50 protein-coding genes (1 of these 50 running past the window's edge) are annotated in these 57,671 nt (G+C 39.0%); 27 read left to right on the plus strand and 23 right to left on the minus strand.

Annotation, left to right across the window (positions count from 1 at the left end):
- The first annotated feature begins 101 nt into the window (after positions 1 to 101).
- Positions 102 to 1,244: an aminotransferase class I/II-fold pyridoxal phosphate-dependent enzyme gene (locus CH377_RS11135; protein ID WP_100723881.1), complete on the plus strand. Its 1,143-nt coding sequence runs from the start codon at positions 102 to 104 to the stop codon at positions 1,242 to 1,244.
- On the opposite strand, the gene CH377_RS11140 is transcribed toward CH377_RS11135, so the two are convergent.
- On the minus strand, positions 1,142 to 2,290 hold the full coding sequence (locus CH377_RS11140; RefSeq protein ID WP_100723882.1) for a hypothetical protein: 1,149 nt from the start codon (positions 2,288 to 2,290) through the stop codon (positions 1,142 to 1,144). The genes CH377_RS11135 and CH377_RS11140 overlap by 103 nt on opposite strands.
- Before the next feature lie 31 nt (positions 2,291 to 2,321).
- Here CH377_RS11140 and CH377_RS11145 point away from each other — a divergent pair, with 31 nt between their 5' ends.
- From CH377_RS11145 to CH377_RS11185, 9 genes are all read left to right on the plus strand, one after another.
- The gene (locus tag CH377_RS11145) at positions 2,322 to 3,095 is read left to right on the plus strand and encodes an LOG family protein (RefSeq protein WP_100723883.1); all 774 of its coding nucleotides are present in this window, start codon (positions 2,322 to 2,324) and stop codon (positions 3,093 to 3,095) included.
- Positions 3,096 to 3,183: 88 nt separating this feature from the next.
- Entirely contained in the window at positions 3,184 to 3,459 is a 276-nt protein-coding gene (gene rpmB / locus CH377_RS11150; RefSeq protein ID WP_100723884.1) for a 50S ribosomal protein L28, read from the plus strand.
- Positions 3,416 to 4,111, plus strand: a complete 696-nt coding sequence (locus CH377_RS11155; RefSeq protein WP_100723885.1) for an endonuclease III domain-containing protein — start codon at positions 3,416 to 3,418, stop codon at positions 4,109 to 4,111. The genes rpmB and CH377_RS11155 overlap by 44 nt, the downstream gene beginning before the upstream one ends.
- A 10-nt stretch (positions 4,112 to 4,121) precedes the next feature.
- On the plus strand, positions 4,122 to 4,553 hold the full coding sequence (locus tag CH377_RS11160; protein WP_100710104.1) for an acyl-CoA thioesterase: 432 nt from the start codon (positions 4,122 to 4,124) through the stop codon (positions 4,551 to 4,553).
- On the plus strand, positions 4,554 to 4,976 hold the full coding sequence (locus CH377_RS11165; RefSeq protein ID WP_100723886.1) for a peptide chain release factor family protein: 423 nt from the start codon (positions 4,554 to 4,556) through the stop codon (positions 4,974 to 4,976).
- Positions 4,977 to 4,979: 3 nt separating this feature from the next.
- A complete protein-coding gene (gene uvrC, locus CH377_RS11170) occupies positions 4,980 to 6,866 on the plus strand; it encodes an excinuclease ABC subunit UvrC (protein WP_100723887.1) in 1,887 nt (628 codons plus the stop codon).
- A 50-nt stretch (positions 6,867 to 6,916) separates the two neighbouring features.
- Positions 6,917 to 9,052, plus strand: a complete 2,136-nt coding sequence (locus tag CH377_RS11175; RefSeq protein ID WP_100723888.1) for an LIC11755 family lipoprotein — start codon at positions 6,917 to 6,919, stop codon at positions 9,050 to 9,052.
- 11 nt (positions 9,053 to 9,063) lie between these two features.
- Positions 9,064 to 10,452 (plus strand): LA_2168 family protein, encoded by a 1,389-nt coding sequence (locus CH377_RS11180; RefSeq protein ID WP_100723889.1) that lies wholly within the window; start codon positions 9,064 to 9,066, stop codon positions 10,450 to 10,452.
- The gene (locus tag CH377_RS11185; RefSeq protein WP_100723890.1) at positions 10,449 to 12,212 is read left to right on the plus strand and encodes a phospholipase D-like domain-containing protein; all 1,764 of its coding nucleotides are present in this window, start codon (positions 10,449 to 10,451) and stop codon (positions 12,210 to 12,212) included. Before CH377_RS11180 ends, CH377_RS11185 begins: the two co-directional genes overlap by 4 nt.
- Here CH377_RS11185 and CH377_RS11190 read toward each other — a convergent pair.
- On the minus strand, positions 12,192 to 13,520 hold the full coding sequence (locus CH377_RS11190; protein WP_100723891.1) for an O-antigen ligase family protein: 1,329 nt from the start codon (positions 13,518 to 13,520) through the stop codon (positions 12,192 to 12,194). The two genes, CH377_RS11185 and CH377_RS11190, sit on opposite strands and share 21 nt — an antisense overlap.
- A 125-nt stretch (positions 13,521 to 13,645) precedes the next feature.
- On the opposite strand from CH377_RS11190, the gene CH377_RS11195 reads away from it, so the two are divergent.
- On the plus strand, positions 13,646 to 14,941 hold the full coding sequence (locus CH377_RS11195) for a glycosyltransferase (RefSeq protein WP_100723892.1): 1,296 nt from the start codon (positions 13,646 to 13,648) through the stop codon (positions 14,939 to 14,941).
- On the opposite strand, the gene CH377_RS11200 is transcribed toward CH377_RS11195, so the two are convergent.
- Positions 14,942 to 16,000 (minus strand): glycosyltransferase family 9 protein, encoded by a 1,059-nt coding sequence (locus CH377_RS11200; RefSeq protein WP_100723893.1) that lies wholly within the window; start codon positions 15,998 to 16,000, stop codon positions 14,942 to 14,944.
- On the minus strand, positions 15,997 to 16,599 hold the full coding sequence (locus tag CH377_RS11205; RefSeq protein ID WP_100723894.1) for a DUF4254 domain-containing protein: 603 nt from the start codon (positions 16,597 to 16,599) through the stop codon (positions 15,997 to 15,999). The genes CH377_RS11200 and CH377_RS11205 overlap by 4 nt, the downstream gene beginning before the upstream one ends.
- A 129-nt stretch (positions 16,600 to 16,728) precedes the next feature.
- On the opposite strand from CH377_RS11205, the gene CH377_RS11210 reads away from it, so the two are divergent.
- Positions 16,729 to 18,483: a patatin-like phospholipase family protein gene (locus CH377_RS11210; RefSeq protein ID WP_100723895.1), complete on the plus strand. Its 1,755-nt coding sequence runs from the start codon at positions 16,729 to 16,731 to the stop codon at positions 18,481 to 18,483.
- On the opposite strand, the gene CH377_RS11215 is transcribed toward CH377_RS11210, so the two are convergent.
- From CH377_RS11215 to CH377_RS11235, 5 genes are all read right to left on the minus strand, one after another.
- Positions 18,484 to 19,113 (minus strand): phosphorylase, encoded by a 630-nt coding sequence (locus CH377_RS11215; RefSeq protein ID WP_100723896.1) that lies wholly within the window; start codon positions 19,111 to 19,113, stop codon positions 18,484 to 18,486.
- A gap of 4 nt (positions 19,114 to 19,117) precedes the next feature.
- Positions 19,118 to 21,046, minus strand: a complete 1,929-nt coding sequence (locus tag CH377_RS11220; RefSeq protein WP_100723897.1) for an AMP-binding protein — start codon at positions 21,044 to 21,046, stop codon at positions 19,118 to 19,120.
- Positions 21,047 to 21,051: 5 nt separating this feature from the next.
- Positions 21,052 to 22,065 (minus strand): N-acetyl-gamma-glutamyl-phosphate reductase, encoded by a 1,014-nt coding sequence (gene argC, locus CH377_RS11225; RefSeq protein WP_100723898.1) that lies wholly within the window; start codon positions 22,063 to 22,065, stop codon positions 21,052 to 21,054.
- A gap of 125 nt (positions 22,066 to 22,190) precedes the next feature.
- On the minus strand, positions 22,191 to 23,273 hold the full coding sequence (gene recA / locus CH377_RS11230; RefSeq protein ID WP_100724048.1) for a recombinase RecA: 1,083 nt from the start codon (positions 23,271 to 23,273) through the stop codon (positions 22,191 to 22,193).
- 275 nt (positions 23,274 to 23,548) lie between these two features.
- A complete protein-coding gene (locus CH377_RS11235; RefSeq protein ID WP_100723899.1) occupies positions 23,549 to 24,394 on the minus strand; it encodes a hypothetical protein in 846 nt (281 codons plus the stop codon).
- A gap of 68 nt (positions 24,395 to 24,462) precedes the next feature.
- On the opposite strand from CH377_RS11235, the gene CH377_RS11240 reads away from it, so the two are divergent.
- The 6 genes from CH377_RS11240 to CH377_RS11265 are packed head-to-tail and all read left to right on the plus strand — an operon-like array spanning position 24,463 to position 30,128.
- Positions 24,463 to 24,936, plus strand: a complete 474-nt coding sequence (locus tag CH377_RS11240) for a hypothetical protein (RefSeq protein WP_100723900.1) — start codon at positions 24,463 to 24,465, stop codon at positions 24,934 to 24,936.
- Positions 24,936 to 25,355, plus strand: a complete 420-nt coding sequence (locus tag CH377_RS11245; RefSeq protein ID WP_100723901.1) for an HIT family protein — start codon at positions 24,936 to 24,938, stop codon at positions 25,353 to 25,355. Before CH377_RS11240 ends, CH377_RS11245 begins: the two co-directional genes overlap by 1 nt.
- Positions 25,356 to 25,406: 51 nt before the next feature.
- A complete protein-coding gene (locus tag CH377_RS11250; RefSeq protein WP_100723902.1) occupies positions 25,407 to 26,789 on the plus strand; it encodes a TldD/PmbA family protein in 1,383 nt (460 codons plus the stop codon).
- A complete protein-coding gene (locus tag CH377_RS11255) occupies positions 26,789 to 28,126 on the plus strand; it encodes a TldD/PmbA family protein (RefSeq protein ID WP_100723903.1) in 1,338 nt (445 codons plus the stop codon). The genes CH377_RS11250 and CH377_RS11255 overlap by 1 nt, the downstream gene beginning before the upstream one ends.
- Positions 28,127 to 28,128: 2 nt before the next feature.
- Positions 28,129 to 28,932, plus strand: a complete 804-nt coding sequence (locus CH377_RS11260) for an AAA family ATPase (RefSeq protein ID WP_100723904.1) — start codon at positions 28,129 to 28,131, stop codon at positions 28,930 to 28,932.
- A 5-nt stretch (positions 28,933 to 28,937) separates the two neighbouring features.
- Positions 28,938 to 30,128 carry a VWA containing CoxE family protein gene (locus CH377_RS11265; RefSeq protein ID WP_100723905.1) on the plus strand — a complete coding sequence of 397 codons (1,191 nt, stop codon included), beginning with the start codon at positions 28,938 to 28,940 and terminating at the stop codon, positions 30,126 to 30,128.
- Here the strand turns inward: CH377_RS11265 and CH377_RS11270 are convergent, their stop codons facing one another.
- The 10 genes from CH377_RS11270 to CH377_RS11315 all read right to left on the minus strand — a co-directional run bounded on the left by CH377_RS11270 (position 30,129) and on the right by CH377_RS11315 (position 41,698).
- On the minus strand, positions 30,129 to 30,674 hold the full coding sequence (locus CH377_RS11270; protein ID WP_100723906.1) for a YceI family protein: 546 nt from the start codon (positions 30,672 to 30,674) through the stop codon (positions 30,129 to 30,131).
- Positions 30,675 to 30,685: 11 nt separating this feature from the next.
- The gene (locus tag CH377_RS11275; protein WP_243402115.1) at positions 30,686 to 31,348 is read right to left on the minus strand and encodes a hypothetical protein; all 663 of its coding nucleotides are present in this window, start codon (positions 31,346 to 31,348) and stop codon (positions 30,686 to 30,688) included.
- A gap of 205 nt (positions 31,349 to 31,553) precedes the next feature.
- On the minus strand, positions 31,554 to 31,739 hold the full coding sequence (locus CH377_RS11280; RefSeq protein ID WP_100723908.1) for a hypothetical protein: 186 nt from the start codon (positions 31,737 to 31,739) through the stop codon (positions 31,554 to 31,556).
- Positions 31,740 to 31,744: 5 nt separating this feature from the next.
- On the minus strand, positions 31,745 to 32,539 hold the full coding sequence (locus tag CH377_RS11285; RefSeq protein ID WP_100723909.1) for a SprT-like domain-containing protein: 795 nt from the start codon (positions 32,537 to 32,539) through the stop codon (positions 31,745 to 31,747).
- Positions 32,502 to 34,490 (minus strand): ATP-dependent helicase, encoded by a 1,989-nt coding sequence (locus CH377_RS11290; RefSeq protein WP_100723910.1) that lies wholly within the window; start codon positions 34,488 to 34,490, stop codon positions 32,502 to 32,504. The genes CH377_RS11285 and CH377_RS11290 overlap by 38 nt, the downstream gene beginning before the upstream one ends.
- 8 nt (positions 34,491 to 34,498) lie before the next feature.
- Complete coding sequence (locus tag CH377_RS11295; protein ID WP_100723911.1) at positions 34,499 to 34,969, minus strand: FKBP-type peptidyl-prolyl cis-trans isomerase; 471 nt, start codon at positions 34,967 to 34,969, stop codon at positions 34,499 to 34,501.
- Positions 34,970 to 35,085: 116 nt separating this feature from the next.
- Entirely contained in the window at positions 35,086 to 35,421 is a 336-nt protein-coding gene (locus CH377_RS11300; RefSeq protein WP_100724049.1) for an LIC14007 family protein, read from the minus strand.
- 140 nt (positions 35,422 to 35,561) lie between these two features.
- Positions 35,562 to 37,970 (minus strand): SpoIIE family protein phosphatase, encoded by a 2,409-nt coding sequence (locus CH377_RS11305; protein WP_100723912.1) that lies wholly within the window; start codon positions 37,968 to 37,970, stop codon positions 35,562 to 35,564.
- A 51-nt stretch (positions 37,971 to 38,021) separates the two neighbouring features.
- Positions 38,022 to 40,046 (minus strand): oxidoreductase, encoded by a 2,025-nt coding sequence (locus CH377_RS11310; protein ID WP_100723913.1) that lies wholly within the window; start codon positions 40,044 to 40,046, stop codon positions 38,022 to 38,024.
- A gap of 131 nt (positions 40,047 to 40,177) precedes the next feature.
- Entirely contained in the window at positions 40,178 to 41,698 is a 1,521-nt protein-coding gene (locus CH377_RS11315; RefSeq protein WP_100723914.1) for a 2-isopropylmalate synthase, read from the minus strand.
- A 97-nt stretch (positions 41,699 to 41,795) separates the two neighbouring features.
- On the opposite strand from CH377_RS11315, the gene CH377_RS11320 reads away from it, so the two are divergent.
- On the plus strand, positions 41,796 to 42,134 hold the full coding sequence (locus CH377_RS11320; protein ID WP_100723915.1) for a hypothetical protein: 339 nt from the start codon (positions 41,796 to 41,798) through the stop codon (positions 42,132 to 42,134).
- A gap of 147 nt (positions 42,135 to 42,281) precedes the next feature.
- Here the strand turns inward: CH377_RS11320 and CH377_RS11325 are convergent, their stop codons facing one another.
- Entirely contained in the window at positions 42,282 to 42,995 is a 714-nt protein-coding gene (locus CH377_RS11325) for a queuosine precursor transporter (RefSeq protein ID WP_100723916.1), read from the minus strand.
- Between the two features lie 152 nt (positions 42,996 to 43,147).
- Between CH377_RS11325 and CH377_RS11330 the strand changes: the two genes are divergently transcribed.
- Both CH377_RS11330 and CH377_RS11335 read left to right on the plus strand, forming a co-directional pair.
- Positions 43,148 to 44,737 carry a glycosyl hydrolase family 18 protein gene (locus CH377_RS11330; RefSeq protein WP_100723917.1) on the plus strand — a complete coding sequence of 530 codons (1,590 nt, stop codon included), beginning with the start codon at positions 43,148 to 43,150 and terminating at the stop codon, positions 44,735 to 44,737.
- Positions 44,724 to 45,656 (plus strand): L-threonylcarbamoyladenylate synthase, encoded by a 933-nt coding sequence (locus tag CH377_RS11335; protein ID WP_100723918.1) that lies wholly within the window; start codon positions 44,724 to 44,726, stop codon positions 45,654 to 45,656. The genes CH377_RS11330 and CH377_RS11335 overlap by 14 nt, the downstream gene beginning before the upstream one ends.
- Before the next feature lie 2 nt (positions 45,657 to 45,658).
- Here CH377_RS11335 and CH377_RS11340 read toward each other — a convergent pair whose 3' ends face one another.
- Positions 45,659 to 47,371 carry a S49 family peptidase gene (locus tag CH377_RS11340; RefSeq protein ID WP_100723919.1) on the minus strand — a complete coding sequence of 571 codons (1,713 nt, stop codon included), beginning with the start codon at positions 47,369 to 47,371 and terminating at the stop codon, positions 45,659 to 45,661.
- A gap of 128 nt (positions 47,372 to 47,499) precedes the next feature.
- Here CH377_RS11340 and uvrA point away from each other — a divergent pair, with 128 nt between their 5' ends.
- Together uvrA and CH377_RS11350 are read left to right on the plus strand one after the other, a co-directional pair.
- A complete protein-coding gene (gene uvrA / locus CH377_RS11345; RefSeq protein ID WP_100723920.1) occupies positions 47,500 to 50,334 on the plus strand; it encodes an excinuclease ABC subunit UvrA in 2,835 nt (944 codons plus the stop codon).
- An 11-nt stretch (positions 50,335 to 50,345) separates the two neighbouring features.
- Positions 50,346 to 51,404: an acyl-CoA dehydrogenase family protein gene (locus CH377_RS11350; protein WP_100723921.1), complete on the plus strand. Its 1,059-nt coding sequence runs from the start codon at positions 50,346 to 50,348 to the stop codon at positions 51,402 to 51,404.
- Here the strand turns inward: CH377_RS11350 and CH377_RS11355 are convergent.
- Both CH377_RS11355 and CH377_RS11360 read right to left on the minus strand, forming a co-directional pair.
- Positions 51,401 to 52,414 carry a cation diffusion facilitator family transporter gene (locus CH377_RS11355; protein WP_100723922.1) on the minus strand — a complete coding sequence of 338 codons (1,014 nt, stop codon included), beginning with the start codon at positions 52,412 to 52,414 and terminating at the stop codon, positions 51,401 to 51,403. The two genes, CH377_RS11350 and CH377_RS11355, sit on opposite strands and share 4 nt — an antisense overlap.
- Before the next feature lie 14 nt (positions 52,415 to 52,428).
- A complete protein-coding gene (locus tag CH377_RS11360) occupies positions 52,429 to 53,460 on the minus strand; it encodes an OmpA family protein (RefSeq protein WP_100723923.1) in 1,032 nt (343 codons plus the stop codon).
- Between the two features lie 137 nt (positions 53,461 to 53,597).
- Between CH377_RS11360 and mgtE the strand changes: the two genes are divergently transcribed.
- From mgtE to CH377_RS11380, 4 genes are all read left to right on the plus strand, one after another.
- Positions 53,598 to 54,992 (plus strand): magnesium transporter, encoded by a 1,395-nt coding sequence (gene mgtE / locus CH377_RS11365; protein WP_100723924.1) that lies wholly within the window; start codon positions 53,598 to 53,600, stop codon positions 54,990 to 54,992.
- Positions 54,993 to 55,041: 49 nt separating this feature from the next.
- Positions 55,042 to 55,686 (plus strand): LA_2219 family laminin/E-cadherin/plasminogen-binding protein, encoded by a 645-nt coding sequence (locus CH377_RS11370; RefSeq protein WP_100723925.1) that lies wholly within the window; start codon positions 55,042 to 55,044, stop codon positions 55,684 to 55,686.
- A 68-nt stretch (positions 55,687 to 55,754) separates the two neighbouring features.
- Positions 55,755 to 56,729 (plus strand): NAD(P)-dependent alcohol dehydrogenase, encoded by a 975-nt coding sequence (locus tag CH377_RS11375; protein ID WP_100723926.1) that lies wholly within the window; start codon positions 55,755 to 55,757, stop codon positions 56,727 to 56,729.
- A gap of 37 nt (positions 56,730 to 56,766) precedes the next feature.
- Positions 56,767 to 57,671 carry the 5' portion of a cytochrome c gene (locus CH377_RS11380; RefSeq protein ID WP_100723927.1) on the plus strand. 52 nt of this gene lie beyond the right edge of the window, so the window shows 905 of its 957 coding nt (coding positions 1-905); its start codon is at positions 56,767 to 56,769; its stop codon lies off the right edge, out of view.

Here is a 57,671-nt window from a genome sequence, read left to right on the forward strand (position 1 = left end):
GAGACACAAAGACACGGAGGGATTAGTCTTTTTAACTCTGTGTGAAAAAAAAATCGCGACTTTAAACAATCCTTATATCAAGGTCGAAAATTAGGTATTTTGTGGGTTTACGAGAATTTTTTATCGAAGATCGTCTGGAAAAATTTAGGACGGAAGCTCCCTGCAATCTGGGAGAAAGTGGGATCCGGAATCTGCATCTGGATCAGCTTACGGAATATCTAAATTTAGATTGGAGAGAACTAGGAAAACTTTCCTTAGCAGACTCTCCCAATTCAGGAAGAAAAGATCTAAGAGAAGAAATTTCAAAACTTTATTCTAATGTTTCTCCAGATCAGGTTCTGGTGACAACCGGAACTGGAGAAGCTCTATTCATCGCATTCCATCTTCTTTTGCAAAAAGGGGATTTGACTTCTTTATTTTGGCCTGCGTTTCAAGCATTGTATGAAGTCCCAAAATCTCTTGGTGCAAATCTACAAAAAGTGGACCTTCTTCCCAGATTAGAAAGTAAAGAGTTGGGATTTGGAAAAGAGAATCTAAACAATCTTTTTCAAAATTCTCCTAAACTAATTATATTCAATCATCCTCATAATCCGACGGGGATTATCGCTGAAGAAGAAGATAAAAATGACTTACAGAGACTCACTTCGAATTTTCCGAATTGGATATTATTCGATGAACATTATAGATTTCTTTCTGAAGAAGAGGACTTAGGTTGGAGCGGTTTTGGACTTTGTGAAAATTCAATTTCTACAGGTTCTATCACGAAATGTTTTGGTGTAATGGGACTTAGGATCGGTTGGTTAATTGGTCCTAAAGATTGGATCCAGAAAGCAAGGTCGATGAAGGACTATCTTACCCATACTGTTTCTCCAATTTCGGAATTTCTGGCTTTGAAACTTTTACAAAATCGTAAACCTTTGCAAAGTAAGATCAAAGAAACTTTGTGTGCGAATATACGTAACTTCGCACATGCAACGCAAGAAGGCAAACTCCCAGGAATTGTAAGTTTTAAAGAGCCAAGAGGTGGGGTAGTCGGTTTTGCAAAATTGCAAACAGGTTTAGAATCCAGAAAATTCGCAGATCTTCTATATGAAAAAGTTGGAGTATTTGTTTTACCTTCTGCGGATTTTGAAACGGAAGGTTATATCCGGTTAGGATTTGGAGAAACAGAAGAAAGGTTTCGTTTAGGTCTGGAACGTTGGAGCAATTTAGGATCAGAAGTGATCGCTCTTTTGAATAAATAAGCGATTTGTCTGTCTCTCGTAAAAGACCCAGACTCCAATGTGAAATAGGATTTTCCTAAAAATACATGAGGACTTTCTAATATACTTTCGAACTGGGAATTTTCCTTAGCAGGTTTCCAGTCCCATTCCAAACCTCTGATCCCTATTTTTAAATTTTCTCCTTGGATTTTCCAATAAGTTTCTCCGGTTCGGAAAGATAATCCTTGTCTGAGTCTGGGATCTTCTACTTTTAATAAGTCTGGTGAGATCCAAACTCCAAGAGGAAACAGCAAGGGTTTTTCCGGATCTATTTCTTGTTCTTTCATATGTCCATAAACCCAGACTTCAGTTCTGTATACTCTGTTAGGACTTGGGAAAGTATCTTCATATAAATTTCCTATTTGGTGAGAAAGAACTCTCATAGATTGGATACGCACTTTCCATTTTCCAGGTTCACCTACCGGAAGAACAGATTCAGGCAAACAATCTTGGAACAGATCGGAAGGAACTGAGGTCTCCCAAATTACGAATGGAGAAAGTGTAAGAGTGCTTGTTTGAGGAAACCAAACTTCCCAAAAATACGGTTTGTTCCGTAGGTGGAAATTTTCCTTTTTGCGGACCTTTTTGCTCACTTCCTCTTGGAATAAATTTTCTCCGGGATGAAATGCTCTGAAAGAAGGTTCTGATTCTTGGATCTTGGATTTCCAAGGAAGGAAAAATAATAAAGACCAAATAGAAACCCTATGTTTTCGGACTCTATGGAATTTTCTTTTTGCGTTCGGAAAAATTTCCTCCGTTTCTGTTTCAGTAAAGGAGAAGGGCGGTAGGTTCTCTGACCAGTCTTCGGTAGTGGCAGATTCCTTTCCGTTTAAATTGCGAAAAAACCTAGAATCGGACTCTGCTGAAACGTAAGGATCCAGTCCTTTTTGGAGTCTGATCTTTCCCGCTTCCAATTTGATGGAAAGGTGGAAAAAGGAGGACCGAAACCAGGAGAAAATTTTTTCTTTTAAACTTCTTAGTCCGATCATTCTTGGAGATAGGTTAGTAGATAGAGTTGGGAAAGGCAAGCCTAACTTCCCCTAAAAAAAGGAAAGAAATATGGGAAGAACGTCCTTAGAGCATGAAGAATTTTTAAAATCCATAGATGCGTTCCATCTAAGGGTTCTTGCGGAGATTGATTATCCTCAATCCCTTTTTAGAGAAGGAAAGATCCAGGACACAATTTGTTTATTCGGATCCGCTCGGATCTTAAGTCCGGAAGAATGTAGAGAGAAAGAAACAAAAGATCTCTCCGAATCAGAAAAGAAATTATTCCAGAAACAAAAAGAGATGTCCGTTTATTACGAGGCAGCCAGAAAAACCGCAAGCCTCATCACTTCTTGGGGAAAAGAAATTTCAAAAGACACCAGAAGAATGGCGGTTTGCACAGGTGGTGGACCTGGTATTATGGAAGCAGCGAACCGAGGAGCCAAAGAAGCGGGTGGCCCAAGCCTTGGTTTGAATATCAGACTTCCTTTTGAACAATTCGTGAATCCTTATGTGGACCCAGAAGTGAGCGTAGAATTTCATTATTTTTTCATGCGAAAACTTTGGTTCCTTAGATTATCCATGGGGGTAGTGGCTTTCCCTGGAGGTTTTGGAACAGTGGATGAATTATTCGAGACCTTGACTCTTATCCAAACAGGTCGCAATAATCGAAAGATCCCGGTCATTTTATATGGGACCAAATTCTGGAATGATATATTCCATTTAGAAAATATGAAAGAATACGGACTCATAGACCCTGACGATCTGAACCTGATCACTTATTGTGATACTCCTGAGGATGTTCTCGAAACATTAAAGAAGAAGGTCCCTTTGGATGGAGATTGATCTTAAAAAGGGGAGAAATTTTAGGATTTTTCCCAAATCTTTTTGGATTCCTTGACATAAGCAACTTATAGAAAAATATGGTCGCAGTATGGCCAGAAAATGTGTTGTGACTGGGAAAGGAACGATATCCGGAAACAATGTTTCCCACTCTCACCTTAAAACCCGTAGAAACTGGAAAATCAACCTAATCAAAAAACGTATCTTCTTAGAAGATGAGAATCGTTGGGTAACCGTTCGTATCTCTACTCGTGCTTTAAGAACCCTGAAAAAGAAAGGGATCAAAGCAGCGATCAAAGATAACGGCGAATCACTAAAAGCACTTGCTCCCAAAAAATACGTCGGAATCCAAAAAAAGGCAATCTAGTCCTTCTTTTTCCCCGACCCCTGAATATGTTTCTCGAATTTACTTCCTTCTCAGGAAGGAATTCGGGGACGTAAATTCTCCTCTCCAATATTCCAAAGACTACGAATTTGCGATCTCGGTAATTCTTTCCGCTCAGTGTACTGACGAAAGAGTCAACCAGGTTACTCCTATTCTTTTCAAAGAGTTTCCAACTCTGGAATCTCTTGCTTCTGCTCCTTTAAAGAAGATAGAAAAGCTAATATATTCTACGGGCTTTTATAAGAATAAAGCGAAGTCAGTTTCCGGATTTGCGAACCTTCTTCTTAACGAATATGATAGCAAATTGCCAAAAAGTATCAAGGAACTGATCAAACTTCCTGGTATAGGAAGAAAAACCGCAAACGTCGTATTAAATGAGATCCATCATATTTCGGAAGGATTCGTGGTGGATACTCATGTAAAAAGAGTTTCTAAAAAGTTAGGCATTACCAAACAAACAGATCCTGTAAAAGTGGAGAAGGATCTAATGCAAAATATTCAGCCGGAATATTGGATGGATCTGTCCTTGTATTTTATATTTTTAGGAAGAAAATATTGTAAGGCACATAAGACATTCTGCGAGACATGTATTCTCAGAAAAGAATGTCCTTCTTCCACTTCACCAAAAGAATAAAGAGGCCAAAATGAACTCAGAAGTATTTTTAGATGAAAAAATCCAAGGAATGGAATTAAGCACTCAACATATAGTCATGTCTAGAGACTTAAACCAACACGGTTTTCTTTTTGGTGGGCAGATGCTTGCTTGGATAGACGAAGGTTGTGCAATGTTCGTAATCGAAAAAATTGGATATTCTAATCTTGTTACAGTGACAATGGATAATGTTATCTTCAAGAGCCCAGGACTACTTGGTGAGATCATTCAAATTTTTTCCAAAATAGAAAAAGTGGGAAAAAGTTCGATCACCATCCGAAGTGCTGCCATTGCAAAAAATCAGAAGAAAAAAGAAATAAGGGAGATCATAGATTGTAGGGTGACCTATGTATGTTTGGATGATTCCGGAAAACCATTCCCTTATTTCAGTCAATTCGATCCGGAAGAATTTTTAAAAAGATAAATGGCCGTTCTATTCCCGGTTTCTCCGGAAAAAGCGAACCTTCTTCTTTCCAGAATGCGAAAGCTTGGGATCAAAGAATCCGATTTGGAAGAAACTTTTGTAAGAAGTGGAGGCAAGGGGGGACAGAATGTAAATAAAGTTTCGACTGCCGTCCGATTACTCTATAAAAAGACTGGCCTCGAAATTAAATGTTCCATCCATCGCACCCAAGGTTTAAACAGATATAAGGCGAGAATTCTTCTATGTGATAAAATCGAGGCCGAAATTTTTGAAGCTTCTAAAATAGAAGATCCTAAACTTGCAAAGATCAGAAAAGCCAAGGCGGATAAGGCTAGAAAGGCCAAAAGAAAGGTCGCTTCCAAAACTTTGGCAGGTCTAAGAAGAAAAACCTCTCCTGAAAATGATTGGGGCGAAGAATATTGAACCATGCCTGAAGTAGTCAATCATACTCTGATTGTAGAAAAGCTCAAAAACCTGACCGGTTCTCCTGGATGTTATCTATGGAAGAATTCAGAAGGAGAGGTGATCTATGTCGGTAAGGCTAAAAATTTAGATAAACGGATCCGTAATTATTTAAAAGAAAAACAAACAGATCTAAAAACTAGACATCTACAGAGAGAAATTTTTGATCTGGATTGGTTTGCAACTTCCACGGAAAAAGAAGCTTTAATATTAGAAGCTACTCTGATCAAAAAACATAATCCTAGATACAATGTCCGTTTAAAGGATGATAAAAAATATCCGTATATCTGCGTTTCACTTTCAGAACCTTATCCAATGGTGTTTATTACCCGTAAAATAAAGGATAATGGAGATAGATACTTCGGTCCTTTTACGGATGTAAGGACTACTCGTGAAATTTTAGATGTGATCCTTCGCATTTTTCCTATTAGAAAAGTTCGCCAAAAACTTCCACTTCCTAAACCTAAACGCCCTTGTTTGAATTTCCAAATGGGAAGATGTCTTGGTCCCTGCCAAGGAACAGTCCCCGAAGATGAATATGCTGTAATTGTAAATCAGATCATCCAATTTTTAGAAGGTAAAAAAGAGATCCTTGCAAACGAACTCACCAAACGTATGGACGAGTATTCCGGGAAATTGGAATTCGAGATCGCAGCCAGATACAGAGATATGTTGGGCAGATTACAGATCTTCCGGCAAAAACAAACTGTTGTAAGTATGGATGGCGGCGACGAAGATGTGATCGCATTTGCTCGTAAAGAAGATGAGGGACAAGTTGTCCTCATGGAAGTTCGAGGCGGGCTTTTAGATAATAAAAAATCTTTTCCTTTGCAAGGTGTGCAAAATTCAACGGAAGAGGAAATATTATCCTCCTTCTTCCGAGATTATTATATGGGAGCCGGAATGATCCCAGCTAGTATAGTAGTTCCTTTCGGTTTAAAAGAAGAAGGGGAGACCGTGCTCGACTTCTTACAGGAGAAAACAGGTTTCCGACCTAAATTAAGATTTCCTAAAGCAGGAGAGAAAAAGTCCCTCTTAAAGATAGCAGAAAAAAACGCGGAACTTGGGCTTACTGAAAGACTTCTCGCAACTCATTATAAAGACCAAACTGTAGCCTTAAAAGAAATACAAGATATGTTCCAACTTAAGGAGCCTCCTCATATCATAGAATGTTATGATATTTCCCATTTCCAAGGTTCTTTTCCAGTGGCAAGTGGCGTGATGTTCGTAGAAGGAAAACCATTCAAACAAGGTTACAGGAAATATAATATCAGAGGCTACGAAGGGATTAACGATCCTGGAATGATGCATGAGGTAATTTCCAGAAGGTTACAAAGGATCATCAATGAAGATGGTGTGATGCCCGATCTGATCGTAATTGATGGAGGTCCTACACAGCTTGGAAAAGCTTGCGAGGCAGCAGTAGAAGCCGGCGCTGCAAATCTTCCTATGGTAGGACTTGCTAAAAAAAGGGAAGAGATCTATTTTCCTGGAGAAAGTTCTCCTTATAGTTTCGATATGAACTCTCCCGGGATGAGATTACTTCGCCATCTTCGCGATGAGGCTCATAGATTCGGAGTGGAACATCATCGTTCCAGAAGGAACCGAGAAGCTCTAACTGGTCTTATTCGTGAAGTTCCGGACATTGGTTTAAAAAGAAGTAAACTATTACTTCAATCATTCTCCGGTCAGAAAAAAATAGAAGATGCCAATATTGTGGAGCTAATGAAGGTTCCTGGTATAGGAGAAGCATTAGCGGAGAAAATTTTTAATTATTTTCATTCTACCGCAAACCAAAACACAGAAAAAAGCGGAATTGTAATTCCGGAAAATTCCAACTCTAATTCCTAAAAATCGCAATTAATAAGTTTTTCCCCGGACAAGTAGCTCTGGAGGGAAAAATGCGAACAATACTACTTGCCTTAGGCTTAATCATATTTTTTATTTCGGCTTCCTGTAAGCAAGACTCTAGATCGGAATTATTTTGGGAAGATATAGAAAGATCTGTTCAATTCCAATATGATCCTATTCGTGCAGAATACCCTAGGCTCATTTCAGATCTGATCCAAGAGAATGGTCGAACTTGTTTTATCTCCGGAGAAGATCCTAATTTTAGTATTCAGATCTGCATTGCAAATACAGGAATTTCGGAATTTGAGCAGGTTCTTTCCGCCTGGAGAGAAGGATCACTGGTTTCTGAATTCGGTTCTACACTTTCGGATGACTCTGAGTATAAAATAGGGACCTATCCATTTTCTGGGATTAGGAAAAAAGTAGAAGGTTCTAAATTTGCTCTTGTCGGAGACCGAAAACTAAAATCGTTAAATGCTGGAACTATGGCTTGGGATAGGAGCAATTTTAATCTTAAAAACCATTTTAAAAATTTTAGTATATTCACATTTTCGAATGGGATTGCAATTTTAGTTCTTCCTCCCTTGGAAGAATCGGAAGTTTATCTCGGGTTTTCCTTTAAATCATCAAGTTTAGAAAAGGAGATCCAAAATTTAATTAGAGTTAAAAATCAAATTGGATTAGAAAGCTGCATTTCTTCCGTTCCAATTATCACTGAAATTTTCGGAGAAACAAATTCGAGTTTAGGACGATGGATTGAGGTCTATAATCCAAATATTTTCCCAATCTGTGAAGAAGGATTGGAATTTAGTTTATTTGGGAACAATGTTTCACTTCCTCAAACAACTGGCTTTATTTCTGGTCAGGAAACTCGAATTTATGCAGAAGATGCTACATCGTTAGAACATATTACTCTTTCAGGAATCAAATGGGGAGATCTAAAAAAAACCGGTAAAATTTTACTCAAGCGGATAGACCGGTCCCTCGAGTTTAATCTTCCTGGAAGCGGTTATTTATTCGGCGAAACTTATTACTCTTGGAGAGGAAATTCATTCTCCGAATGCGAAACTAATTCAAAGTTCTGCATGGATCCCGGAGAGAATCAAATCTCTGGTGCTGTGAATCGGGATGCCTGTGATCCAAATGATTTTGAATTAGAAGAATTAAATCCGAACGGTTTATTGCATAATGGTATTCTTCAAGAAAATTGGAAATATTTAGATCTGATCTATAAAGGAAGGTTAATTTGTGATCCTTCTTCTCTGAAAATTAGCTGGGGAAAAAATCTTTTTCCGATCCGGATCTATAAAAAAATTTCCGAAGGGGAAATACTCAGCATTGGAAATCTTCCTTTTCTCTTAAGAAATTCTTCCTATTCTTTTTCTATTTTTAAATCAGTCGGTGCGAACGATCTTGTTTCCATATCAAATTCGGAAGGTAAGGAGAAGGTTCTCTGGGATGGGATCTTCAGAACTCCTAAAGGAATTCCGACTCGTATAATACTCCAAAAAACGAACGGGGAAACCGTAAGTATTTGTTTTGAGGATGGACAGGCTTTTCTTCATCCTAATTCGGCAGATCCATACTTAAACAATGGTTCTAAGTCTTTCTTATTACAATCAGCTATAGTTAGAGAAAATCCCAGGACTTCTGCAGCTCGGAAATTTTGTCAAAGATCACAGGTTGTAAGTAAGGCTGGGTTTTCGGAAATTTCTTGGATGGGTTCTTACCAAGGTGTAGATCCAATCTCAAAAGATAGATTTCTTGAATTCGTATCTGTTACTGAAAATTCTCCCGAATCTACATTTTTAGAAATCATCCAAGGTAATGGAGCTATAGTTTCTATTCTGCTACCTTTAGATAAAGAAGGTTTAAGTTTACTTTCTTCCGGAAAATCTATCTGTTTTCCTCAAACAGAATTTTGGAAAGATACAAGTTTTAGCTTACCTTCTTCCGGATCAAATATACTTAAAATTTATGATCCGTTTACTGGAGAGCTTTGGGATGAATTCCAATACAGTTCTTCGGGCCCAGGAGTAAACGATACTCGAAACAAGATTCGAAAATCCGCTTATTCTAAATTGGAATCAGGCACGCGGGTTTGGTCAGTCAGTTTATACTCAGGAAATCCATTTAGAGATCCGAGTTGTGTTCTGACAGATGCCCATCCTGGAATCTCAGAATAAGAAGTTTACTCATGAAAAAAGTTTTCTTCTTATTTCTATTTTTATATGCCCAACTCATATCTTCAGAAGAAGTTCCAAATCCTACTTTGGAGATCTATTTTCAATGGATCTTATTTAGAACCCAAGGACGGATCTTAGAAGAGAAAGAAAGTTATAAAATTTCAGCGTTAACTTCTCCTGCTGTATTAGGTTTTAAATTTGAAAAGTATAAAGATAAATTCCACACAAATTTAGAATGGACTCTGATTAGTACTCCTAATTCAGGCCTCATATTCCTACCTGGAAGGGACTCATACTTTGGAATTTTTTATAAAGGATTCTTATGGGGAGCGGGGAGAAAGTCTGATTTCGAAGAATTTCCTGCCTGGTCTTCTTGGAAAGACGGAGTAGAAGGACTATTTGCGGAAACCGAATTGGATCGTATCAAGATTAGATTTGATTTTTTGGATCTATACAGAGGATTCCCCTTATTAGAAAACCAATGGTTGAAATTGCAGGGGAGAGAGTTATTCCTTCCTAAACAAGCAAGAGAAGAGCTGATCTCTGAAAAGGATACGGCGGTCTTTTCCCAATCCAGATATAGAGCTGGCATAAGTCTGACCGGAAACAAGGAAGACCGTCTTATATATAAATTTAGAGTGAGATATCTTTCTTTGGGAAACTGGGGAAGGTTTGGCTCTGATACAAAGGAATCCAAATCTGAAAGTATAGAGGGAGATAGAGATTACCTAGTAGAATGGAAACTCGGACTTGGATTTCTCTGGAAGTATTTTTATATTTCCGGTGATTTCTTCCTTTCAAGAGGAATCGATAAAACAGGATACCATCCTTCTCGACCGGAAAGATCAATCCAGATCAGCGGTGAAGCCTTGAGGTTTGATTTAGGATTTTATAATACATACGGCAAAATTTCCATCTTTGCCTTTCTGCCTGATCGAGAGAAAAGATCTTCTCAAGGTGAAATTTTAGAATTGGGCTTTATCGGAATGGGAGCTTCTCCCATTTCAAATCCTATCTTACAACAGGTATGGGGATTTTATCCCTCCACTTGGATCACAGACAAAGGATTAGAAAGAGAAGAGACCAATTTTCCTGGTAAAAGACCTGCAAACTTATTCGGTTGGAAAGCGGAAGGAAAGTTCTTTGGAATTTCACCCGGGATCCATTTTACTTATATAGGATTTTTGAAAGAAGAAAATTCTTCCTCCGGTCTTTGGACAATTTCTTCCCGGAATATACAAAACAGATTCCTAAGAGAAGCAGGTGTAAGTATTTCTTGGTCTCCCTTAGAAGATGATTCTTCAAAGATTGAATTGGATCTTGGAGGTTTTGAATCTGACGAAACAACAGGGCTAAAACAATGGTACATGCTCTTTCGTATAGGAGGAGTTTGGAAATGAATAAGTTTATACTCTTATTTACACTTCTTTGCTTTTATTCCTGTGAAAGAACTGAAGAAGATGTTTCTATTTTCTGGGAAGATGAATTATATCCAAAGATATTTTTTTCTTATCCAGGTAGATTTGTTCCGGTCGGTAAAAAGAGAATGGTGCGAGATGAAATTCTGAGGATTATCCGAGAAACTAAAGATTCCATCTATATGCATATTTATTCATTCTCTGATCCCGAAATAGAATCAGAGCTCATACAAGCAGATAGAAGAGGAGTTCGTTTGGAACTTATGGGAGAATGGGGAAAAACATATCCAATTTCTATTCTGCCTTTTTTAAAATATTGGAAAGGAACAGGCTTGCAACATACCAAGGTTTTGGTTTCCGACCAGTCATTGGTGTTTATCGGAACAGGAAATTTTACCAATTATGGTTTGGAGCAGGATCATAATGGATATTTGGAATTCAAATTGAATAAAAAAGAATGGGAAAACTTTCAGTCTTTCTTGAAGGAAGAGTATCCTTTTCCTGTTCTAAAAATTGGCGAATTAGAATTTTGGAATTCTCCTTTGGAAGGAAATTTGATCCAAAACCGACTTTTGGATTCTGTTCTTTCTTCGAAAGATTCTATTCGATATCTTATCTTCGATCATTATGATCCGGTTTTAAGTTCTGGCTTTACTCGTGCCAATCACAAATTTATCAGCGGAATCTATGATCGACCCGTGGATCCTGAAGGAAAACTTCTCTCAGGTATTCCAGGAATTGAGATCATGGAGGACGGAAACGAGGATATCTTAGATGATCCTACGATCGGTAAAGGAGGACTTCTCCATCATAAAACTATGATCTTAGATGATATAGAAGTTCTAACTGGATCTTATAATTATTCTCTGAGTGCAAGAGATTCTAATCGAGAGGTTCTTATTCGAATGAAGAATTCTAGAATTGCTAAAGAATTCAAACAAGAATGGAAGAATATAAATAATAAATCGAAACGTATAGAAGTATCTAGTTCAAATTCGCTGCTTAAAATCAGTAACACTTATAGTTTTAATCCTGATACAGATCAGATTTGTAGATCTCAAATTCAACCTGAGGATTCATTTTTAGAGATCGGGTTTATTTGGTTTCGTTGGAATAATTTCTATAGGTGGAAAGAAGAAGTATGTAAGTCTATCACAGACTATGAATCTATTAGCTCTCGTCATTTTGGGGGGAAAAGTGAATTTCCGAAAACTGAAGCAGAAAGTCTTGGAATTCAGTCTTTCTCCAGATCCGGAGATTTCGGATTTTCTACTCCTAAATCGGATCTGATGAATGAGTTCCAATCTGCGATTTTAAAATCTTCTCAGTTTTTGAGACCGGACTATTTTTTAGGGTCGGTAGGGGCCTGGATCTTTCCAAATGAATCTGAGTTAGACGGACTTATCTCCGAAAATTTACCCCAACGTGTTTGGATCTTGGAAAGAGGAAAACTTCCCAGGAAACTAGGAGTTTCATTTGAAGATGGGGTATATTATCTTTCTGAAAGTGTAAGTTCGAATTCTGGTGTGGCCCTAGTTGAATATGAGGATTTTGGTCTGTATTTCTGTTATAAATCAGTTAATTATAATATAAACTGGCCAGAGCAGATCCTGTTCGCAGTTTATAATTATAGAGTAGGTTCGATCTTTTCGGATCAATATCCTAAATCAGATTTATCTTTTTTTGCAGAGCAGGGACTCCCAAATCAAAGGAGAAAAAACTTATGCGTTGTCGCCCTTTGATATTAGGACTTCTCCTTTTACAAAAAGGCCTAATAAAATCCAGAAAAGGATAACTACTTCATCATCCTGGAAATAACACTGGAATAGTCCTGAAACAAAAAATCCGATCAGCCCATAATAGAATACTAGTCTCTGAAAGTCCTGCTTAGATTGAAATAGATAAGCGATTAGAATTCCCCCTAATCCCAAATAGAGCAATACTGCAGGGATACCAAACACGGAAGCCAAATGGAAATAATCGTTATGAGCATGTCCCCTTTGTGTGACTTCGTAAAAATAGGAGAGTTCGGAGTATGTTTCTGAATGTTCAATTCTTACTTTTTCGATCTCTTTATTATAATTTCCTGGGCCTACTCCAATGATCGGATGTTCTTGGATAAGTGGAAAACTAGAATCCCAGATGAATGTTCTTCCTGAGTCTGTATGTTTTTCTTTTCCGAAAAGTGGTCCGATGACCTTCTTTCCTGCGGGACTAAATGTAAGCACGAGTCCAATCAAGAATAAGAGTCCTAAAATGAAGGAAGCTCCTTTGATCAGAAAGGATTTTGAAAATTCTTTTCTGATAAAGAATAAATGGACTCCCGCAAAAAAGATACTCACACCGGCTCCGATCATACTGGATCTTGCTTGGTTTAATAAGAATACTAAGCTGTATAAAAAAAGTAGAACGCCTGCGATCAGTATCTTCTTTTTATCCCCTTGGATTAGAGTTCTAAGAAATCCGAATACAGCAAAAGCGGAGAAAAATTGTAGTAATCCTCCAAAAGTCAAATGGGTATTCATTAAACCTATAGAGATATAAAGAGGTATGGAGGAAATAGAACCTAAAGGATGTGTAAATTTATAACTACTGGAAGTTTTGTAAAGATCGCTGATAAGTCTGGAAAGCCGGACGGGAGTAAAACCTCCTGCAACTCCTGTAAACACCAAGAGTAAAAAAAGCCAGAAGAGTGCTTTATATATTTTAGGCAAATCTTCCTTTGTAGTAAATCCTACAGAGATTAATCCAAAAAATAGGAAGAAGTCTTTTAGTTCTCCATTCCAAGCAGCCTTCGCATATCCAGCGGAATTATCGAAAACTAGATGGATTAAGAATACGATTCCATACCATAGGAAAAGAGAAATGGAAATTTTAGAAACAGGATGATTCGGTAGGACTTCCTTCCAATTTCCCGATTTTAATTGGTCCGTTATTCCGAAAAAAAAGGAAAGCACCAGAAATCCCTGGCTGAGACTGACCGAAATCCCGATGGAAGGAATGGTTGCGAGTAAACAGAATAGATGTGCCTTTTTCAAAAACTCTTTCATTTGGATTCTGGAAATAATCTCACCGATCTATTCTTTGTAAATTCGATTATTTTTCACATAGATTTCTGTAATGGAGTGGTAAAATCCATATTGTGGAGGAGATTGGTTCCGCATTAGGAACCTAGATGAAGATTCTTTATTTTTCGGACACCTTTTTACCCAAAATAGACGGGGTCGCTATTTCAATGAGAAATTTTGCGGAAGCCCTCGCCGAAAGAGGACATGAATTTTTGATTTGTTGTCCACGTTATGGAGAAGGTGATTTTGATAAAATGGGGGATCATATCCGTTTGGAAAGATTCAGAAGCGGATACCTGCCTAGTTACCCTGATATCAAAGTTGTTTTACCTTCTCCTTCTAAGATCAAAAGAGCGATCAAAGAATTCCAGCCCGATCTAGTGCATATCCACACTCCGGGACTCATGGGCGTCTACGGGATCAATGCCACCGAAAAATACGGGATCCCAAGTATAGGAACGTATCATACATTGATGTCCGAGCAGGACATGTATCTTTCTTTTTATCGCCTTCTTAAACTGGACAAACTTTTTATGAGAATTGGAAAGTTGAATAAAAAGATCAAAATAAAGGACTTGGTGAAGTTCGAAAAATTCGACAAGTTCAATATCCGTAAAAAGATCATTCTGAAAATTACGAATAATTTATACGATCGTTGTGATCTGATCATTTCTCCTTCTCACCTGATCAAAAAACAATTGGAAGAGTTCGGATTAAAAAAACCTGTAGCAGTTATCTCTAACGGATTGGATCTTTCTCAGTTTAAAGGAAGTCCTAAAACTCTTTCAGAGGGCCCTAAACTTCTACATGTTGGTAGGATCTCCTACGAGAAAAATTGCGATGTTATCATAAACTCTTTCAAACTGATCATAGAGAAGATCCCATCTGCCACTCTAACAATCATTGGAGACGGGCCTGCTTTGGCCTCTCTTAAGGTTCAGGCCCAAAAATTAGGTATAGACCAAGCAATTACGTTTACTGGTTTTATTGATAGGGCTGAACTTCCAAATCACTATCCGAATTACGATCTATTCTTGACCGCTTCTACGATGGAAACGCAAGGGCTTGTGATCTTGGAATCGGTAGCCTGTGGTCTTCCTGCAGTAGGTGTGGATTCATTTGCGATCCCGGAACTGATTCATGACGGTGTAAACGGATTTATCGCGAAACCATTTGATGTAAGGGATATTGCAGAAAAAACAGTTCGGATCTTAGAAGATCCTGCTATGTATGCTTCCTTCTCCAAGGAATCCTTAAAAATCTCACAAAGCCATGAAATGAAAGCGTGTGTGGATAGAATGGAAGAAGTATATAAATCGGTCGCTGAACAAAAGAATAAGAAAAAGAAAAGATCCATATTAAATACGATCTTCTCTTTGAATCCTTTCGGGATTATGGGCTGATCAAAAAAGTGTATTAATATTCTTGATGACGTTGATCCGTTTGACAACGTCTTCTGGAGTAATTCTTTCCATACAGGCAAAATCTTTTCGATAACAAGTAGTATTTCCGTAGATACTGCAAGGCCTACAAGGTAAATCGTCTATTTGTAAAACTCCAGTATCTTCCTGACCGAAAGGTGCAAATCCGGATAGTGGGTGAGTGGTTCCGAATAGTGCAATCACAGGACGTTTCAGAAGTGCTGCAATATGGATATTGGAAGAATCCATTCCGATGATCACGTCCATTCTTTCCATGATACCTAACTCACCTCGTATTCCAAGTTTACCACCGGAAACGATTGTCATGGACTGGTCCCCATTTCTCCATTCTTCCATTTGAACCGCTTCTTGAGAGGAACCAAATAAGAATATTCTAATATTGGGGAATTCTTCCTTTAATAGTTTGAGTAATTCTAGGCTTTTTTCCATCGGCCATTCTTTTAGCTTATGGCCGGCAAAAGGTGCATAACCCACCCAGAGACCTTCCTTTTTATCTATTTTTCTGGCAAGAAGGAAGTCTTTTGCGTAAATTTTGGATTCAGGGTCCACATTGATCCAAGGACCTTTGCGAACGGTCGCTGGAAATCCCGCTTTTTCAAAAACTTTAAGATATCTGTCTACAGTGTGGGGAAGTTTACGCAAAACTTTTCGAGTCTTGCGTATTTGACGCATCTTTTCCCTTCTTCCTTTGATGATCCTAAAAACGGAAACTCCTCTGATCCAAAAGAAAAAACTAATAAAACGGGACCTAACACTGGAATGTAGATCGACGATCTTTTCATAAGGACCTAATTTATTTAATTCTTTGAATAAACGATATAATCCTGAGAGACCTTTATACTTTTTGAGATTGATCCCGATCACATGAACATTCGGGATATTATAGAAGAAGGGAGCATAGTTCCCTCTGGTTACAACAGTGAGTTGTATATTCGTATACTTGGCGGCGACGGCAATCAAAGCCGGGGCCATCAAGGCAACATCTCCCATCGCTGAGAATCTTAGCACCAAAAGATTCATGCTTGTTTTGTATATAAGGATGGGTTCAGATTTTTGTCGTTATACATTTTCATCTGCCTATAAACCTTATAGAATTTATCTCCTTTAGATAAATCGTCCAGAAGTTCATCCAGACATTTGGAAAGATCGGTTCTTTGCTCCAGCAAAACATTTAGTTTGTTTTGGCAGGTTTGGATATGTTCAGGGCTCACATCCTTTCTTTCCGTTTGTTCTTTCATATGATAAATTTTGAGTTCCAGGATACTCATCCTGTCTATTAGCCAAGCGGGCGTTTCAGAGTTCATTCTGGCATTCGGCTTTTTTTCCACGGACTTGTACATAGCAGAAATCTGATCGTCAATCTGCTCTACAAGGTCAGTTCTTTCCTGATTCAAAGCGTCTATTTTTCTTTTGAACTGGACAAGCTCCTTGTCAGGGAGATCAGGCCTTCTGATCTCGTCTTCCACATGCCATTGAATAGTATCTATCTGGTTTTTTTGGTAAAATAGGAACTCAAGGGAGGATTGAGGGAATGGATTTGGAGAAAGAGCTTCCTCTTTATGCCAGTCCGTGACGGAATTTTTGAATATCTCAACCACTTTGGCCGATTCTAACTTCATCGGAGCTAGAATTTACGCGATAGACCAAAAATCAAGAGGATTTCCTATTGTCGGTCCGTCGGCTAATACCAGAGTTACGATCTAGTTCCGCTTTACAAAATAAATTTCCCAGGTTAGGATTTTGCCCGCATGAAAAAAATAGTACCTCCGGAAGCGTTGCAATTTTTAGCGTCTATCCCCTTGTTCAAGGGTCTCCCGAGAAAATTACTAGTCTTACTTTACGGCCACATTGAAGAGAGGCATGTCCACAATCATACTGTCATTTATTATAAGGGGGAGATCTCCAAGGAACTTTACATAATCCGGCACGGAGAAGTAATGATGACCTTGGGGGAGGCAGGCAAAACAGTTCGTTACTTGGGAGAAGGTGACGTGTTTGCTGAAAATAGCGTTCTTACGAGAACGGCACATACAGGTTCTGCAACCGCTATCCTGGATACACAGTTATATGTTTTGGACGGAGAATATTTCTTAAAATTAGCCGCAAAAGAAAGAGTACTTTCCCAAAATTTGATGAGGCTCATGGGAATGAGAATGAGAGAGGTAATGGAAGATTCTTCTAGCCAAATACATTCTCCGAGAAGGCTTGTATGTCATATACCTATAGAAGAGGTAGAAGATTTTAAAATACATTTGGAGTCCATCGTAGATAACGGTAGGAAGTCCCACGAAGGACATGTTTCTCTTTTGAGAATGGACACATTCAAAGGAAAATCCGTTTCTGAGATGATCCGAACAATCGCGGGACTTAGAAAGAAGTCTTCTATACTACATCTCTATTTTAAAAATCCGGAGATCCAACCTGAGTTGGATAAGCTTGTGCAACAATGTGATCAGATCGTTTTTTGGGAAGAAAAGCCGGAAAGAAATCTGAAGCAGAAAAATGAGATCTTGGGTTATTGGGAACCAAGGATACGGAATTTTTCGGGAAGGACTTCGCGGATCATCGTTTCCGAAAATGGATTAAGAAAACATGAAGAGTCCGCAAACCAAAAGATATTTTATAAGGGAGAAACTTTTGCAAGGTACTTAGTGTCGAGGACCAGAGGACTTGCGCTTGGTGGAGGAGGAGCCAGAGCACTCGCTCACGTAGGACTTCTAAAAGTTTTAGAAAGAGAAGGGATCCGTTTTGATTTTGTAAGCGGTTCCTCTTTCGGAGCTGTGATAGGAGCACTTTACGCAAGAGGGGAAAGCACAGATTCCATCTTCAAAATGATCGGTAAGTTTTTCGGTGGAATAGAAAAACCATTCGATCCAACCATTCCACTTATTTCCTTCTTCAAAGGAAAAAGAATGCTCCGGATGTTAAAGGATGCATTCGGTACCCAATTGATAGAAGATCTAAAAATCCCATTTGCAACTTCTGCAGTGGACCTTCATAGCGGACAAGAATATGTAATGGATCAGGGGCCCGTCTGGGAAGCTCTAGCTGCAGCAATGAGTTTGCCTGGTATGTTCCCTCCAGTATTCAAAGGTGATCATCTTTTGATTGATGGTGGAGTGATCAATAATGTTCCAGAAAACCTGATCAGAAGGAAAGGTGCAGATGTGATCTTATCTGTAAACGTTTCTCCGTTGCGAGACGAGGGGATTGTTAGACTTTTAGAAGATAGAAAAGTGACCGGAAAGTCTTTTTTCAAAAATCTTTGGGAAGATATTACTTATCCACCAATTCTAAAAATCATGGCAAGAGCGATCACATTAGAGGGAAGAGAGATCACAAAATTGAGAAAAGAGAAAATGGATCTTTTTATCAATTTACATATCGAAGAATTTGCGTTTACCGATTTCGGAAAATATAAGGAAATCATTAAGAAAGGAGAATTAGAAACGGAAGCCGCGATCGGGGATATCCGTAAATTATTCTTCCCAGCGGAAAAATAATTAGAGATAACTTAGAATCTTTTCCTGGAGCCTGTCTGAATGTTTTCTCCAGGAAAGTTTCCATTCTTCACTTCCTTTCGGTCCCACTTTATTCGTAAGTGCGAATATTGTTCCGAAAGGAATATTAAATAGATTGCATACTTTCGCAAGACCGAATGCTTCCATATTCTCGAAGCCCAAACTTTCTCCCTTAATCCTTTCTAAAGCACGAGGGCTTAGATCTTCTAATGTAACTGAGCCTGTACCGTTGGTTGCGGACTCTACAAAATCGTTCCCATCAAATGGGAATTGTAAATCGGGGAATTCGTATTTGAAAGTCATACTTTCAGGAAGTCTGACCTTTTTGTCCAAGAATGCGATCTGGTAGTTTGCGAATACTTTCGAAATTCCAAATTTACCTTCCCAATCCTTTCTGGGGATCCAGTTATAAACTCCTGCCGAACCTATCCCAAAAACCGCCTTAGGTTTCCAGTTAGAAGGATCTGAAAGATATTTTTGGAGATTGATTGCAGCTTCCAATTCTCCAATTCCCGCTTCGAAGGTGTGGATTCTTGGATCCGATTTGAGTTTGTCGATTTCCCCTGCGAATGCCGCGCAGAAAAGGATGTCCTGGATTTTAAGGTCGCTCATCTGATTAAAGAAAGATCGTTTTTATCAGATGCTCATGGAGTTCTGCAACCTTATTTCTTTTCACTTTCATGGTTTCGGTGAGTTCTTTTCCTTTTTCGAACTCTTTATCTAATAGGCGAAACTCGCTTATTTTTTCGAAATTTTTGAAACCGTTCTTTTCTGAGATCGTATTCTTGAGCAGATCCTTATAAAATTTCAGAACTTTTTGATCTTGGACTAGGGCTGAGTTATCGTTAGAAAGACGAATTCCTTGGGAAGAAAAATGATCTCTGATTTTGGCAAAATCCGGAACGATTAAAACCGCCAGAAACTTTTGATCCTGGCCTATAACTACTGCAGTTAACACCCAACCGGTTTCTAAAATTTTTCCTTCTATAGGTTCAGGCTCCACATTCTCTCCGGAAGAAAGAACGATCGTATCTTTTGCTCTACCTGCAAATTTTAATTCGCCTGTTTTGGTCCAAACAAATAAGTCCCCCGAGTTAAACCATCCGTCTGAAAAATTGGATTGGGAGAGTTCCGCATTTTTATAATAACCTGCGGTTACATGTGGGCCCTTATGCCAAGCGATCCCTTTGTCTCCAGGTTTGGAAACTACAACATTCTGCTCATTTACCAATTTGATATGTGCCCCGGGAAACACTGGACCGATTGATCCGGTCTTTGGAATTGGAAAACTCCCTAACGCTCCCATTCCCGTTGTTTCAGTCATTCCATACGTTTCTATAATAGGAATTCCCATAGAACGAAAGAAAAACTGGATCTTAGGAGGCATTGCTCCAGCGCCACAAAATGCAAACTTAAGTTGTCCACCGAAAAGAGCTCTCACAGGTGCGAGCACCTTTTGAGCTAAAATATTCAAAAAATAAAATATAGGAAGAAGTAAGGTAGAAACCACTGTGTCGGTTAATCTTTCCTCCTTATTCGATTCTTCAGTTTCCGAATAATTTCCAGTGACAGTATCTAAAAGGGAATTATAAGTTTCTGCGATACGGACTGCTATTTTGAAAACTGCAAGTTTAGCAGGAGAAGATTTGGAAACCTTATCCCAAATCCTGCGATACAACGCTTCCCAAACTCTTGGGACAGAAACAAGAACTGTAGGTTTGATGATCTCGAAGTCGCGAGTCAGCTGAGAAACATTGGAGCAGGCGAGTGAGGCGCCCCAAGAAAGAAGAGCTGTTTCTAAAATCCTTTCTGCAATATGCCAAGGAGGAAGGAACACCACAACTCTGTCTGAATAATTTGCGGGCACAAATTGTTGCAACTGATCGATCGTCCAAGTAAAAGACCTATGTTTTAATACTACACCTTTTGGAACTCCAGTGGTCCCTGAAGTATAAATGATTGTTGCAGTATCATTTTCTGTTAAAGATTCGCCGATTGAATGAAGAAGTGATTTTCCCTTCTTTTCAACCCAAGATCTTCCTTGGGCGATTGCAGTTTCCAGATCTATAAATTCGATTTTAGGATAAGCCGCTTTTAATTTTGCTAAGGAAACAAAGTTTTCTTCAGACTCTATAAGTATTACGGTTTCTAGATGTTTTAATCTATTTAATACATTTCCCAGTTTGACCAGAACCTGTTCTTTTTCTATGAATGTGATCTTGGATTCTGTGTGATCTAAGATATAGAATATCTCTTCTTCGCTTGCATCACATCCTCTTGGAACATCTGCTCCGCCTGAACACATTACGGAGAAGGAGCATAAGGCCCATTCTGTCCTATTATCACAGAATAAGCCTACCTTATCACCTTTTGCGAGATTTTTCTGTCTAAAAAAGCCGGAAAGATTTTCCAGATTCAGAAACCATTCCGAATACGAAATCCCAGAGAATGATTTTGATTTTTCATCCCAGATCCATTGGAAAGGCCTATCTTTATAATGGATACAAGAGTCTCTGACAAGATGATAGATACTTCTTTTTTCCATATAGATTAAGAAAGTAGGCCCAGAGTTTCCGGCTCATTTAACATTAAGTTTATATTCTGTAATGCCTGACTTGCAGCTCCCTTCATTAGATTGTCCAGAGCGGAAACGATCGTGATATTCTTTCCTCTTTGTCTTATGCTAATATCTAAGAAGTTTGTATGTTGTATTTTCGCAAGATCAATCTCTTCCGGAGTTTTTCTGATCCGAATAAACGGTTCTGATTTAGAATTTTCGGTCAAAGTTTCAAAGATTGGTAAATTTTCAGAATTTGCTTCCAGATAGATCGTAGATAAGATCCCTCTATACACAGGAAGTAAATGAGGTACAAATAAAATTTCCGGTTCAGATAACCCTGATCCGACAAAACAATACTCTTGGATTTCCGGTTCATGTTGGTGGCTTAAAATTTTATAAGCTCTGAAGTTTTCATACACACCATTAAAGGAAAATCCCCCGTCTTCTACTCTTCCTCCCGCGCCGCTGATCCCCGATTTACAATCGGCTATTATTCTTGGTTTGATATCCTTTCTGAGATTTCCTAAAAGATACAAAGCTAATATAACCGAAGTGGAGAAACAGCCGGGATTGGAAACAAAGTCGGCACCTTTCAGTTTTTCTCTGAAAATTTCCGGAATACCGAATACTGCTTTTGCTGTTAAATGGAAGCTAGTATGTTTTAATTTATAATTGGTTTCGAATTTTTCTTGGTTATGAAGACGATACACCCCGGAAAGATCGATCACCTTATGACCTTTCTCCAAGAATTTAGGAGCTAACTCCAAAGCAGCATCGTTTGGAACTGCAAGGACTACTAGTGAACCTTTTGGAACCTCGTCTTCATGTTTTTTAAAAACAAGATCCTTAGGCGAAACCAAATCAGGAAAAACTTCTGAAAGAGATTTGCCTGCAAGTTTATCGCTAGTAACATGCACAGCTTTGTATTTTGGATGGCGGGCAAGTAGTCCTAATAACTCTTTCCCTGTAAATCCGCCTGCTCCGATTATGCTGATCTCTGACATGTATTTTCCTTTTGACTAGCGTTTGAAACAATCCTAAAAACCGGGATTAGGCTTGGAATAAAAAAACGCCGGATGAGTTTTCATCCGGCGGTCAATGGTTTCTAAAAAGAAAGCCAGTAGTAATATTAGCCTGCTGCTTTTTGGACTTCTTCCGACGGCTGAGCAGGTGGTAGTTTGCCGTCAGGTGCTAAAGGGGGTAATCCGTTTAGATCTCTTACCATATTTTCTATTTGGAATGCGATCTCTGGATTTGATTTCAGGTATTCTTTAGCTGCTTCTTTTCCTTGGCCTATCTTTTCCGTATTATAGGAATACCAGGCCCCGGATTTGCTAATAATGTCGTGTTTTACAGCCAAGTCAACGAGAGAACTTTCTCGACTAATTCCTGAGTTAAAGATTATGTCGAATTCAGCCTGACGGAAAGGTGGTGCCATTTTGTTTTTTACAACTTTTACACGTACCCTGTTCCCAGTGGCTTCTTCCTTCTCTTTTAAGGTTTCTATTTTACGTATGTCCAAACGAACTGTACTATAAAACTTTAATGCGTTTCCACCTGTGGTTGTTTCTGGAGAACCAAACATAACACCGATTTTCATACGGATCTGGTTGATGAATACCACAACCGTTTTGGATTTAGAAATGGTTCCAGTCAGTTTACGAAGTGCTTGGGACATAAGTCTTGCTTGCAGCCCCATATGAGAGTCTCCCATATCTCCTTCGATCTCTGCCTTAGGAACCAAGGCCGCAACCGAATCCACAACCACGATATCGATCGCGTTACTTCGGACTAAAGATTCACAAATTTCTAATGCTTCTTCGCCATTGTCCGGCTGAGAAACTAATAGTTCCTCAAGGTTAACTCCCAGCTTTTTTGCGTAAGCAGGGTCTAAGGCATGTTCTGCATCGATAAATGCAGCTACTCCGCCTTTCTTTTGGCATTCGGCAATTGCAGAAAGGGTTAGGGTGGTTTTACCGGAAGACTCCGGACCATAGATCTCTACGATCCTTCCTAATGGATAACCACCGATACCGAGGGCAATATCCAAATCTAAGGACCCAGTTGGGATCACAGGAGCAATTACACTTGCGGATGCTGCTCCTAAACGCATAATAGAACCCTTACCGAATTGTTTTTCGATCTGGGTCATTGCCTGATCAATCGCCTGACGTTTAGAATCGTCCAACGCTTCTTCTTTTTGCTTCTTCATGGACTCTTTAGCTCCTTCTCTTGCCAAGACCCGGTTCCCCCTCAGATAAAACTGCGTGTACTTTTTTAATGGGAATCCAATCTTTTCTAATACGAAGGATACTCTTAGTCCCGGACAAATTCCAGGTCGGATCTAAAAAACCTTCGGATTCCCTGGGAAAAGTTTCCGACGAAACTTCTCTTATGTCACCCAAAAAATTAGAAGAGGTGTGAAAAAAGTGCAAATATTTGTATAGTAAATATGGTTGTAGTAAAATAGGCCCGAAAAAACAAGGCCTAATCGGACAAAAATCCTTTCTCTGCCTTATTCTTAGCCGCTAAAAACGAGGCTTCTGCCTTTTGACTTCTACGAGTTTGTTCTATAAGGAATCTCCAGAACCTTCCAGCATATAATATAAATATAATGAAAGAAGAGATTACCAGTAGTATTTTAGAGAGAAGTAATATATAGAATGGGGCCAGATTATGATTAGGAAAATAGAATAGTTCCGTTTTGTTTTCGGAGAAGTTTTTCACATTTTCGGCATGTTTTTTATTTTCTTCGAAGAATGTACGGACTTCTCTGATGTCCAGATCCTTGATTGGAAAGTCTGGGGTAATTTTGTATAATAGCAGCGCTCCTGATTCGGAGAAGAGTAGAAAACTTCCTTGTAGTTTTAATTCTCCCCATTTAGGCAAAGGGCGGTATATTAGATTACGAAATATGTATCTAATGGAAACCGGACCGGCTTCGAATTCGTAATAGGAATCAGGGAAATTTCCCTTATTATAAAATAGGGTTTCCCATTCTTTTCCTGAAAATTTGATCTGCACCCCTTCGAACCTTTCCAGGCTTTCTAGATCTTTTCTAAGTTTATCTATACCTTGTTTTTGGCTTTGTCTTCTGTCAGGTTTTAGATCACTTTTTAGAAACAATTCTAAACTTTGTTCAGAGTCTTTTTTTAACTCCGCAATATATTCGGCAGTTATATTACGAACTATCCTTTCTTCCGTTAAAATCGGATGTCCGGACCATTCTAAAAACCAATTTAATAACTCCTCCGGAGACTTTTCGGAAGCAGTAAGGCTTAAGGGATAGGAGAGAAAGAAAAGCAAAAAGAAGAATCGGAAAACCTTTGACATAGGCGGCTTTTATCCTGTAATACTCAAACCATAATCGAAAACCCCAAACTGAAAAGCTTTAAAAATATATGAGCCTGTTAGAACTACATAAAATACAAACCACCAAATCTTCCTGGCAAGACTTTGTGGAATATAGCATCCGAACTCCTTTTTATACCGAAACAAAGGCTAGAACCCAGTCCTTGGTAGAGGCGATACAACTCACATTATTCCATGATTATCTCTCCACTTTTTCACCTGAGGAAAAGTCCGAGTTCCTAGCCTCTCCAGATGCATTCCAAACATCTGCCGAAAAGTTCGTAAATATTCTCGAAGGCGTACGCTATTCCCAAGAAGGTTATAACCAGAAGGAAAGATCCTTATTTTTAGGAATGTTAAAGTCTCTTTTAAAAGAACATAAGGTGGATGAGAACGGAGAAAGAAAGGATCTGGAAAGATATCATTTCTATAGATGTATTATCCGTTTTTGTTCAGATAAGGATTATATCTTTAGGGTTTACGAAAAATACAAATCCTATCTTTCCCAGGGCAGCGGGGTGTAATGGCCCATAAAACTTTAGTCGTTTCTCCAGAATGCCCCATATGCTCCGTGTTGCGCGGGGCAAAGATCCCAGGTTTAATTCACCAAAATTCTTCTTTTATCATTCGTCACGCGCCTGAAGATAAAAAAATCCCAGGTTATCTGTATATAGAACCAATTTCCCATAGAGAAAAATATTCAGACTGGGACCCTAAAGAATTCAAGGACTTAGGAGAGACTCTTCAATTTGCAACTGATTGGATACAGAAGAAGTATTCCCCTCCTAAAATATATACACTCTTAGTTGCAGAAAAAGTGGCTCATATGCATTTTCATTTGGTTCCTAGATACGAAGATATCAAAGGACCTGAGTATATTCGATTAGCATTAGAAGGATTGGCTTCGGCTCCGGTCGGGATACCATTCCCTAAATTCGAATGATCCTTTTTCCTTCCGTTATTATCAAAAAATTTCTGTCTAAAGTAAAAGGTTATGAATCAATCCAATATAGAAACCCTGATCGACGCGGGTAAAAAAAGAAAAGCGGACTTTGTAGAAATTTATGAAGAAGAATCCAGAAATTCTTCCATTTCACTCAGAGATCAAAAAATAGAACAATCACTTGCAGCAACCGATTATGGGATCGGGATCAGATTGGTATATGGAACTGATGTTTTATATGCCTATACAAGTAATGATGACCAACAACATTTACTTTCTTTAATTCACTTATTAGCCGATTCTCGCGGCGAAGTAGGAAATGGCTCTGGAACATTCACACTTCCTGGAGATGTTTCTAAATATTCTTTTTCTAAAAATATACATGACCCTAGAAAAGTTCCTCCATTTAGAAGGTTGGAACTCCTACAAACAGCGGACACAGTCGCTAGAAAAGTTTCTTCTAAGATCATACAAGTAGGAGTTAGCGCTTCCGATATAGTTACAAATGTTCTGATCGCAAACTCAGAAGGACTTTGGGTAGAAGATTTAAGAGTTAGAAGTAGATTTTTCCTTTCTGTAACAGCGGAAAATAAGGGAGAAAGATTCGTAGCAAGTGAATCTCCTGGCGCTTTAAAGGGATTCGAATTTTTCGAAGGACTCGCTGTAGAAGATATCGCAAGAAAAGCAGGCGAAAGAGCTCTTTTCATGCTGGATGCAGGTTATATAGAAGGTAAAAAAATGCCTGTGGTAATGGGCAACGGTTTCGGCGGAGTAATTTTCCACGAAGCATGTGGTCATCCTTTAGAAACTGAAGCCATCCGTAAAAAATCTTCTCCGTTTGTGGGAAAACTAGGTGAGCCAATCGCACAGTCTTGCCTTACAGCTTACGATGATGGAACCATTGAAGAACAATACGGTTCTTTGAAAATAGATGATGAGGGAATGCCTACACAAAAAACACTTCTGATAGAAAACGGAATTCTGAAAGCCTATCTTGCAGATAGGATCGGATCTATGGAGACAGGATCCCCTAGAACTGGAAGCGGAAGAAGAGAATCTTATCAATACGCTCCAGTTTCCAGAATGAGAAACACTTATATCGAAGCTGGAAAAGATTCTTTGGATGAGATGTTTGCCTCGGTAGATTTTGGGCTTTATGCAAAACGTATGGGTGGCGGTTCCGTAAACCCGGCTACTGGAGAATTCAATTTTGCAGTAGAAGAAGGTTATGTGATCCGAAATGGAAAAATTTCGGAACCTGTAAGAGGAGCCACTTTGATAGGCAAGGGCCACGAAATTCTTCCGAAAATTTCAATGGTAGGAAAAGATCTAGAATTGGCCGCAGGGACCTGCGGTGCTTCTTCCGGTTCAATCCCTGTAACGGTAGGACAACCTTCGCTGAAAGTAGATGAGATTCTAGTGGGGGGAAGATAATGGATTTGGAGCAAGCCGCCGGATTCGTATTAGAAGAAGGGAAACGATATGGAATCGATTCCTTCGACCTGATCGCTACCGACTCAGAAGATATTGGGATAGAAGTATTTAAAGGTAGGATTGTTTCTACTGAAACTTCCCGTTCTAGAGGGGTTGGTATTCGTGTTCTGAATAATTCCCGTCCTGGATATTCCTATAGCGAACGTTTTAGTAAAGAAGCTCTTTCCCAAATGGTAAGAGATGCAATGGACCAAACTGAGATCACAGATCCTCTGGATATGGAACTTCCCGGACCAAAACCATTGGCAGAAGTGGATTTAAAACATTATAATCCTGCATTAGAAAAATTGGATTTTGCATGGATGAGGGAGCTTGGTCTTTCTTTGGATCATGCTTCTTGGGAGTCGGATAAAAGGGTGGAGAATGTTCCACATGTTGGTGTGGGAAAAAGTTCCACCCAAAGTTTGATCGCAAACTCGAAAGGTGTATTTGTTAAAAAAGAATCAAATGTTGCATATCTCGGAACAGGGCTTGTAGTCGCCGAAGGTGATATCAAGAAGATGGGAAGTTATTACCGCTCTGGTAGGGATATTTCCCAATTCGACCCATCCTATATCGCAAAGGAAGCCGCTCATCGAGGAACAGAACTTTTAGGAGCGAAACCACTTCCCAGCGGAGTGTATACGATTGTTTTAGGAAATCGTATCAGTCCTCAGATTTTCGGAATGTTCTCCTCTCCTTATTTTGCAGACGCGGTCCAAAAAGGATCTTCTCGTTTAGTCGGGAAACTTGGGAATGAGGTCGCATCTCCTATATTAAGTATTTATTGTGAAGCCCACACTCCGGATTATCCTGGATCTCGTTTGGTGGATGCGGAAGGAATTCCTACAACTGCCCGGACCAAAGTTTTAGAAAATGGCGTTCTTAGATCATATCTGTACAATTTAGAATCCGCCAAAAAAGACAATGTATTACCTACCGGCCACGGTATTCGTTCCTATTCTGGAAGAGCAGGTACTTCTTTTTCCAATATGATCGTTCCATTGGGTACTAAGAGCAGAGATGAACTATTGGCTTCCGATTCACATTGTATTTTCGTAACTAAGTTGGAAGGTGGGGCAGGTTGTAGTGCTGTTTCCGGAGAAATTTCAATCGGGATTCAAGGGATCTATTATAAAAATGGAAAACCGGAACATGCAGTGGATCGTATCACAATGAACACAAACTATTTCGATCTACTTCATAAAATCCAGGGGATTTCCAATGAATATTCTGACAGTTACTCATCTATCAAGGTCCCTGATGTTTTGATCTCAGAAATTCACGTAGCAGGTTGATCATGTCGGAAGAAAGAAATAAGCCTGAAACATACTTACTCTCTAAAGAATTAGAGGAGGCGGTCCAAGTCGCTGAGATCACTGCAAGACCTTTATTATTAAAGGGGGAACCAGGAACAGGGAAATCACTTTTAGCGGATTATCTATCCTTCAAGACTAATAAGAAATTATATTCCTGGCACGTAAAATCCACCTCTCTTGCAAAAGAAGGATTATATTTTTATGATGCAGTTTCTAGGTTAAACGATTCTAGATTTACGGAAGATAAGGAGAAGGTCCGTAATATCGAAAATTATATCCGATTGGGTGCGCTTGGAGAAGCATTCTCTGCTACAGAACCTTCCGTTGTATTGATCGATGAAATAGATAAGGCTGATATTGAATTCCCTAACGATTTACTCTTAGAATTGGATAGAATGGAATTTGTGATTCAGGAAACCGGTCGTAAGATAAAGGCAATCAATAGGCCTTTAACATTAATCACTTCCAATAACGAAAAAGAACTTCCGGCTGCATTTTTAAGAAGATGTATTTTTCATTATATAGATTTTCCTGAACCTGCTTTTATGGCTGATATAGTATCTTCTCATTTTCCTAAGATTGAATCTTCTCTTTTGAAAAGAGCACTCGAATCCTTCTATGTGATCCGCACAATGGACGATATGAAAAAAAAGCCGGGCACTAGCGAACTACTGGATTGGATCCAAATTCTAATCCATATGGGAGCAAAACTTCCGGAAGATGGAAGAATTCCTTATATAGGTGCTCTTGTAAAGAATGAAGAGGATCTGAAATTGTTCAGATAAGGAACTTGTTTTTTCCTTTTTTCTACAGACTGAAATCATCTGGAGTTCCGATCTCCACTGTGGAGTTGCTTGATTTTATAAAAGCAACTGATGCCCTTACCCGAAGCAAAACATTTCTTTCTTTGAACGAATTCTATAGAGTTTCCAGACTCTGCCTAGTTAAAGACGTAAAATATTACGACGCGTTTGATCTTGTATTCACCGAGTTATTCGGAGAAAGAGGAGTTCTCAAAGAATCTTTCCGTAAGGAAATGATGGATTGGCTTTCTAATATATTCGAAAATCCGAATAAACTTCCGCCAGGAATGATCCCTCCTGAAGAACTCTGGAAAGAGTTTTTGGACAGGCTCCAAAACCAAAAAGGGGAACATCATGGCGGGAATAAATGGATCGGAACTGGAGGAAGTTCTCCATTTGGACATTCAGGAGCAAATCCTGGCGGGGTCCGCATCGGCGGAGAAGGGGGTGGAAAGTCCGCTATTTTCCAAGCCATGGAAAGGAAGTATAAGGACTATAGAACCGATGAACAATTGGATGTTCGTCAGATCAAGATCGCACTTAAAAAACTTAGGAACCTGAGAAAGGAAGGAATCCCTGAATTCCATCTTCCGAAAACCGTGGACGCAACTTGTAGGAATGCGGGAGATCCTGAGCTTGTATTTGATCGTACTAGAAAGAATGGGATCAAAGTATTACTTTTAATGGATACTGGTGGGAGTATGACTCCTTATGCGGAAAGAGTAAGTAAACTTTTTTCTGCCGCCCACCAGATGAATCATTTTAAGGAGTTCGGGCATTATTATTTTCATAATTCCGTTTACGATTCTGTGTATCCTAAGGGAGATCTAAGATATCCGGTTCCTTTAAAAAATTTGTTTAGAAAACATAAAGATGATACCAAATTAATCATAGTAGGAGACGCGTACATGGCTCCTTATGAACTTTTGGATCCTGCTTATGGATTCTATCATTCTAGGTTTAGGCAGGAATCTAAATTGCCGGAACATCCTGAATCCGGATTAGATAGTTTTAAAAGGATCAAGTCCCATTTCGCTAACACAATTTGGATGAATCCAGAACCCAAAAGATATTGGGATGCTCCTACCATCTACGAACTCAAAAAAGTATTTCCTATGTTTTTTTTAAGTGTAGATGGATTAGAAGACGGGATACGAGAACTTTTAGGTAAAAGGTAATTAAGGTTTTAAGACGAACTTATATTCGATGCTGACCTGATCCTTGGCAGTGGCAAATAACAAACTAGGTCTTTCTACATCAAAATCGCTCATTAAAACTTGGAATTTACCGGAAAGAATGGTTTCTTGTCCTTCCTTTTGAATGGTTGCAATAGATTGAATCGTTTTTGTTTTTCCTTTGACTGTTAGGTTTCCTGTGATAGTCCATTCGTTTTCTTTTGCGGTAATGGATGTACTTGAGAAACTGATATTTGTAACTGTAGGATATCCTAAGGATTCGATGATATGTTCGTCTCTATTCTCATCCCCAGACTTGATCTGTGAAATAGGGATCTCAATTTTTATAAGTTTAGGGACTTGTAAACCGTTTGCGCCTTGAGTTAATGTCATAGGGCTAACGGTAGTTCCGAAACATTTTCCATTCACTGTTTTGAACGGGTGGATTGCTATAAAACTGATATTCGATTCTTGTAGTTTTAATTCTTCTGTAAAGATAGAAGAAACGCTAAATAAGAACAAAATCAAAAAACGTAAAAGGTAAGACACGTAATTACTCCTTAAAAATAAAAAACTGCGATAGAAACACTAAATGCTCCGAAACCTGCCCAGCCGACTGCTCTCATTTCATTTGCGGCACTTGGACCTTCTTTAGAGATCCTTTCTCCTATAAATGGGAGTGCAAGCATTGCGGGTAAATGGATCCAGATCATTGCTTTATGGGTGAATATCGTATTAAGTCCTGGTTCTCTTTCTAAACTTTTGGAAGGGGAGAAGAATGCGAGACCTGCAGTGATTGTATACAAAGCAAAAGTTGTTCCGGCTAAAGCGGAATGCATACTCCCGGAAGACTCGGAATCCCAAGGAGAAGCTTTCATGAGTGCAGTATATAAAAGTAAATTTTTTTGCGGATCAGAGATGAGCAAAAAATTTGCATAAGGTTCATACTCTCTTTTTAAATTAGAGAGTGCCTGTTCTCCTACCAAGTTGGTAGCCAGCCAGAATCCCCAGGTTAAAAGGCCTAAACCCTGGTGCCAATCTAACATAGAACGGCGTAATTCCACACGTTCCTTTTCTTTCTGCAAATCCTTTGATTCAACGGTATTTAAAGTAGAAGTTTCCTGATTATAAAATCTGGGAGAATAATTGGAATAATCCGGCGTTAAAGGATTGGTCTGCGACCATCCGGAAAAATCGTTATAAACATACGGAGAGGAATACAAGATCGTATTTGAGCAAAAAAGAAAAATAGAAATTAAGAGTACTTTCTTTGCGAAAGACATATCCGATCTATAGAACAAATTTCAGAAAAGAAAATCATTATTTGGGCGAGATGACAAAAAGCAATGAGCAGTAGAAAATCCGGAATAAACGAAAGACCCGAAACTGAAACGCGATAATCCAGGATTTTGAGACTGCGTATCTATCTTATCTTTTACTTTGTATTTTTCTAAGTACTTCCGTAACTGCTTGGGTGTATCCGTCATAAACACCCTTATCGTAATCTGATAGGGATTTATAACTTAAGCCGGAAAACTCTTTTAGAAGTTTTGAAAGTTCTTCTTCTATTATATTTTTGCGAATATATACTGTTTCGAAATGGTTCGGATGCATAAAATTTATCCGTAAAACTCTGATCTAAGCCTATGGCCGATTTCTTTTTGGTGTTTCATTAGAAACTTAGGATATTCCATTTTCAACCAATTTATGGCCTCTCTGTATCTAACGTATTCTTTTTCCTTACGTTTAAATTCAGGACTATGGATCGAGTTATGGCCGTTTTTTATTCTGCTTGGAAGAATATGATGTAGAATTTCGTGATGTACCACATGCTCCAAAACGTAAATTGGAACCTCTTTATGGTCCAAAATCGGGCTAATACGTATATTCATATTCCGTTTTTCGTAACTACCCAATCTTCGCCTTCCTAGGCGATCTGCCCAGCCGATAGATAAAATTTTTGTATCAATTTTAGGGAAATATAAAGAAGAAATTTTGTCTAAAATGAGCTTTAGATCGTAAGCGATCCCGTTTTCTTTCAGTTTTTTGAAATTTGTAGATCCCGATTCGGGGAGGGAGTTTAGAAATTCTGCAACTTCTTCTTTCCAAGCCTGTTTCGGTTTGAGTCCCAATAATTTAGAAATGAGTAATGAAATAAAGGCGAAGATAATCTCTTCTCTGGCACCCATTAAAGAAGTGTGAAATTTAGCGGATAGGATTCCGTTATGAAAGGAGATGGAATGGTTTCCATTTCTATAAGGATAAAATTTCAGTTCTACTGAACGGACATGGCTTTCTTTAAATCGCCGGGACCTGATCTTCAGAGAATCCCAAATAGAGATCAGATATTCTTCCCAATTCCTGGCCGGAATAGGGTCAGGAACCGAAAAACTCTCTAATTCTTTTTCTAGCATCTGAATCGTTCTGGTTTTGAGGATTTTGGGAAGAAGAAGGACCCGTAACTTCTTCTTTTTTATTAATGAAACTTTTATCTAAAACTTTTTCCGGTTCTCTGATTTCTTCTATAAATCTGGAAACTCGATTGAAGTATTGTGAATTTTTTTGTTGGGAGATTTGAGGGTAGGTGAGAACCAATTTTTTTTTGGCCCTCGTGATCCCCACATAAAATAATCTTCTTTCTTCCTCTAAGTTTTTTTCGCCTCTTCCGGATGGAAAAGAACCTTCTGATACATTCAATAAAATAACGGTATCAAATTCCAATCCTTTGGAAGAATGAACTGTAGATAATACCAATCTTTCGTCTTCTTCCTCAGGAGAAATTTTGTCTAAGCTGCGGCTGGGTCCTTCTAAACTCATATCCACTAAAAACTCATGCAAGGTTTCATATTTTTGGGAAAGTGTTAAGAATGCATTCAGATCTTCTAATCTTCTTTTGGAATCATCATATCTTTTTTCGAGCAGAGGAGAATAATAATCCATATAACTTCCTAAAAGTTTTTTTAAGTCTTTTTCAGGATCGTTAATAAGATGATTTAATTCTTTTAAATGAGAAGCGGTGGCACCTTTGGATTCCGAAACGATCCTTTCCAGATTTCCGCTGGACTTTTCCAAATCCGTCAAAATGGATCTTGCTTTTGCGGCTCCAATCCCAGGAAGAAGTAATAAAACTCTTAGCCAAGAAACGGAGTCTGTCTTATTCTCCTTAATTTTTAGAAGAGAAAGATAATCCTTTGCATGTGCGCTTTCTACGAACTTTTTGCCGCCGAATTTTAAGAATGGAATATTTCTCTGAGAAAGAACTAATTCCAATTGGTTCGAATTCCATCCAGACCTAAATAGAACGGCAATATCCTTTAATGGGATTCCATCTTCTCTTCTTTCTAAGATTAAATCGGCAATTCCTTCTGCTTCTTCTAATTCGTCGGCATAACCGACGAGTGCAGGTTTTTGGAAGTCTTCATTTTTGGTATATAGATACTTTTCATATTTTTCCCTAAAATTAGCTAACACCACATTTGCCAGATTTAAGATAGATGGAGTACTTCTGTAATTTCTTTCTAGATAGATTGTTTTGGTTTTAGGGAATAATTTCGGAAAATTGAATATTCCATTTACATCCGCTCCACGGAAAGAATACACACTTTGTGCATCATCTCCTACCACCAGAATGTTTTCATGATCTAATGCAAGTAGACATGCGATATGAGCTTGGATTTGGTTCGTATCCTGAAATTCATCCACCATGATATATTGGTATTGTTCTGAGACTTTTTTTCGGACGGTTTCATTCTTATTCAGAAGATCTCTTGTATAAGTCAGTAGATCATCATAATCCAATAAAGATCTTTGTTTTTTATAATCCGCATACTCCTGAAAAATTTTACGAATAGCGGATTCTTGGTCCAAAAACTTGGGATATTCTGCCTCTAATAATTCTTCTAAAAGTTTTCCTCGATTGATGATAGAAGAATGGAGAGAGATCAATGTATCGTTAGAAGGGAACCTGGACTTCTGCTTTGCATATTCTCCTTCTGTACGTAAAAGTTGGAATATATCTGAAGTATCTGATTCATCTAAAACGGAGAACTGAGAGGAGAATCCAAGAACGGGAGCGTATTTTCTGAGAATATGACTTCCGAAAGAATGGAATGTTCCTCCATGAACTCGAGCGCATCTTTTATCTAAAAGTGACACAGCTCTAGAGAGCATTTCTTTGGAAGCTTTACGTGTAAATGTTAGAAGTAGTATGTTTTCGGCAGGGATGCCTGATTCGACTAATTTGGAAAGTCTGTGGACGATTGTTTTTGTTTTTCCCGTACCGGCACCGGCGATCACTAAAACCGGGCCGTTTAGGGTCTCGATAGCTTCCTTTTGTTTTTCGTTAAGTGACTCTAAGGACGCCATTATTGAGATTAGTGGTGGTGATGTCCCCCCTCACCGTGAACATGTCCATGACTCACTTCCTCGTCGGTTGCTGTTCTGATATTTACGATTTGAACATCGAAAATCAGATCCACCCCAGCTAATGGGTGGTTTCCGTCCACGATCACAGACTCTCCCTTGATATCAGTAATCGTATAAACAGTATCCGGCTCGTCGGTTTGGAACATCATTCCAACGCTCAATTCTTCCCCTTCTGGGAATTGGCTTTTAGGCACATCGAAAACCAATTCAGGGTTTTTTTGGCCATAAGCTTTATCAGCATTAACGGAGATTACTTTTTTATCCCCTGCATTCATACCTTTGATTTCGTCTTCTAGACCGGCAATGATCTGTCCGGTTCCTTCCAGATAAGAGAGAGGATGGCTTCCTTGAGAAGAATCGATTTCGTTTCCTTCTTTATCTGTTAATTTATAGTGAAAAGTCACTACTCTTGGGTTCATTTATTGCTCCAACCGGGTAAAGGCCCCTTGACGGGTAAGGGAGGGAAGTTCCGGCACGTGATTTAAGTTAGTATATTCTTGGAAGATCCTAGGACAATCAGATTTTTGAGGCTAAGTCAAAAGTCGTAGGAAATTTCGACTCCGAAATTCTCTACATCTTTAATAAACTGTTCAACTCGATTGGCTAGGAAGAACCATGAATCCCTATGAACAATATCACTTAGAAAATTCAGGAATCGATTTGTATTCCTTAGAGCGAATTCTCTATCTTGGGTGTAGTTTAGAAGAACTGTATATGCCAAAGACTTTAGAACTTTATCATTTTCAGCTAATTCGAAATACCCGGGAAGATCAGGTTCGAATAAACTAAGCCTGGTTTTGGCACTTCCTTCGGTTACATATAAATTATAATCTGCTGAGTTCGGCACTCTGTCGGCTGAGTATACTTTCATTTTGGATAACTCCTCTAGAAACCAGAGGAAAATGTGGTTTCCATTAAGAAACATACCCGCAAAAAGTCAACGGGAAAGAATAGTTTTGGCATTTCTGAGCCACAAAACGGACCTTAGTTTAGCGATGTTTCTAGAATGTTTTATGAAACCTTTTTAAAATAATCTGTTGGACGGAACATTCTTTGCACGTCGAACCCGGTATCCTCCAGTAAGTCTAGAAGTATAACATCCTTAATCCCTAGTTGAAAATAAATTTTTGCTAATAGTACAAGATTCTGATGGTTTTTAGGATCTCTATACAACAGTTTTTCGGAATATGTTTTGGCCTTCTCCAATTCTCCTGTTTTCCAATAAGCCCATGCGGTGATATAAGCCAGATCCTTGTCTTTAGGATCATCTGCGCTTAGTTTGGAGAAAAAGGAACATGCGATTTTTTTATCTCCATTCTTCCATATAAGAATACCTTTTTGTAGATTCTTTCTTTTAGAAGTCTCTTTCCATAGATCCCTGGATTTTTTTTGAGGATTTACTCTTCTGAAGATACGTACTAAACTTAAATCGTCTATATAATCTCCGTATTCAGACATTCTATTCTTTAGTAGAACAAGATCTGCATTCGTATTCGAAACTTCTAATAAAAATGGTTCAGAAAATGAATGGATCTCACCATTTAACGTTCTGGATCTAAGATCTTCTCTTCCGTCAGAACCGAAAAGAATTGAATCATTCTCCTTTAGAGAAATACAATATACTTTCGGAATTTCCTTTAAAAAAGGAATTCCCATCTTGTAAGAAGTATCCGTCTCTATAAATCCTGAAATATTGTTTCTAAGAAGAATAGATATTGGATGGCCAGCATTCAAAAAGAAGATACAGGAATTTTCTGGATCCAAAACTGCCAAAACCCCGGTTGCATACAGATTTCCGTCAAAACCCTGGAATAATCCATGGATCTTTCTATATAAGGAAACGATCCATGTCTCGGGAGTATAAAATCCGGATGCGGAAGAATCGATATGAGACTTAAACATGGAAGAGGAGAGTAGTGCGCCCGTTGCTCCTTGTAGAGATTTTCCCATTGCATCCACGTTTAGAATTGCTAAGAATTTCCTTTCTCCGATCAGGATCTCTTCTAAGCAAATAATATCCCCTCCAATCTCTCCTGGCTTGGATTTGAATTCGAATTTTTTAAATTGGGAGACCATGGTCTCGATTTCAAAATCTCCGAAATTCCGAGAACTATTTTGAAAAGAAGACTGTAGAATGCTCATTAAGAAATAATCTCCGTCCTGATTTTCCTTTAAGCTACGAACGTTCATTAAACTTTCAGAAAGTTCTTTCGTTTTTAAGGTAACTTCTTCTTGTAGATCTTCATTCCAACTTTCTAAGCGATTTTTCATTTCTACAAATCTTCCCGAAACCCTGAAGGAACAGAATAGTATAAAGCCTAAAACGGAATATTCAGAACTTCTTGGAAATACAATCCATGCCCGAGCGGATATAATATCCAAAAGGATAGAAAATAATAAAAAACAGATCGATCCTAAAAAGCCCGCGCCATCTTGTTCAGTTAATCTGGCTTTAATACATCTAAATAAGATCCAAAGATATACAATCCAAGAGGGTTGTAGCAATGTTCGATTTAATTTATCCAGTTCTAAAGGATTGGAGGAATAGATAAATAGGAAGGATACAAATCCAGCCCATAAGAATAGTGGAAATTCAAAAGGGTGATGCCTATCCCTGCAAAATTTTGAAAAGAAGAATGTGAAAAATGGAAATAGAAGGCTAAGAGAAATATATTCCACCTTCTTGCAAAATAAAAAATCCAATTCCAATTCGAATTTCCATTCCGAGCTAAAAAATGAAAATAGAAAGAATAGGATAAGAAATATTCCAAAATAAGAATGGGATTCCAATTGTCTCTCTTGTAGGGAAAGAAAGACTAAATACATTCCTAATAGTAGAAATGTAGAGATCAGGATTAGATAATAGATCTGAAATTTATAATGTTTTTGTAAAATATACTTCGAATTCCCGATACTCGGGATTCCCTCTAATACCCCTAATTCGCTTTCGAAATATTCTGAAACTAAGATTTCAATCCTGTTCTCATTTTTGATAGGAAGGGAATTATAAACCTTCTTCTTATCGTAGCTAAACTCAAATTTGTTCTCCTTTTCGGATCTTTCTGAAAGAAGTACACGATTCCAAAATAATTTTGTACCTTCCGAGGTTTTTCCAAGAAGAAGTGAAAGTTCACAATCGGGAAGTTCCGAAAAATAGATCGATTTAGAGATTAGAAGACTAGAATGGCCTAAGTCTGAAAGATTCCTGGGTAAAGAAAAGTTCCTGATCTTCTTACCGGAAAGTTCAGAAACTTCCCAATCTTGTTCTAGGAAAATTAAAGATTCGCACGGATCCTTTTGATTGTTTGAAGGGAATATATTTGAATAAATCCAATCTTGGTATTCCAGAGAATGGAAGAATGTATTCGTTCCAATACTGAGTAGAACTGAAAATATGCAGATTCCTAATTTTGATTTCATACCTGCCTCCGAAAAAACGGGTATGAAATCTATTAGATTGGTTGTACTTTTTTAGTTTTGTTCTGTTCCGATCTTAGAAGCAGCCAAATAACCTTCTAACATAGCGCGCTTAGCATCTATTCCGGAAGCATCTTTTGCTCCACCTATCAAATAAGAAGGAATTCCACTTCTTTCCTTGCTAAAAGTCTCATACAAAGAAGCATCACTTGTTTGTCCTGCGCAAAGAATGATAGAATCGCACTCTAAAGTTTTTGCCCCTTCTTTTTTAGTCTCAATCACAAGACCTTTATCTGTTACTTCTTTATAGGTAAGAGAAGAAAGGAAATCCACTCCTTTGGATTGTAATTCTTGTAGAAGTGCCCAAGAGGTGGTTGCTCCAAGACCTGCTCCTACTTTTCCATTCCTTCTGAGAATAGAAACTTTCCTATGTGCGGTTTCCGGTTGGATCACAGCTTGTGTATAAGAATTCACATTGTACTTTTCGAAGTAAGTAGGAATATCCGGATCCTTCTCCTCAGTAAGTTTATGAGCAACATCCACACCGATTCCACCGCCACCGATAATAGCAACATTGGAACCTGGTTTGAATGTTCCATTCAGGAACTCAACATAACTTGCATGTGGTTTTTTGTCTAAGCCGGGAAGATTTAAATTTCTAGGAAGAACTCCAGTTGCAAAAATCACTGCATCCGGTTTCAGATCATCCAACATCTTGAGATCCGCTTTTGTATTCAGACGAATATCCACTTTTAAACGAGGAAGTTCATTTTTGAAATAACGGATCGTTTCAAAAAATTCGAATTTACCAGGGATGGCTGCTGCAAGATTTAATTGGCCACCTAGTTTTCCAGAAGCCTCTAAGAGAATTACTTCGTGGCCACGTAAAGCGGCAACTCTTGCGGATTCCATTCCCCCTGGTCCGGAACCAACTACTACAACTCTTTGTTTTTTGGCCTGAGGAAGAGATTTCCAATCCAGTTCTCTGTTTGCAGAAGGGTTTACCAAACAAGAGACCATTTCTTCTTTGAAAGTATGGTCCAAACAAGCTTGGTTACAAGCTACACAAGTATTCACTCTTTCTGTTTGGTTTTCTTTGATCTTATTAACGATTTCTGCATCTGCTAAGAATGGCCTTGCCATGCTCACGATATCCGCTTCTCCAGCGTTCAATACTTGGATGATTGTTTCAGGCATATTGATCCTGTTGGAAGCGATGATTGGAATTCCCGGAACTGCAGTCTTTATTTTCCCTGCGATCTTTGCCCAAGCACCTCTTGGAACTAACTGAGAGATTGTAGGGATTCTAGACTCATGCCATCCGATTCCTATATTGAGTGCATCTGCTCCCGCTTCTTTAAGTTCAGTTGCAAGTGCGATTACTTCTTCGAAGGTTGGGTTGCCCGGGATCAAATCGATCCCTGACATTCTTACGATGACTGGAAATCCTGGACCCACTTGTTTGCGGACTTCTTTCATTGTTTCTATTGCAAATCTTCTACGATTTTCTGGTGAACCGCCAAACTCATCCGATCTTTTGTTAGTCACTTCTGAGAAAAATTGGTTTACTAAATATCCTTCGGAAGCCATCACTTCTACGGCTCTAAAACCCACTTGTTTAGCACGTAATGCGGAAGATCCGAAATCTCGGATAGTTCTCCAAGCATCTTCCGTTGAAAGTTCTTTTGGTATGAATCGATTGATAGGTGCGCGTAGCGCAGACGGAGCAACGAGTTCTCTATGGTAGGCGTATCTTCCAGCATGGAATAATTGTGCGCAGAAAATTCCCATTGGTTTAAGAACAGAAGCGACTTTTTCAAGTTCTTGGCAGTCTTCTTCCTTTTGGAAATCGAAAAATATATTAGAACCTTTCCCTTCTGCATTCACCGAGATCCCGCCGGTGGTAATGAGTCCAACTCCTCCTTCGAATCTTTTGCCATAGAATGCAGCCATTCTATCAGCAGTTTTGGGCATTCCTTCTAAACCCAAGTGCATGGATCCCATAATGATACGATTCGAAATAGTTTCGGCTCCGATGTTTATCGGGCGAAAGATTGGGGAAATATCTAAAGAAGACACACAGTTCACCTTTCTTTTTATTTGAGTAGAACACTCGTTCTACTGAGAAAGGATTTTACCTGAATTTAGAAAAGGCAACGGTTTTTCTAGGAATTTTGAAAATAGATACCGAACATGATTCGGCAAAAATTTCAATTCATTGAAAAACGATTTAATGCGGAGATATACGCTTGAGAACAAGCCTCAATAATATCAGTGGAACTTGCTTTTCCGACGACTCTTTCTCCATGTTTTTCTAAAGTAACGGAAGCTTCTGCCAATGCGTCCTGTCCTTCTGTTACTGGAGAGATCACAAGCTTAATAAGTTCCACATCACCACTTATAGTGGCCTTCTGGATTGCTTTGAAGATAGAATCTACTGGACCGTCTCCTGTTGCGGATTCTTCTTTTAGATTTCCTTCGATAGAAAGTCGGATACTTGCAGTAGGTGTACTTTTAGTTCCAGTGGTTACATGAAAACTTTCTAATACATATTTATCGTTGGAAGATTTTCTGGATTCATCAGCGAATAATGCGCGAATATCCTCGTCGAAAATTTCCTTTTTACGATCTGCTATTTCCAAAAATCTTTGGTATGCTGCTTCTAATTCTTCCGGATGAGGGCTGAAGCCTAAACGAACGATCCTATCTTTAAATCCCGCTCTTCCGCTATGTCTTCCGAGTACCATTCGGTTGGATTGGATCCCGACACTTTCAGGAGTCATGATCTCATAGGTTTCCCTATTTTTCAAAACGCCATCTTGGTGGATTCCTGATTCATGAGCGAATGCGTTTGCACCTACAACTGCTTTGTTAGGTTGTACCACCATCCCAGTGATCGTTTTTACAAGATAAGAAGCTTTTGCAATTTCTTCCGTTTGGATATTGGTTTGTATTCCGAATTTATCCTTACGCGTACGAAGGGCCATTACCACTTCTTCCATGGCTGTATTACCGGCTCTTTCTCCGATTCCATTTACGGTACATTCTACCTGTCTTGCTCCGTTTAGAATGGCGGCAAGGCTATTAGAAGTAGCAAGCCCTAGATCATTATGACAATGCGCGGAGAAAATTGCCTTCTCACTTCCTTTTACATTTTGGATGAGAAATTTGAATAATTCTCCATATTCGTATGGTGTTGTATATCCTACGGTGTCCGGGATATTGATCGTGGTCGCACCGGCTTCAATCACAGCTTCACAAAGTTCTCTTAGGAACTCAGGCTCGGAACGAGTAGCATCTTCCGGAGAAAATTCCACATCATCCACATGGTCTCTGCAGATCTTGACTGCTTCTACAGCCATTTTCAAAACCTCGGAAGGATCCTTGCCAAGTTTGAATTTCATATGAATGGGGGAAGACGCGATAAAAGTATGAATTCTTCTTTTTTTAGCCGGTATGATTGCTTTTGCAGCTGCTTCTAAGTCTGGACGAACTGCTCTTGCAAGAGCTGCGATGATCGGGCCTTCGATCTCTCTGGAAATTCTTTGGACTGCCTGGAATTGGACCGGGGAAGAAACCGGGAAACCTGCTTCGATCACATCCACATTCATTTTAGCGAGTTGGAGTGCGATCTCTATCTTCTCATTCTCGCTCATTGCCGCGCCTGGGCATTGTTCCCCGTCTCGGAGCGTGGTATCGAAAATCCGAACAAAATCCAAATTTGAGTTCATATGCTTGGAAAACTTCCCTAACTCCAAAATTATAGTCTGAATCGGGCCGTAAACCTAATAAATACCCGGTTTTGGCTTTCGGAGATTAGACCAGATTATGGAGAAAGACTCTCTCAGTTTCTTTGGTACCAGCTTAAAAGCGGAAGATTGTTCTAAGTCAGCGAAACTTTACTCTGAACTTTTTGGCGGAGAAGTCCAGGTATCTAGTCCCGGTCATGCGGAAATTCTTTTTTCAGAAAACCAAAGAGTGATCTTTAGTAAAGAAACAGAAGAATGTCCCGTAACTCCAGGAACCCTAGTTTGGAAGATTGTAAAGACCCAGGTCATATTTTTCGAAATCAAACTGTTAAGCTCCGGATTTCAGAAGGAGTCGGAAACGACTAAGTATTCTTCTTATCTAGATCCTTGGCAGAATCGGCTCTGGTTATATTGGTAATAAAAACAAGCTCTCCGTGTCTTTGTGCCTCTGTGCGATATTTAAAACTCTAAAATTGACACACAGAGGCACGGAGTCGCAGAGAAATAAATAAAGAATTATAGTGAATTCCAAAACCCGTACATCCTTTTAACTCTGTGTGAACCGCTATCCCGGGTAAGGCTGAACTTCTTCTTTGCCTTCTTTGAGAGCTGCTTCTGCCATTTTATGAGCATCTTCTCCTAGATATTTTTCGATCCAATAATGGGCGAGGTAGATCAAAGGAGTGATCCCGATCGCAATAAAGATCTTATAGAAGAAGTTCGTGTAAGAAATAGAATTCAGTGTTTGGAAATCGTAAGTTCCCCAATAGGCAACAAAGATAACGACATAAGAATCCAGCAGTTGTGAGAAAATTGTGGAGCCGGTGGCTCTCAGCCAAAGAAGTTTGTTTTTGGTCTTCTTCCGGATTAAATGGAAGACTTGGATGTCCACAAGCTGTCCGATTAGGTAAGCCACGATAGAGCCTGTGATCACTTGCCCTGTATTAAAGAATACCACCTGAAAGGAATGATCATCTACTGGCGAATTTCCTGCCGCAGGAATAGCCATATCCAATTGAAGAAGGAAGAATGCCAAAACGATCATTACCATCCCAACGAGGGTTAGGTATCTTACACCTCTTCTTCCATAATACTCATTTAAAAGGTCCGTTACTATAAATGTGATCGGAAATGGAATTACACCTAAGGTCATGGTTAAGGCCTTACTTCCGATTGCTACTTGGAACCATTTAGAGCCAGTCACCTCTGCCATTAATAAGAAGGTTATGAAGATGGAACCTAAAACGAAAAATAGTTTGAAAGGTCGGTGAAACTGCATCTGAGGAAAAATCTTGCGAATTAAGTCTCTGTCAATCAAAGAACAGATAGGATTCCTACAAACGTTTGACAGACAGATCAACTATAAATCACTGGAAGACAGTCGGTGCTTTACTTTTGGCCCCCGCGATTCGATAAATATATAGAGCTCAAATGAATCCAAACGATGAACCTTACACCCCAGAGGACTTGATCCGCCCAGTCCCATACCAAGCTAAAAAGCAGCCTCTCTGGCAAACAAGCCTAGTGAGCCTGACTTGGTTTTTGCTTTCCGGAATTTCTTTTTATCTAGGACTCCAAGCCCTAAAGGCGGATCCTAAAACTGCTTCTGCCCAAACTGGAACAGAACAGGTAGCATTCCAAAATACTACTCTCAAATCTGACCTTGCTCCTACAGATGGGGCCTGGGAATCTTGGAAGAAATGGTGGAATTCCAACAGTATTTCTTCCGAATCAGACGGGACTTCAAGCACCGTTAGTTCTTCAGCGTCTGAAATTGAAGAAGATCCTGCTTTTAGAGCGTCTACCTGGTTTTCAGATTACGAGGCGATGAAACGTACAGTTCATCTATATAATGAGATCCATCCATTTATCTATGGATTTAAAGGAAGAGAGACTAATAACGGAGATCTTTATTCTCTTTGGGGATCCGCTCAAAAACACGCACGTGTTGCAGAACTTAGATCTTTAAATCCAAAAGTTAAGATCATTCCTACTATTTTCCGTTGGGAAAATAAGAATGAAAAGATCTCTGAGAATATCGGTCTGAACGGACGTAATGATATCAGAGACAAACATATCCAGAATATTCTATACGAAGTAGATACTTACGGTTTTGACGGTATTGATATAGATTATGAAGGAATGAGCTGCGAGAAAAAAGAGAAGTTCGAAGAATTCATTGTTATTCTTTCCAAAGAAATCCACAAACGTGGCAAACTTCTTTCTGTAGCTGTTCACCCTAAAACTGCCGCTAAAAAAACCGGCCTAAAAGTATGTAAGGGTTTAAAAGAAAAAATTAATATGGATTTTGCTGAGAATTGGAGAGGTCCAATGACACACGATTACGCCTTCTTAGCAAAACATGCGGATCGTGTAAAGGTTATGGCTTACGAACTTCATCCTCGTAAGTATAGAAACCCAGGACCTGGACCTCAAGCTCCAAACGTTTGGATCAGAAATATCATCACTTATGCAAAAGAAAGAGTTCCTTCTAAAAAATTGTATATGGCAATCCCAACTTACGGATATGATTGGGCTCTAAATTGTAATGCAAAGATCAAGGCTGTATATTGGTCAGATGCATTAAAGCGCCAACAATTAGGTGTGACCAAACAACCTACAAATATCACCCAAGTGTTAGCAGATAATAAGAATTCGGATTCGTGGACAAATCTTTCCAAGTTTAGCTGGGTTCACCAAGGTAAAACCTACGAAGATCCAAGTATCTGGTATAAGTCGGAAGGTTGTGATCGTGTTGCATTCTTCATGAACAGAAAAGCTTTCGAAGAAAAAATGACTCTATTAAGATCTTATGATATTGGTGGATTCTCTTTCTGGCAGCTATTATCTGATAATGATCCGGGTATCAACGATTATTTAGAATTACTTGTGACTAATAAACTTCCACCTGTTCCAAAGGCAAAAAAAATGCCTGAAACTCCGAACCCTGATGTAAAACAGGCGCCTCCGGAAGAAGGTCAGGAAGAAGCTAAGAACACACAGGATCTTGTCAAAAAATAAAGTTACAATCATCACAGAAGATCCTTCTCTCGCAGCTAAAGTTCTGAAAGAGGGGGGGATCGTTTTATTTCCCACCGAGACAGTTTATGGTCTCGGTGCGGATTCTCGGAATCTTTCCTCTTGTTTAGAAATTTATAAAATTAAAAATCGTCCTGCGGACAATCCTCTAATTGTTCATTTGGGAAATCCGGCTCTCATTCCGGACATTGGAGAAGTTCCAGAGAGTGCAAGGATCCTGATCAGGCAATGTATGCCTGGGGCCTTAAGTTTAGTTTTAAAGAAGATAGATAAGTCTGTTTTTTCCACGGGACTGACTACGATTGCAGTAAGAGTTCCTTCTAATCCAAAAACTTTAGAAATGCTTTCTTATTTTGGAGGACCAGTTTCCGCTCCTTCTGCAAATCTTTCAGGACAACCTTCTATCACAAGATTAGATGATGCGATCTCCGAGTTTGATGGATTAGTGGATCTGATCTTAAAAGGACCGGAACCTGAGATAGGTTTAGAATCCACTGTTGTGGATTTTTCAATTTCTCCACCTAAAATTCTTCGGCCTGGATATTTTGGCTGGGAAGAATTACAAAAACATGTTCCTGATCTAGAAGATTATAGTGAATTGAAAGAAGGAGAAACTCCTTCTAGTCCTGGAGTAAAATATAAACATTATTCTCCTAAGGCAAAGGTAATATTCACAGAAAACCAAACTCCAGATAGAGAATCTGCTGCCATAGGAATAAGTCTTACAAGAGGTTGGAAATTTGCTCTGGATCTGAGAAACAACTCAGAGTATATGAAAAATTTATACTCATTCTTTAGAGATTGTGATCGATTAGGAATTTCTAAAATTTTCTGCTTTCCGCCTGCAAACGCCTCCGGTAAAGAAGCGCTCTTAAATAGGATTCTGAAGGCGCAAGATTAGAATTATATCTTAGATAATTCTTGTGCAATCTCGGAAAGATGTAGGACTTCCAACGGATTTTGTTTTTTCTCCGCGTTTAACTTAGAAAAGAAAGAAAATTTAGAAAACTGCATTCCGGGTTTTAGATCCTGTACTAGATCCTTCCAGCTATAGGTCCCAGGTAAATAACGCACATCTATCTTCTTGGATTTGAGTTCTTCTTTCAGATCCTGCAATATATCTAAGAAGGAATCACAAGAATCCAGAAAACCGGATTTGCGGAAGGTTTCTCCAGAGAAAATACGACCTTCTCCATAACTTTTTTCTAATTCTTGGAAACTGGTTTTTCTAGATTCTATCACTCGGTTATAGAATAAATCCCTGGATCTTAATACTTCTTTTCTTAAAAATTGTTCCGACTTAGGAGAAAGTTTTCCGTATTCGGAAAGAATATCTCTATGTGGGTAAAATCCTATTCTTTCTTTTTGGACTCCGAATTTATCGTAGAGCTTTTTTAATTCGAATCTCATCATCACTGCACCAATGGAACCAACAATAGAATAAGGTGTTCCATGGATTTTTTGAGTGGCACAGGATAGATAATAACCACCGGAAGCGGCGACATTCAATACATATGTGATAACAGGTTTTTCTTTCGCAAGTTTTTTGATCTCTCTGTAAAGAAGTTCGGAAACGAGTGCGCTTCCTCCTGGTGAGTTCATTTCCAATACGACTGCTGCCACCTTTGGATCTTCTTTTAAATCTTTAAAAATTTCTTGGTAGTATCTGAAAGAAACTTGTCTGGATCTGAAATCTTCTTCTCTTCCTAAATCGGGTAGAATATTTCCCTGTACCGGCAGAACTGCAACTATCGGAATTGATTTGGAGATAAGAGTAAAATTGGATTTTTTATGATATAGTTTGAAACCTTTAGAGCTTAGTTTTCTATATTTAGGCTTATCCGTTTCCTTCTCTTTTATATAATTTTCGAATAGATAATTTTCTTCAAACTCGTCTTCTTCTACAAATTCTGTGATAAAGCCGATCTTTTTTAATTTTTCAGAACTGATGATTGGCTCTTCTAATACTTTCAGATCTAAGTTTGAAGAATTCTTAAACCCCGTTGAAAGTAGTTCTTTATAATCAGTGAGTAAAGCTTCTAAGTTTTTTCGAGCAGGAGCGGAGAAAGATGTTCTTTGGAATGTTTCTCCGAATGATTTGAATGCACCACTTGCATAAGCTTCTACGCCTACACCGAACTTTTTAGCCGCACCTCCGAAAAAATAAGGTTCTGCGGAAGGAAGTATAGGAAAAAATTCGGAGGCAGAAGAAGAGTATCTTTTTTTGCACTGAGAAAGTAATAGTAATGCTTTAGTTCCTCCACCTAAACAAAAACCGGAAGTCTCAATTCCTTTTTCGTTTAATATCTGGATTGCTTCACAAATATTCCAAACTTCTCCGAATCCATACTCTGGATTGGAAATATGGAAAGAAACTTTTTTCAAACCTGGGACCTTTGTTAAGGCCTTTAATCCTAGTAAAAAATCTACCAAGAAAGGAGCTTCTTCTTTCGGGACCAATAGTTTGACAAAAAAAGATTTTTTATCAAAGGAGAATGAAGAAGGAATTTCTAAATAGAAATGATCTCCCTTGCGGATGATCCAGGACAAGATCCTAAATCCTTGGAACAAAATCCGGATCGGCAAAAATACAAGAGAGAATAGAATTCTAAACATTGGAAATTCCTTTTGGCGACCAAAGTAAAACGGACATTTATTCCGGAAAACGTAAAATTACGGAAGGAAAACCGCTTTTCAGCCTGGCTTTGCAGAATTTATCTGAAACCTAAGAGAGGGTTATTCGTTTGGATCATATCCGCATCCGAGGAGCTCGGGAGCATAATCTTAAGAATATCAATGTGGATATTCCACGGGATAAACTCGTGGTCATTACCGGGCTTTCAGGTTCCGGTAAATCTTCTCTTGCTTTCGATACTATCTATGCGGAAGGACAGAGAAGATATGTTGAAAGTCTCTCTGCTTACGCTAGGCAATTTTTGGGTCAGATGGAAAAACCGGACCTGGATCTGATCGAAGGACTTTCTCCTGCAATTTCTATAGAGCAAAAAACCACACATCGTAACCCAAGATCCACTGTAGGAACTGTAACAGAGATCTATGATTATCTGCGTCTTCTATACGCGAGAGTGGGGAAACCTCATTGTCCTATTTGTGGAACTCCAATCCAATCTCTTTCCATCGATCAAATCACGGAAAGGATACTAAATTTTCCGGAAGGAACTAAAATACAAATTTTAGCTCCTATAGTTTCCGGGAAGAAGGGAGAGCATAAGGATGTTCTGGAGAAGATCAGAAAAGACGGCTTTAATAGAATTCGCCTGAACGGTGAGATCAAAACTTTAGACGAAGAGATCATTCTTAAAAAAAGTTTTAAGGCAACGATTGAGATAGTAGTAGATCGACTTGTGATCAAGGACGGAATACGTTCTCGTTTAACTGACTCCGTCGAAACAGCTCTTAAACAATCTGAGGGAATTCTTCTCATGGACGACGGGAAGAAGGACCATACATTCTCCCAAAAACTTTCCTGTCCGAATCACCCGGAAGAATCTTTACCTGAACTTTCTCCTAGATTATTTTCTTTTAACTCTCCGTTTGGTGCATGTGAGACCTGTGACGGGTTAGGAAGCCTTTTAGAATTCGACGAAGATCTTTTAATTACAGATTCGGAACTATCTCTAGTCGAAGGTTGTATCGAAGCTTGGGCAGGAGCTAAGAGTAATAGTTATTGGTTTTTAACTACAGTTCACTCTTTGGCTAAAAAATTAAAATTCGATTATAATATTCCTTGGAAGGATCTTCCTAAAAAAGTTAGGGATACGATCCTTTACGGGGACAAAAATCTAAAAATAGATTACGATTTCAGAAATGAAAAATCCCACTATGAGTTCAGTAGAGAATTCGAAGGTGTGATCCCAAATTTAAAAAGAAGATATAAAGAAGGTTCAGAGGCAAGACGTCAGCAACTCGAAGCATATATGACGAATCATCATTGCCCTGCCTGCGAAGGAAAACGCCTAAAACCTGTAAGCCTTCATGTGGAGGTAAACGGTTTAACTATCGATAAATTTTCCGCATTCAGCGTGGAGAAGGGTTTGGACTTCGTAAAATCAATGAAACCTAAAGGAAGTGAAGAGGTAATTGCAAGACCAATCTTAAAGGAAATCCAACAAAGACTTACATTCTTGAATGATGTTGGTGTTGGATACTTAAGTTTAGAGCGTGCTGCCGGGACTCTTTCCGGTGGAGAAGCTCAAAGGATTAGACTTGCTACCCAAATCGGATCCAGGCTGCAAGGTGTATTATATATTTTAGATGAACCTTCTATCGGTCTTCACCAAAGAGATAATACAAAATTAGTCAATACTCTTAAAGAACTGAGAGATCTAGGGAATACCGTTTTAGTAGTAGAACATGACCAGGAAACTATGGAAGAAGCCGACTGGCTCATTGATATGGGACCGGGCGCTGGTGTTCACGGTGGAACAATTGTTTGTTCCGGAACCCCTGAAGAAGTTTCTAAAAACAAAAACTCACTTACAGGTAGGTTTTTATCCGGAAAAGAATTTATTCCGGTTCCTAAAACTGTACGACCAGGAAATGGGAAAAAACTTAAGATCGTAAACGCAAAAGAGAATAATCTTAAAAACGTAAGTGTTGAGATCCCACTTGGAAAACTGATCGTAGTAACAGGTGTTTCCGGTTCGGGAAAATCCACTTTGATCAACGATATCTTATACAACGCAGCGGCTCATAAAGTAATGAAAATGAGAACCGTCTGGGGAAAACATGAGAAGATCACCGGTCTGGAAGAAATAGATAAAATCATCAATATAGATCAGTCCCCGATCGGAAGGACCCCAAGATCTAATCCTGCGACCTATACGGGACTTTTCACTGTAGTACGTGATATGTTCGCTCAGTTGGAGGAATCTAAACTCAGAGGTTATAACCCAGGAAGATTTAGTTTTAATGTGAGCGGAGGCAGATGCGAAACCTGTGAGGGAGATGGTATCTTAAAAATTGAGATGCACTTCCTTCCGGACGTGTATGTAACCTGTGATGTTTGTAAAGGAAAACGTTATAACCAAGAAACATTAGAAGTACGTTATAAAGGTAAAAATATCTACGAGATCCTGGAAATGACAGTTGAGGATTCTATTCCATTCTTTGAGAATATCCCAGCCTTAAAAAGGAAACTCGAGACCTTGGACGAAGTTGGTCTAGGCTATATTAAGTTGGGCCAGCCCGCTACTACATTCTCTGGCGGAGAAGCACAAAGGATAAAACTTGCAACTGAACTATCCAAAAGACCTACAGGAAAAACATTATATATCCTAGATGAACCAACTACGGGACTTCATTTTGAAGATGTTAGACATTTGATGACTGTTTTGCATACACTTGTAGACCGTGGAAATTCCATGATAGTCATTGAACACAATTTGGATGTAATCAAACAAGCGGATTGGATCATAGATTTAGGACCGGAAGGAGGAGACGGTGGCGGAAAAATTATCGCTGAAGGAACTCCGGCAGAGGTCGCAAAGGTCAAAGAATCTTTTACAGGTCAATATCTGAAAAAAGTTCTAGGAAATCCAGGGAAGAAGGCGGGTTAGCACATCCTCAAATGATGAAAGAATTAAGAGAAAAACTTTCTTCCTTTCCTCCGGGAGAATTTAGATCCGTTTACAAATCTTCTTTGCCGGACATAGCAAAGGCAGGATTATTAAATGCACTAAAAGACGGTGGGTTCAGATCATTTCACGAAAAGTTAATATTAATCCCTTCTTTCCCTCATGGTATAGGGGTGGGGGTAGGGTTGATGGCCCAAACAAATGTGGCCGGAAAAATCCTAAAATTAGTAATCGGTTCCGAAGAAGGCGCCTCTATCAAGGAAGAAGCCAGGAAATTAGCATCCGAACTACAAGACAGGTTAGTAAGCGGTCTCGGGATTTTAGGGCTTGGAGTGAGTGAACCAGGATGGATGGGAAAACTCACCAATCTGAAATCTACCGCAAAGGTTCTTCCAAATGGAGAAATAGAATTAAATTTTCATAAAGGATTTGTAACTAACGGCGCTGATGCAGAAGGTTATCTAGTCGTAGCCAAGGAAGAAGATCTAAATCGTTTCGGGGTCTTTTTTATTCCCAGAGATTTTCCGGGTCTAAAAATCGAGGAAGTGTATCTGGATGTTGCCAGAGAAGCAACTCATTGCAAGATCACCGGTGAAAATTTCAAAATACCTTCTCATTATCATTTTATAGAAGATTATACTAAACTGGGAGCTGATATCCATCTTTCTGAAATGTTATCAGCTGCGGTCCTATTCTGCGGAGCCATTCGTAAAATTGTTTCCGACTTAAGCCAAGGAAGTGAATCCAGAGAAAGATTTTCCGTTTTAGGAAAACTCTGGGATCTAAGCGGACTTCTATATGGGAAATGTTTAGAGATCTCCGACAAAAAAGACAAGGATCCTAGTTATAAAATAGAAGAAGATCATCCTTACGGATACGAAGCAATCCTAGATGAATGTATTTCTATCTTAGAATCTATTCCGAACTTCGACTATAAGAAAGAATATCCTGATCTAGGCTTATTCTGCACAATTCATCCAGCTAGGAGTCCTGTTTATATTAAGAACAGACTTAAGCAGTCCAAAAGCTGGAGAAAGTTCGGAAATCTCTAATGATGATGAGCCGGATGATCGTGGGTGTGATGATGATGTCCCCATTCTTCCGAATCGATATCGTGTAAAGTTTTTGCGATAATCCCATCGATCGTATGAGTGGTAGAAGGATCTTCTAATTGTAGATAGATCTGTTCGAATTTCCATTCTCCTCTCAAAAGTTCGTATGCTTCTTTTAGAATTTTCTTAGAATCGGATTCTTTAGTGATTTGGACCCTAAATGCGCAAGCATGGATCCCTTTAGTCAGGGTCCATGTATGGGCAGAAAGAAGAGAATCCACTCCTTTGATTTGTAATAGATCCTTTTTTAAGTGATCCCATTCATCGAAAGTTGGAGAAGACTCCAGAAGGATCATCAGACTTTCTTTTAGGATCACAGCTGCAGCTCTTAAGATAAAAATAGAAAGAACCAAACTGAGAAGTGGATCAATCCAGGTCCAAGCAAATAGACGAATTAGGATTGCACCCACTAAAACCGCGATTGTACCGAATAGATCATTCAAAACATGAAGATAAGCGGTTCTTAGATTGATATTGTCTGATGAAATTCTTTTTAAAAGCCAAACAGAGATCAGATTTAATCCGATAGTCCCCAAACTGAAAACAAGCATGGACTCGGTAACAATTTCTTCCTGATGGCGGAATCTCTGGACAGCTTCATATATTATAAAAATCGAAATCCCAGAGATCAGAATTGAATTTAAAAATGCTGCAAAAACTTCTACCCGGAAGAAGCCGAAATTCATTTTAGCATTCGGTTTTTTGTCAGAGACTAAAACTGCAAATATACTTAATAGAAACGCAAATGAATCTGAGATTACATGTCCCGCGTCAGCAAGAAGTGCCAAACTTTTGCTTTGAGCGGAACCGAATATCTCCCAGGAAAAGATGCCTATAGAAAGAAAGAATGCAAAAAGTAGACTTCTTAATGTATCCCTTCTTTTAGGACGAAGGATTGCTTGTCTCGCAAAAGGTTCTAAATTAGAAGATGAATTAGTATCTTTTTTCAAAGTTGAAAGAAGCCTTAGTGACTCTTGCCGCTTTGAGGTTCTAAAACGATATCCACTCTTCTATTCAAAGAACGATTTTCAGGAGTATCGTTTGAAACGATCGGTTGGTGTTCCCCATAGCCTGCAACGGAGAAATTCCTTGCGTCTAGGTTTTTATTATCTAACAAAAACCGAACTACAGAAAGAGCTCTTTCAGCAGACAATTGCCAGTTATCGTTAAACTTTTTGTTACGTATTGGAATATTATCCGTATGACCTTCTACAATAATTAGGTTACCTGGATATTTGACCAAAATTTCTTTGATCTTATCCAAAGCAGGAAAGATCTGCTTTTTTAAATCTGCGGAGCCGGAATCGAAAGAGATTTGATCATCTATGTTGATAACGAGCCTATTATGAAAACGTTTTACTCGGATCTGTCCTTTAGCAATCTCACCTGAAAGTTTAGATTCGAGTTCGTTCGCCTGTTCTGCCAGACGATTTAATTCTCTTTTTTGGTCCTCGTTTAGGTTTTTGAGTTTAGAAAGACTATCTTCTAACTCTTTGATCCTTGCTTCTAAGGTTGCAATTTTGGATTCGTATTCCCTTTTGAGTTCATCCATTCTGCGGATGCAGCCAAGTCTTTCTTTTTCTAATTCGGACTTTAATTCTGAGATCAGATCCTGGTATTTTTTGGACTGCTTTTCATTTTCTTCGATCAGTTCTTTTTCTTTATTTCCACTTTTTGCTTTTAGAAGTGCGATTTGATTTTCAAGGGCACGGATCAGTTCTGCGGCAAGTTCCCTGTCTTTTTCTCGGAAGGATTTTTCGCCCGCGAGTTGCTCTTCCAAATTCTGGATCCTGGCGTCCAGGCTAAGTTTTTCTTTTTTGGCGTTTTCAGTCTCGTTTCTGTAACGGAGCCTGAGGGAGTCTAACTCGATTCTGAGAGTTGCATTCTCATTATAGAGCTTATTGTATTCCCAAGGGAAATAAAATGCGTCCGAAAATATCGGCAAAGAAAATAGGATTAGAAGAAAGGTAGTAAGTCGGAAAAAAAAAGGTTTCATAGTCAGATAAGGAAAACTAGGTTCTATTCTAAGGCTGCAAGCCCCCAGTCAAATGAAAAACTCTTGTACCAAAAATCAGTAAATTCATTGAACCGATAAATTCCATCAGGATTCTGTCATAGGGGGAGGGACGCCGCATGGACGAAACAAATAGCACTAAGGAAACTTCTTCCCTGAAGGCAAACCCGCAATCTGCGGACTGGATGGATTCCTTCCTAGAAAAGGTAGAACAAAAGGACAATAAGTTCCTACTCAGTTTTACTTCTTCCAATCACCCTGCCGATATCGCCGAAGTCCTGGAAAAACTGGATATAGACGAGGCATTTTACGTATTTAAACTTTGTGATTCTGAACAGCAGTCCGAGATCCTAGTCGAGTTCGATGAGGATTTACAGGCGGATTTAATATCCCGTCTGAATATGAAGGAGATCTCTCCTATTGTCGAAAATCTGGAGCCGGATGATGTTACAAATCTGATCTCCGAGATCCCAAAGGACAAGGCGGAAGAAATTCTGAATTCCTTGGATAGGGAAGATTCTTCTCAGATCCGAAAACAATTGAATTTTAGGGAATATACCGCAGGTCGTTTGATGACGACTGAGTTCGCTTCCGCCTACGAGACGGACACTGTCCGAAAAGCCATCATCAAATTAAGAAGGGTCGCTAAAGAGACGGATGATATCTATCTTCTCTATGTAACTGACGAGGAAAATCACCTAAAAGGATTTATCAGACTAAAAGATCTATTCCTCGCACCTCTTAATCAAAAGGCGAGTAGGCTCGTAAAGGAAGAAGTATTCTCCATTCATTATGATACGGACCAGGAAGAAGTGGCCCGTATATTCCGAAAATACGACTTAGTTTCCGCGGCAGTAGTGGATGATCTGGACCGAATCATCGGCAGGATCACAGTAGACGATATTTTGGATATCGTCCAGGAAGAAGCCTCTGAAGACATCTTGAGGATGGCAGGGGTTTCGGAAGAAGAGAGATTAAACACTTCTATCTGGGATTCTATCCGAAGAAGGCTGGTATGGTTGGTATTTAATTTGGGAACTGCAACCCTTGCTTCTACCATGGTTTCTTTTTTTGAAGATACAATCCAGTCCTTGGTTTTCCTGGCTGCTTTAATGCCTATAGTAGCTGGTATGGGCGGAAATGCTGGAACACAATCTATCACTGTGGTAGTCCGAAATATCGCTACAGGGGACTTGAGCGCTTCCAATTGGACGACTGCATTCCGAAAGGAAAGTTTGATCGGATTAATAAACGGGATCACGATCGGCTCGATTACCGGACTCGCGGTTTATTTTTTCTTCGGTAAACCTGTGCTCGGATTTGTTATATTTTTAGCTATGCTTGCGAATTTGATCGTGGCTGCTTTGGTAGGTGCCTGCGTTCCCATGGGTCTAAAACTTCTAAAAATAGATCCAGCGATCGCATCTTCCATTTTTGTTACGATGACAACGGATACCTTTGGCTTCTTCTGTTTCTTGGGGCTTGCCACACTATTCTTGCAATATTTGGTATAGTTGGAATATATCGCATAAAATAATAAATTTCCTTGGATAGGAGAAGCCAATGTTTCGTGTTTCGGTTTTCCGAACTTTTTTAGCCGGTTTTGCGGTTCTATATTGTTTATCATTTATTTCTTGTATCAGCTCCGGAGGACCGACATCCCATACTCCGGAAACTCCTAAAGGAGAAGTCCTTCCTAATCCGGCAGGAGACAGCGAGGACATCATAGACGAAGAAGGTAGAGAAGTGAAGATCAGCACTACTGATCCTATTTCTTTCCAAGGTCCATCTAAAGACAGCGCTGAATATTTCAGAGTGCATATTACAAGCGAGTCTTATCAGGTTCGCCAGATCAGAGGTTCTAAATACATTCGCAGAAAAGTGGATAAGGGCGGAGACGCACTTATCAGCGAAGAATTAGTAAAATATAATAGGATCAATTTTAATGATGATGGGATCATCTTAGTGATCCTAAACGGAAATACCGGCGCTGTTGAAACAATTCGTTTTAATACAAGAGTTCCAAGGATTAACAATCTAGCGAAAATTATCCAAAATGATGTGACTCGCTGGTCCATGGAACATTCCGAAGAGAAACCTGTAGTTACAAAGTATCAGATCCATTATACTATCAAATTAGAAAATAAATCTAATACAACTAGAGATACCGTAAAAGAAGAACTCAAAGGTGAAGTTAAGAAGAGGTAAATTCTCTTATCAATTTCTTTCTCTACATTGTGTCCGAATCAATAGATTCCTGGGTATAAATATATCTAATGAAAGCAATTATATACGAGAAGTATGGATCTTCTGATGTACTTCAATATAAAGAAGTGCAAAAACCTACGCCAAAGGCAAATGAGGTCCTTCTAAAAGTCAAAACCGCTTCCGTGAATGCTGCTGATTGGCGCATGATGAAAGCGGATCCTTTTTTAGTTCGCTTTTACGCCGGCCTTTTCAAACCTAAAAAAATTTCGATATTAGGCGCAGATGTTGCCGGAACTGTGGAAGCAGTAGGAAAGAGAATAACTAAGTTCCGTCCTGGTGACGAAGTTTTCGGAGATGTTTTTGCAAGCGGCTTTGGCGCCTTTGCTGAATACAAATGTGGTAAAGAAGATGAGTTTGTTTTAAAACCTTCTAATATATCTTTCGATGATATAGTTGCTTTACCTTTGGCTGGAATGACCGCTTTACATTCTATCCGAGATTTCGGTAAGATAGAAGCAGGGCAAAATGTTCTGATAAACGGAGCATCAGGAGGTGTTGGAACATTTGCGATACAGCTTGCAAAGTATTTCGGGGCGTACGTTACAGCGGTCTGTAGCACTTCTAAAATTGGGCAGGCAATGTCACTCGGAGCCGATCAGGTAATTGACTATACCAAGGAAGACTTTATCCAAAACGGAAAAAAATACGACCTAATAGTTGGCGTGAATGGATACCGTTCTCTTTCAGAATATAAAAGTGCTTTAAATCCAAAAGGAAGATATGTAATGGCTGGAGGAGGATCTGCTCAATTATTCCAAGCCTTACTTTTGGGACCTTTCGTTTCTCTAACAGGTAGACAAAAGATTATTGCTGCTTCTTCCGAGCCGAATCAAAAGGATCTTATTTTTTTATCTGAACTAATGGGATCAAGTAAGATTAAATCGGTAATTGATAAACGATATAAATTGGAAGAAGTTCCGCAAGCTATCCAATACGTTGAACAAGGCCACGCTGCTGGTAAAGTAATCATAACAGTGTCATAAATCTGTTGATTGATTTAAAAAAATAAAGGAACTGTGAATGAAAAGAATTTTGAAGCTTATTGGAGTATTAATCATCCTTGTACCGATATCGGTGATTGGATTTTTATATTTTAAATTTCCAAATGCAGAACCGGCTCCGGAAATTTCTGTAGGAAATAATCCTGAACGTATACAAAGAGGAAAATACCTAGCAAACCATGTATCTGCATGTATGGATTGCCATTCCATTCGAGAATGGTCTAAATTTTCCGGACCATTGATCCCTAAAACATTGGGAGAAGGTGGAGAAGTTTTTGATCAAAAGCTTGGATTCCCCGGCTCTTTTGTTGCACCGAATATTACTCCAAGCGCATTAGGTAAATGGACAGACGGGGAAATTTTAAGAGCGATTTCCAGTGGAATTAACAAGGAAGGAAATGCCTTATTTCCAGTTATGCCTCACCCTGCATATGGGCAGATGGACAAAGAAGATCTAATTTCTATCATTTCTTATTTAAGAAGTTTGGAACCGATCGAAAAGAAAAATCCTAATTCTTCGCCTGATTTTCCATTTAACTTGATCTTAAGAACAATACCTAATCCTGCAAAATTCGGAAAACTTCCGGATAAAAGCGATAAGGTTTCTTACGGAAAATATCTATTTGTTGCTGCCGCTTGTACTGAATGTCATACAAAACAAGATAAGGGAAAACCGGTCGCTGGAATGGAACTTGCCGGTGGATTTGAATTTCCTTTAGGAAACGGAACTAAAATTGTTTCTGCAAATCTTACTCCCGATAAAGAAACAGGACTTGGGAATTGGACGGAGTCTCAGTTTGTTAAAAGATTTAAGAACATGGAACTTCCTAAATATAAACCTCATTCAATAAAAAAGGGTGAATTCCAAACGATCATGCCTTGGACTATGTATGCAGGAATGACCGAGGAAGATCTTTCCGCTAT

Origin of the sequence: Leptospira haakeii, assembly GCF_002812045.1 — a bacterium.
In the GTDB taxonomy this organism is placed as follows: domain Bacteria; phylum Spirochaetota; class Leptospiria; order Leptospirales; family Leptospiraceae; genus Leptospira_B; species Leptospira_B haakeii.

Excerpts from the sequence above, each read along its gene's own strand:
- CH377_RS11145 (WP_100723883.1), top strand. The coding sequence starts at position 2,322 with ATGGGAAGAACGTCCTTAGAGCATGAAGAATTTTTAAAATCCATAGAT.
- rpmB (WP_100723884.1), top strand. The coding sequence starts at position 3,184 with ATGGCCAGAAAATGTGTTGTGACTGGGAAAGGAACGATATCCGGAAAC.
- CH377_RS11160 (WP_100710104.1), top strand. The coding sequence starts at position 4,122 with ATGAACTCAGAAGTATTTTTAGATGAAAAAATCCAAGGAATGGAATTA.
- CH377_RS11165 (WP_100723886.1), top strand. The coding sequence starts at position 4,554 with ATGGCCGTTCTATTCCCGGTTTCTCCGGAAAAAGCGAACCTTCTTCTT.
- uvrC (WP_100723887.1), top strand. The coding sequence starts at position 4,980 with ATGCCTGAAGTAGTCAATCATACTCTGATTGTAGAAAAGCTCAAAAAC.
- CH377_RS11175 (WP_100723888.1), top strand. The coding sequence starts at position 6,917 with ATGCGAACAATACTACTTGCCTTAGGCTTAATCATATTTTTTATTTCG.
- CH377_RS11180 (WP_100723889.1), top strand. The coding sequence starts at position 9,064 with ATGAAAAAAGTTTTCTTCTTATTTCTATTTTTATATGCCCAACTCATA.
- CH377_RS11185 (WP_100723890.1), top strand. The coding sequence starts at position 10,449 with ATGAATAAGTTTATACTCTTATTTACACTTCTTTGCTTTTATTCCTGT.
- CH377_RS11190 (WP_100723891.1), bottom strand. The coding sequence starts at position 13,520 with ATGAAAGAGTTTTTGAAAAAGGCACATCTATTCTGTTTACTCGCAACC.
- CH377_RS11195 (WP_100723892.1), top strand. The coding sequence starts at position 13,646 with ATGAAGATTCTTTATTTTTCGGACACCTTTTTACCCAAAATAGACGGG.
- CH377_RS11200 (WP_100723893.1), bottom strand. The coding sequence starts at position 16,000 with ATGAATCTTTTGGTGCTAAGATTCTCAGCGATGGGAGATGTTGCCTTG.
- CH377_RS11205 (WP_100723894.1), bottom strand. The coding sequence starts at position 16,599 with ATGAAGTTAGAATCGGCCAAAGTGGTTGAGATATTCAAAAATTCCGTC.
- CH377_RS11210 (WP_100723895.1), top strand. The coding sequence starts at position 16,729 with ATGAAAAAAATAGTACCTCCGGAAGCGTTGCAATTTTTAGCGTCTATC.
- CH377_RS11215 (WP_100723896.1), bottom strand. The coding sequence starts at position 19,113 with ATGAGCGACCTTAAAATCCAGGACATCCTTTTCTGCGCGGCATTCGCA.
- CH377_RS11220 (WP_100723897.1), bottom strand. The coding sequence starts at position 21,046 with ATGGAAAAAAGAAGTATCTATCATCTTGTCAGAGACTCTTGTATCCAT.
- argC (WP_100723898.1), bottom strand. The coding sequence starts at position 22,065 with ATGTCAGAGATCAGCATAATCGGAGCAGGCGGATTTACAGGGAAAGAG.
- recA (WP_100724048.1), bottom strand. The coding sequence starts at position 23,273 with ATGAAGAAGCAAAAAGAAGAAGCGTTGGACGATTCTAAACGTCAGGCG.
- CH377_RS11235 (WP_100723899.1), bottom strand. The coding sequence starts at position 24,394 with ATGTCAAAGGTTTTCCGATTCTTCTTTTTGCTTTTCTTTCTCTCCTAT.
- CH377_RS11240 (WP_100723900.1), top strand. The coding sequence starts at position 24,463 with ATGAGCCTGTTAGAACTACATAAAATACAAACCACCAAATCTTCCTGG.
- CH377_RS11245 (WP_100723901.1), top strand. The coding sequence starts at position 24,936 with ATGGCCCATAAAACTTTAGTCGTTTCTCCAGAATGCCCCATATGCTCC.
- CH377_RS11250 (WP_100723902.1), top strand. The coding sequence starts at position 25,407 with ATGAATCAATCCAATATAGAAACCCTGATCGACGCGGGTAAAAAAAGA.
- CH377_RS11255 (WP_100723903.1), top strand. The coding sequence starts at position 26,789 with ATGGATTTGGAGCAAGCCGCCGGATTCGTATTAGAAGAAGGGAAACGA.
- CH377_RS11260 (WP_100723904.1), top strand. The coding sequence starts at position 28,129 with ATGTCGGAAGAAAGAAATAAGCCTGAAACATACTTACTCTCTAAAGAA.
- CH377_RS11280 (WP_100723908.1), bottom strand. The coding sequence starts at position 31,739 with ATGCATCCGAACCATTTCGAAACAGTATATATTCGCAAAAATATAATA.
- CH377_RS11285 (WP_100723909.1), bottom strand. The coding sequence starts at position 32,539 with ATGCTAGAAAAAGAATTAGAGAGTTTTTCGGTTCCTGACCCTATTCCG.
- CH377_RS11290 (WP_100723910.1), bottom strand. The coding sequence starts at position 34,490 with ATGGCGTCCTTAGAGTCACTTAACGAAAAACAAAAGGAAGCTATCGAG.
- CH377_RS11295 (WP_100723911.1), bottom strand. The coding sequence starts at position 34,969 with ATGAACCCAAGAGTAGTGACTTTTCACTATAAATTAACAGATAAAGAA.
- CH377_RS11300 (WP_100724049.1), bottom strand. The coding sequence starts at position 35,421 with ATGAAAGTATACTCAGCCGACAGAGTGCCGAACTCAGCAGATTATAAT.
- CH377_RS11305 (WP_100723912.1), bottom strand. The coding sequence starts at position 37,970 with ATGAAATCAAAATTAGGAATCTGCATATTTTCAGTTCTACTCAGTATT.
- CH377_RS11315 (WP_100723914.1), bottom strand. The coding sequence starts at position 41,698 with ATGAACTCAAATTTGGATTTTGTTCGGATTTTCGATACCACGCTCCGA.
- CH377_RS11320 (WP_100723915.1), top strand. The coding sequence starts at position 41,796 with ATGGAGAAAGACTCTCTCAGTTTCTTTGGTACCAGCTTAAAAGCGGAA.
- CH377_RS11325 (WP_100723916.1), bottom strand. The coding sequence starts at position 42,995 with ATGCAGTTTCACCGACCTTTCAAACTATTTTTCGTTTTAGGTTCCATC.
- CH377_RS11330 (WP_100723917.1), top strand. The coding sequence starts at position 43,148 with ATGAATCCAAACGATGAACCTTACACCCCAGAGGACTTGATCCGCCCA.
- CH377_RS11340 (WP_100723919.1), bottom strand. The coding sequence starts at position 47,371 with ATGTTTAGAATTCTATTCTCTCTTGTATTTTTGCCGATCCGGATTTTG.
- CH377_RS11350 (WP_100723921.1), top strand. The coding sequence starts at position 50,346 with ATGATGAAAGAATTAAGAGAAAAACTTTCTTCCTTTCCTCCGGGAGAA.
- CH377_RS11360 (WP_100723923.1), bottom strand. The coding sequence starts at position 53,460 with ATGAAACCTTTTTTTTTCCGACTTACTACCTTTCTTCTAATCCTATTT.
- mgtE (WP_100723924.1), top strand. The coding sequence starts at position 53,598 with ATGGACGAAACAAATAGCACTAAGGAAACTTCTTCCCTGAAGGCAAAC.
- CH377_RS11370 (WP_100723925.1), top strand. The coding sequence starts at position 55,042 with ATGTTTCGTGTTTCGGTTTTCCGAACTTTTTTAGCCGGTTTTGCGGTT.
- CH377_RS11375 (WP_100723926.1), top strand. The coding sequence starts at position 55,755 with ATGAAAGCAATTATATACGAGAAGTATGGATCTTCTGATGTACTTCAA.